Raw genomic sequence first — 47,556 nt, 5'->3', positions numbered from 1 at the left:
CTGCTCGTCTGGCTGGAGAGCAACCTCGCGGGACCCGGCAAGTTCGTGTACCAGGCGACGTCTGAGATCGAGTCGATCACCAGCATCATAGGCGCCGGTTTCGCGGGCAAGAAGGCGATGACAGGGACAGCCGGGCCAGGTTTCTCCCTAATGAGCGAAGGACTCGGACTCGCATGGATGGCTGAGATTCCGCTGGTCGTCGCCGACATCCAACGCGGTGGGCCGTCCACGGGTCTTCCCACCAAGACAGAGCAGTCCGACCTGATGACCGCGATGTACCCGGGCCACGGCGATGTGCAGCTTCCGATCATCGCTCCGGGCACCGTCGAAGAGTGCTTCTACGCCGCGATCCATGCGCTCAACTGGGCGGAATCCTGAGCGAGCACATGCTGTCTGAGCGCAACCAGAACATTCCCAAGCCTGACCTGTCGAAGGTCAATGTGGAAGGCAGAAAGACCTACCAGGGCACTAACGGCTATCACAGGTATGAGAGTTGGGAGATCTCCCCGATGCCCATACCGGGTGGGCCGGGCTCGTACGTCGCTAACGGGTCGGAGCACGACGGCATGGGTGACACCACCCACAGGCCGGAGCGCCACATCCAGATGACCACGCGCCGGTTCAGCAAGCTCGACCTGCTGAGGGACGGCTCCTACGAGAGCGAGAACACATCGGCAAGCGTCGCAGTGATGCCGTGGGGCGGCTCCAAGGGGCCCGCACTCGGAGCGTGGCGTGAACTCACAGCACAGGGCGCGGACCTGGGTTGGTACTACACGATGTTCCTGAATCCGCTTCCCAGCGGAATGGTGGAGGAACTGCGAAGCAAGGACCTGGTGATCGTCCCTGAACTCAACTTCATGGGCCAGATGTCCGCGCATCTGAGGATGCTCGGAATCAACGCAGAGTCCATTACGCAGATCACCGGACTGCCCTTCAAGACGAAAGACCTGGTGCAGGCCATAACTGAAAAGGCAGGCATCCATCAGAAGGAGAGTGTGCCAGCATGACCTCAAAGAACCCTGAGTACGATTTCAAGTGGTGCCCAGGCTGTGGCGACTTCGGTGTACGCCGAGCCCTTGAGGGGGCCCTCCAACGCCGCGTGTCCGAGACAGAGGCGCCAATGGAGAACAACGTGGTCGTGGCTGGCATCGGCTGCTCCGGGAACATGGTCCACATGCTCGAGAGCGACGAGCAGCCATACGGCTTCCACGGGATCCACGGTCGCTCACTACCCATCGCGATGGGCGTGAAGATGGCCCGACCGGACCTGAACGTGGTAGTGGTAGCTGGAGATGGCGACTTCCTCGGCATCGGCTTCGAGCACATAGGGCCACAGGCGGCCCGCAACCTCAACGTTACCGCGGTCGTCATGGACAACGGCGTCTACGGCCTTACCAAGGGCCAGAGCTCGCCAACGACTGAGCTTGGCGTGGTCACCAGCTCTACACCATTCGGCAAAGCCGAAGAGAAGCTCAACCCGTTCCAGATGTATCTGAGCATGGGCGTCTCGTACATAGCTTCCACGATGTCGAGCCAGGTTCGCCCAATGTCCGCCATGATGTCTGAGGCGATGGAACATCCAGGATTCTCCATCGTCCACGTCCAGTCACCATGCACCGAATACAACAATACCTACGACCTGCTGAGGGGCAACAGCCGCAAGGGCATCCCCGGGATCGCGTACGACATTCCAGACGACTATGACGAGACTGATCCGGAAGCAGCCTTCCAGATAGCGTCGGCCCCAGGCGTCCCTCTCGGTGTTGTCTATAAGGACACCGACCGTCCTACGTTCGACCAGAGGATCGACAATATCTCGGAGAAGGCCCCAGCGCGGCCTGTGTCTCAGCTCCTTGACAGCTTCACGATCTAACGAAGACATCGGAGTCCGGGTCCTCGGACTCCGCATTGCCTCGCACTAGAAGCGGTGCGTGGTCAACTCGGCGACGAGCATCTCCAGTGCGAGTTGCTCGTCGATCGGCTTGGTCTTCAGAAGCAGATCGGTCTCCACCAGCCGTTCGTGCATATATTCCAGGTTCTGCTGGCTGGTACGGCGGGCCTGTTGGAGCGTCTTGTTCAGTACCCATCCCGAGAGACGTATGCGGCGACCTAACTGATCCTGCGGCTCTCCCCTGCTCAACAAGTCGTTGGTCATTAGCAGGAGACGTATCTGCCTAGCGATCATGGTCATGACATAGACCGCCGGGTTGCCGTCGTCCATAATTCGGCCAATCAGCCGGAGAGCAACGTCGGACCTGCCGTCGATAACGGCGTCGACAGCCTGGAATATGTTGGCCTCGCGAACGTAGGCCACCATTTCCCTGACATCCTCAGCGGACGCCGGTCTGTCCCCGCAGTATAGTGCGAGCTTATGAAGTTCTGAGTCAATAAGCATCGGCTGGCGCCCAACGGCATCCGCCAATACGGCACATGCGTTTCGGTCGATGTTCACGCCGATCCTGGTTGCACGACTGGATATCCAAGCAGGCAGGTCGCGGTCGGATGGCATCCTGAACTCGTGCACCTCTGACATCGGAGACAGCCGCCTTAGCAAGGGGTTGTTACCCGACAGTCCACCGTCCACAAAGAGAAGATCGGTGGTAGGCGGCATGGCGCCAAGCTGGTCCAGCAGACTTGACCACTCACCCAGGGGATCTCTGCCTCCAGCAGGCGATGAGCCCCGACGGGGCCTGCCTCGTTCAAACCTTGTAAGCAGGTCCTTGACGACGACGGTCCGACGGTCGGTCATAAAGGGCACAGTGAAAGCCGCTGCCATCACAGAGTCTGGTGTCAGGTCGTCGGCACGCAGAGTGATCTGGTTGATGTCGCGCAGATCATCGGAGCCGGAGTTAGCCGTCCTCTCGGCCAGGGCCTCCTCGACTCCTACCAGGTCATCTCCATATATCAACTGAATCAATGTGATAACGCCATGGGCTGGAGTTCTGCTACTCCATTACCCGCAGTGTCGATGGGATGTCAGTCTTCCTCAGTCTGAATATCGTGAATACGGGGGCGACAGCTACAGCGATTACACTCAGTGCGATAACCGTAACGAGGCTGGCGGGGTTGAACACAATCTGGAGTCCAAGGTCGGGGAATGCGTTTGGCATGAGAACGTTGGCTACCCACTGAAGCATCAGATAGCCGCCGACCATCCCAAAGGCTGTCGCGATGAGGCCAAGTACAGCGCTCTCAGTCATCGCCATACCCAGAATCGTACGGGCTGGCAATCCGTAGGCCAGCATGGTCGCGTGCTCACGTCGCCTCTCGTCCATGTTGATACTTGCGGTGTTGTATGCGATCAGCAGCGCCAACAGGACGACAAAAGCCAATATGAATCCCAAGATGCCAGTGTACTGCTCGAACTGGTCCTGAAACACCTCACTCGATGCCGTCGCCTTCTGGACCGACGCCACGCCGGGGCGGCCGAACATCTCCTGTTTGAGTGTGTCCACCTCGACCCCAGGCGCTGGCATTGCCAAGACGACGTTCGTCATGTCAGCAACTCCCAGCGACCCGCAATGTCGACAGTCTACGAAAGTCCCTATCCTCAGCGGGTTCGCATGCAGCCCGACAACTTCCAGTTCCGACTGAGCAAGGCTGAACACGCCATCGCTGGACACAGTAGGGTGACTCAGAGTGACCGTGTCTCCGGGTCCAACCCCAAGGTCCTCTGCTGCCTTTTCGGCAATCACGACACCAGGACCGGAGGCATCGAACGAACCATCCACTATTGTTGGGAGCCAGAGGTCGCTCTCGTAGTCTATGAACTCGACAAGGACCTCAAAGGCCTCTTCGCCATGCGACAGCAACCCGCCAGTACGAAATAAAGTCTCTGTCGAACCGGCACTCGGCGAGTCAAGGATATTCTCAACTAACGGGGAATCCGTCGGATAGACGGTATCGAATGCAATCTCTACGCGGTCTGGCGACGTACCTGCGGTAGCGGTCCCTACGCGGTCGATTGTCTCTATGAAAGAGTCGAGCATTCCAAGCACGGTCACCATGACGGCTACTATGGCGCCTATCGCCAAAGCGGTCAGCAGCGTCCGGCGAGGTGCTCGGGCCACGTTTCTGAAGGGAATCTGCCTTAAGGTCTGTCCTGGAATCCTTACCATTGAGAGCAGCTTGGGCATCCCACCAGCGCGGTCGGCAAGGTGACCAGTCCTGATGGCCTCTATTGGGGCCACCCTGACTCCATTCCATACCGGAATAGCGGTTGCAAGGAACGGGACCAGGAAGCCAATGGCGCCCGCAGCCGCGAACACACCAAACTGGAACGGCGTTCGCCACGCGGGGAGCGGCAGGAAGTCGGACAGATAGCTCCCGAGGGCTTCGGCAACTCCGATTCCCATCGCGATGCCAAATATCACGCCAAGTAGCGCGACCTGTGCGCTGAATAAGAGAGGCCTGAGCGCAACCAGCCTCGTCGGCACACCCAGAGCCATTGCCACACCGATTTCTCGCCTCTGGGAGTCCACGATCCGGCTGGTCAGGTTGAACGCTGCGAAGACCGCGCCCCCGAATATCGCAATTGCGAGCACGGTATTGAACTGCTGGTCGCCTTCTACGTCCTCGATCATAAGCCTGATCGATGGATCGTCGAGCCGCCGGCTGACCGTTCCACCAATCTGCCCGAAGCGCTCACTCATGGAGTCGTACAGCAAGTCCTCGTCCGCTCCGGGCTCAAGCCTCAGGACGAGGTCATTGACCTTGCGCTCCATGCCGGTTAGCTGCTGGGCGGTTTCTATCGATGTGAAGACTGCCGCAAAGTTTGCCTGGGCGAGTATTCCTCCTTCAGGGGTTACGACGAAGAAGTATTCAGGAGCGAGTGACTGGCCTACGTATTCGACCTGCTCCGCGCCTGCGAGGAGGGCTGAGCCCTGAGGTGGTAGATCATAGAACTTGGCGAAGTTGTGCTCCAGGGTTACGACGTTAGACTCAGCGTCAGCCTCGGTGAGGTTTCTTCCTACCTGAGGGTGCAGGGAGTTTACGTGGGGACCGCCATTAGCTACGTCAACGCCTACGATGCGCCCAGGAACTAGAATCGTCTCCGCAGCTGTCTCGATTGAGACCTGCGTCGGCAGTATCAGTCGTTCCTCGGCAACAGCAACGGAGCCCGTGTCGACATCTGAAAGGACTCGCAGCAGAGTGCCGCGATCCACAAGGTTGCCTTCACTGAGTTCAACGCGGAGGTCGAACGTGTTAGCCACAGCGTAGCTGGCCTCGTTGGACAGGCCGCGCCACACGTTCATGCTTCGCAGGCCTGAAAACAGACCGGTGCCGACTGCGATCACTATCGCAATGGCAGCGACCTGGACCCATCTGGAACGCAGGTCTCGCCATGACCACTTGAGCCAGATCAAGGGCCGGCCTCGTCACCATCGGGTAAAGTGCCTGCTGCTGGCACTGCGGACCTACTCAATACTTCGCTCCCAGCCTGACTTGGCATCGTACAACTTCCTACGTCTGATTCTAACGGACGTGCTATTTCGGCATGAATGCCATCACGAGATCAGCCTTAAATGTATGTTTTTCGGCGGATGGATGCTGGTTGAGTCAGAAGTCGATGCATGGTACTGGGAACGCGGTCAACTCACCTCGGCTGGCACTGGTAACCCGACTTCGACTTCAACCATGCCGAACGTGGTTTCCAGTTCAAGAGAGGACTCTTCGATCTCGGAAAGGTTTGCGATGTGATAAGCCATCGCATCGCTGATCGACAGTTTCGGCGTCGGCAGCGGCTCCCCGTCTTCCACCAGGCCCTCTACGTGAAAGGCGATAGCTTCCCGAATCATCTCCTGGACTTCCTTCCAAGTATCACCCGCACTAATGCAGCCCGGCAAATCCGGCACGTAGGCTCCGTAGTTGTCGGGCATCCGCTCAAAGACTACGGAATAATTCAGATTCATTGCCTTTCCCCCTTGAGTCCCGCTTGTCTCAAGATACTGTTCCACATTGACGGCGACAGGTCCTTGCTGAGATGTCCCGGTATAGTTACCTTCCCTGGCTTATCAGGGTGCCGGAACTGTCGATGACTTCCCCGGGTTCGTACATGCAGCCATCCGTCCCTCTCTACAAGCCGTATCGCATCCCTGACCTTCGGCACACCACGCTCCGCTAGAAGTCTATGCCCGGTATCGGGAAGTTCGGTGTCAGCCCAAGTACCTCGTCTCGCACTTGAGATTGAACTGAATCGTTGCCGATGTCGTTAAGGACTCTCAGGATTAGCTCGCCGATCTTACGTGTGTCGTTCTCCTTCAACCCCCTGCTGGTGATGGCTGCGGCGCCGAGTCGGACACCGCTTGCGACACGGGGTGGCTTCGGATCGTAAGGAATGGCGTTGCGGTTGACGACGATGTTGGCACGCCCAAGGGCTTCTTCAGCCTGGCGTCCAGTGACATCCAGGGGACGCAGGTCGACCAGCACCATGTGATTGTCAGTCCCGCCAGAGACTAGTCTGAGGCCACCGTTGGTCAGTGCCTCTCCCAATGCCTTGGCGTTCGCGCGGACCTGCTGCTGGTAGGAGGCAAACTCGTCGGTCATCGCCTCACCGAACGTGACTGCCTTGGCTGCCACGGCGTGTTGCAGGGGCCCTCCCTGTGCGTTGGGGAAGACGGCACGGTCCACATTGCGGGCGAGGTCTGAATCGCACAGGACCATACCCCCGCGAGCCCCTCTCAGGGTCTTGTGGGTTGTGGACGTTATCATCTGGGCGTGACCGGCAGGCGATGGATGTTCTCCAGCGGCGATGAGGCCTGCGATATGGGCGATGTCGGCCATGAGGATGGCGTCTACTTCATCGGCGATCTCACGGAACTTATCGAATTCAATAGTACGGGTGTACGCAGTAGCTCCGCTAACGATGATCTTGGGACAGTGCTCCTGCGCCAGGCGGCGTACTTCGTCATAGTCGATCAGCTCCAACTCGCGATCGACCGTGTAGGGCACGAACTCGTACAGCTTGTTGGAGAAGTTGACTGGGCTGCCATGCGTTAGGTGGCCGCCGTGGTCGAGGCTCAGCCCCATCACAGTGTCGCCAGGCTGGATCGTGGCGAAGTATGCGGCCATGTTGGCCTGAGCGCCGGAGTGGGGCTGCACGTTGGCGTGGTCGACTCCGAATAGCTCTTTGGCTCTCTGGATGGCCAGGCTCTCCGCCACGTCGATGAACTCGCAGCCACCGTAGTAGCGCCTTCCAGGATAGCCCTCAGCGTACTTGTTGGTCATCACCGAGCCCTGGGCCTCGAGGATGGCACGACTGGCGTAGTTCTCTGAGGCGATGAGGTTTATGTTCTCTCGCTGCCTGCGAATCTCGCCCTCGATGGCCTCGGCGATCTGCGGGTCACTCTCCCGGAGCGTGGTCATTGGATGGGTACTCCCTCTCTCACAGATGGGTGGGGGTTAGTTGAATTGTATTGGTCGACTACTGGGGCGGGCAAGGCGAAGTGTGATCGGCATGCGACTGAGGAAGCCCCCAGGAGCCCTTAAACTGTCCTGTGCAGGCACTCGCCAAGTATCATCCCCACCCTGGTGGTCTCCTTGAGAGAGCGGACAAGGGTAGTTTTTGGCCAATCGTCATTCTGGCGAAGGCTGGAGTCCAAGGGATGGGGATGTCCTTCGAAAAGCTCAGGACGAACGATTTGTCGGTTTACCTACCCTTGTAAGCCCTGTGAGAGAGAGAGGACTTGATGCCAGCTCAAAGAGATGACCACTGAGATCATCTTTCGATTCCACTTCGGCGCGGTTGCAGCTATAATCTGTATAAGAAACTGAAGGGGGTGTCTCATGCTACGTGGCCTGTTCTACCTGTTAAGCATGACGGGCATCCCGCGAATTCTATTCAGGCTTATGGTTGACAGTCGGGTACCGTTACGGCTCAAGCTGCTTTTGCCGGCAGCAGTTGCGTACATTATCCTGCCGATTGACCTTGTTCCCGACTTCATTCCGTGGGGTATCGGTAGACTGGATGACCTCCTTGTACTGGTCCTGGCGGGAATGATGTTCATGCTTCTATCTCCGAGAGAAGTGCTAATGGAAGCCTCTGGTTCTCCGCCGCAGGAGGGAACAAGGCACGACGCTGGCAAGGGCAAGAGAGTGATCGACGGCGAGTACAGGAGACTCGACGACGAATGAGGCAGCGCGTCTGACCACATGCAGATCACGATAATCGGACTGCCCTACAGCGGCAAGACTACTATCTTTAATGCTGCCACCAGGGGATCGGCCCAGGTCGCGCAGTACACCTCCAGTTCCAGGCCCAACATTGGGGTTGCCAAAGTCCCTGATGGCAGGCTGGGCACGTTAACTGAGATCTATCAGCCAACCAGGACGACGCAGGCCGAAATAACCTACGTCGATCTTCCCGCTGCACCAGAAGGCCTGGGAAAGACTCGGGGCGTGTCCGGCGTGTACCTGAACCAGCTACAGACCGCTGACGCCCTGGTGATAGTCGCAAGAGGCTTTGAGGACCCTTCAGTACCTGACGGTGGCGATGGCGTCGATGCGTTTCGCGACATCGAGACCATGCTCTACGAGCTGACGTTTGCAGACCTTGAGATACTTGACCGTCGAATCGAGCGAATCGACCAGAACAGCAAGGGTGCTCGGTCAGGCGATAAGGACACACTGATAAGGGAGCGGGCGCTGTTGTCCGTTCTCAAGAAAGGGCTCGAATCTGGAATTCCCATCCGAAATCACCGGCTGAGTGCAGACGAGCACAGAAGAGTTAAAGAGTTTCAGTTCCTCACCGCCAAGCCCGTGATCGTCGTGGTGAACGCGGGAGAGGACCAGGTCGATGAGGTCGATGAGATCCAGGAGCGACTGGATTCAGAGATTGCTGAAGGCGATGTGTTGACGGCAGTCCTGATCGGGAGCCTGGAGATGGAGCTAGCCCAGATGTCTGCAGAAGACGAGGCCGAGTTCCGCGAGTCGCTGGCTGTGGGTGAATCGGGACTGGACAGGATGGTAAGGCTCTCCTACCAGGCACTCGACCAGATCACGTTCTTCACGGGAGGGCCGAAGGATGTCCGCGCGTGGACGATCACGAACGGGGACTCAGCCTCACGCGCAGCAGGAGCAATTCACTCCGATATGGAGCGAGGATTCATAAGAGCCGAGGTCGTGGCCTACGATGACCTGAAGAAGTGGGGAAGCGAGGCTGAGTCGAAGAGGCAGGGAGTGCTGCGACAGGAAGGCAAGGATTACGTCGTCAATGACGGAGACGTGGTGCACGTCTTATTCAACGTATAGAGTCCGGGAGGCAAGAATGAGTTACCAGTTCATCGAGTACGAGGCGTCAAACGGAATTGGGCGAGTGCGACTCAACAGGCCGGAGAAGCTGAACGCGCTCAGCCGCGAACTCCAGGACGAGCTTGTGGACTGCGTGGAGCGCGCAGACGACGACCCGGAAGTTAGGGTAATGACACTGCGAGGCAATGGCAGGGCGTTCTGTGCCGGATACGACATCACGCCGCCATCTACGCCGGAGGCTCAGGCGGCGGCGCAGGAGCAGAGGGACAACATTCGCTCAGACATCCACAGGATGAAGCGCACTCCGAACACGATGAACAGCATCCTGAATCTCAGCAAGCCGGTGATAGCCGGGGTGCATGGCTACTGCATCGCTGGCGGGACCGACCTTGCGATGCACTGCGACATCATCATAGCTGCAGATGATTCGCAGATCGGCTTTCCGCCGGTGCGTTCCATGGGCACGCCACCGACACACATGTGGACCTACATGGTGGGACCGCAGTGGGCAAAGTGGTTCCTACTGACCGGGGAATCAGTATCCGGGACGCGAGCCGAGGAACTCGGACTTATATGGAAGTCGGTACCCGGAGAGGGTCTGGACGCGGCGGTAGAAGACCTCGCTCGAACGATGGCGAGGATCCCCTGGGAGCTCCTTGCTGCTAACAAGAGCATCGTCAACAAGGCGATGGACCTGATGGGGCGCACGACCCTTCAGCACATCGCGGCTGAGACAGACGCGATCGCCCACCAGGCTCCGATCGTGAAGGAATTCAGCCGGATGGCCAGGGAAGAGGGACTGAAGTCCGCTCTGGAGTGGAGAGACAGCCCATTCAGCGACTACCGGGGAAGCAGCGAATAAAGGCTAGAACTTCAGCAACTTGGACAGGCGCTTGTGTCCCCGGCACGGTCCAACTACGGCAAGATTGAGGTGGTCGTCGATCAGGTTCTGAGAGGCTACCCGGCAGAGGTCTTCGGTCGTCACGGCATTGACCCGCTCCACGACGTGGTCCACGTCGAGAATCTCTCCACGGACCGACTCCTGACTACCCATCCATGCCGACACAGCTCGGGTGTCTTCCATTCGAAGCATAAGCCGGCCGGCCACAAGCTGTTTGGCACGGTCGACTTCCCGCTCGTCTATCCCATCGCGGACCGAAGCAACCTGCTCCAGGATCGCGGGCACGGCTTCGTAAGCGCTTGACGGATCGACACCTGCCGTGATAATGAATGCGCCGGTGTCCTTGAAGTGAGAGACGCCGCTGTGCACGTCATAAGCCAGGCCCCTATTCTCACGCAATTCCACAAAGAGCCTGCTGCTCATCCCCTCTCCCAGGATCACGCTCAGGAGGTCCAGCGCGTAGATGTCCGGGTCGTCGAGGGCGAGTCCAGGCAGAGCTATTGAAAGGTGGATCTGTTCAGTCTTCCTGTACTCGAGCCTGAGCTGGGACTGCTGCTGGTGGCTCACAGCTGGGGCAGGAGGAGTTGGTACACCACCCGGCCAGTCCCAGGACAGCCTCTCCACCTGTTCGACGACTTCTGAGTGCGGAACACTGCCGGCCACACTTACCACTGTGTTAGAGGGCGTGTAGTACTCGTTCATGTGCTTAACGATCATGTCACGGTCAATGCCGTCGACAGATTCGTGGGAGCCGCCGACGTCTCTCCCCAGCGGATGATCAGGCCAAAGCATCTGGTCGATGAGCGAGTCAACCCGTGATGCCGGGTAGTCGTTGATCATGGCAAGCTCTTCGTGGATGACCTGCCGCTCTTTTTCAATGTCTTCCGGTCTGCAGAGCGAGTTGCGCAGCATATCCAGAATAAGGTCCATGCTCGCGCAGAAGTACGGCTGGGCGACCTTACACCAGTAGACCGTAAGCTCCTGCTCGGTACCGGCGTTTATCATCCCGCCGGTGGACTCGATCTGGGCGCTGATGTCGACAGGATCGGGCCGGCGTTCCGTTCCCTTGAACGCCATGTGTTCAACGAAATGAGAGACGCCAGCCCGATCATCAGACTCGTACCTTGAGCCGACACCCACGTAAACAGAGATAGCCACAGACCGGGTGTGGGGCATTTCACATGAGACGACACGTAGTCCATTGGCCAGTGTCGTCTGATCATACCGTTGTGAGGGCACAGTTAGTGAATTCATCGCACAAATTCTAGTTATGCGTTACTCACACGGTCATAGCGCGTTTCGGGTCAAAATTCCTGAAAGATTCTACTGCTTGGGAGCAATCTCGACCCCGGCTCTCTCCTCCTGGACCATCGCAACCGCTCCTGCAGCCAAGCGGCCAAATCCGCGATTCTGTCCGCTGATGTAGCGTTGCTGGGCGATGTTGGACATCTCCATCGGGACGCTCAGCTCACGTCCGAGCTGGGTGGCGAGCCCGACGTCCTTGGCGGCGAGGTCGAGTGCGAATCCGGGTTCGAAGTTTCGCTTGAAGATGCCGTTTGGGAAGCCGTGCATTGAGTTTGTGTTGCCAGAGCTGCCGGAGACGGCTTCGTACAGCGTCTGGGCGTCGACTCCCCACTTGACGCCCATCGAGAAGGCCTCTGAGAGCAGCACGCCCACGCTCAATCCCACCAGATTGTTGACTATCTTGCAGACCGCCCCTGATCCGAGTTCACCACAGTACATGACCTTGTCGCCGATGCGGTCGAGCACCGGCTTGAACCTGTCGTACGTTTCACGATCTCCACCGACCATCACGCACAGGGTGGCTGCTTCGGCGCCAGGTGTACCGCCTGATACGGGGGCATCCAAAATATGGATGCCGCTTGCCTCAGCACGAGTGGCGATGCGCTGAATAGTGGTGGGGTCTGTGGTGCTGAGGTCAAAGAGCGCGCTTCCCCTGGCCGCACCACTCAGCACCCCACCCTCTCCAGAGGCCACTTCTTCAACGACCTGGGGAGTTGGCAGCGACGTGAAAATAACCTCACTGCCTTCGGCGGCCTCTCGCGGGCTGCTCGCCCAGGTCGCTCCCAAAGACAGGACCTCATCAGCCGCTTCCCTATTCAAGTCGTACACCTTCATCTCGTGTCCGCCGTTCAGCACGTTGCGTGCCATGTGGCGCCCCATGAAACCGACGCCGACAAATCCGACCTTCATGTTACGATTCCTCCAATTAACTTAGTCGTTTACATTGCATCTGCGGCTCATGTTAACGTCACAAAACCGGCCAATCAACGACAGGGACGGATACGGGGCACGTGAGGCTGAATCGCTTGGGGAAACCGACACATCTAACCATTGCGTAACCAGAGACAGCGGTGGCCGCAATTCGGTCCCGCCGACAGTTAAAGAGATTACAGGACGTACTAATGTTCCACCTGTCCAGAATGCCCCGGCAGCACATCACGATAGTAGGACTCTTACTGGCGGCCTTAGCGTTGATCGCAGTGGGCTGCTCCTCGAGCGATGATGACGCGGCTGCACCCGCTGAGGCTGCAGTTACAAGTCCACCGCTGGCCGTACAGGCACCTCCGACGGTCGCACCAGCTCCAACGTCTCCCCCTGCCACAGCCACGAGCATCCCAGATACTCCAACACCAGTGCCTGAACCTGAGCCAACTGTGGATACCGCCATGTACGAGGACGCCCCCGAGCTCCGGCAGACAGGCGGGTGGGTAAATTCGGAGCCGTTGACGCTTGCCGGAATGCAGGAAGAGGGCAAAGTGGTGCTTGTCGACTTCTGGACGTACACCTGCATCAACTGCATCCGCACCCTGCCCTATTTGAGGGTCTGGCACGAAAAGTACGCAGACCATGGTCTGGTGATACTTGGAGTGCACACTCCTGAGTTCAAGTTCGAAGAGGAGTACGACAACGTCGTCGAGGCGGTCGACAAGTTCGCCCTAGAGTACCCAATAGTGCAGGACAACGACTTCGGCACCTGGAGGGCGTTCAACAATCGCTACTGGCCCGCGAAGTACCTGATCGACCAGAACGGGAAGATTCGGTACTCACACTTCGGAGAGGGCAAGTACGACGAGACGGAACTGATAATTCGCGAAATCCTTACGGAAGCCGGCTACGACGTGAGTGAGATCACGACGGATACGAACCCGGGGCCGCCCGTGGCTTCCGCAGCTTTAGAATCTGAGTCCGTATCGGATGGACAAACTCGTGAGTTGTACGCGGGCTACGAGCGCAACTATGGAACGCTAATGTCGGGCGGAGTGCCGCCCTACGTGCTCCACGAAGAGTACTATATGGCGCCAGACATGGAGGTCATGTACACGGACCCGGGCGAGCATCGCAACCACTTCCTGTACCTACAGGGGCTATGGCTGAACACGTCGGAGAGCCTGGTCCACGCGCGTGAAACAACGGACCTCGAAGACTACCTTGCGCTCAAGTTCGTGGGAACCAGCGTGAATGCCGTCATGTCTCCTGGAGTGAGCAGCCCGTATGACGTCGTGGTCTACCTGGACGACGGCCCGATCCCGGAAGAGCGCGCAGGGAAAGACATCATGTACGGCCCGGACGGGAGCAGCTACATAGAGGTCGATGAGTCGCGAATGTACTTTCTGATCGACCAGCAGGAGTTCGCATCAGGCGAGCTGAGGCTTGCGTCGAACTCACCTGACTTCACGCTGTTTGCTTTCACCTTCGGTTCCTACGAAGGTGGGGAGCCTGCGAGAGACTCTTAACATGCGTCTGGGCATCTTCATTGTGTCGCTCCTGGCACTCGGGCTAGCCTGTTCCACAGCGGGTGAGTCTGACTCGCCTCCAGCACCTGAAATCGTTTCACAGCAGGAAGACGAACCACTTACATTCGAAGGGCTCATATACGGACCTGAATCTGAGGATGGAATTCAGGCTATATTCGCGACGCCCGACCTCGGTGTTGGCAAGCACAGGGTCGCGTTCGCAATGCAGTCGCAGACCGGTCTGGTCGACTCGCCGTCGGCTACCGTTCAGTCGTTCTTCGAACCGGATACCGAAGAACTCGGGGAGCCGGTACAGACCTCGTTTGCGCTTTTCAGGCCGTTCCCTCTGGTCGAACGTGGCCTTTACAGCACTCACCTGACGTTTGACCGGGCGGGGGCGTGGGCAATCCAGGCTACCGTTCTTGGGGACGACGCCAGCCCCAAGCGGGCGAGACTGTACTTCGAAGTGCCGGAGGCATCAGAGGCACCGTCGCTGGGTGACGCTGCAATCAAGAGCGTAAATCGCACCGAGGGTGACGTAGAGAGTCTGGCGGAGCTAACCACAGGCTCCATGCGAGACCCCGATCTCTACCAGGTGACGATCGCGGACGCCGTGGAGAGCGGCAAACCGACGGTGATCGTCATGGCCAGCCCAGCGTTCTGCACGAACGCCGTGTGCGGGCCGCAGGTCGAAGTGCTGCGGGACCTGAAGAATGAATTCCCTGACAGCGCCAACTTCATCCACATCGATCTCTACGACAATCCGGACGAGATCCAGGGGGATTTGGGCAGAGCAGTCATCTCGCCGGTTGTGCGAGAGTGGAACCTACCTAGCACCGAGTGGTCGTTCGTCGTTGACAGCGAAGGGAAGATCGCCAGCAGGTTCGAGGGATTCTGTACGCTCGAAGAGTTGCGAGAGGCCCTGGAGTCCGTGCTCTAGATCTGCGCCCCGTCGAAACTGGCTACCTCAACAAACCCGTTCTCGTCGTCGTCCCAATCGAACAGTCGCGCCTCGACGACGCGCTCGGCATCTATACCAATGACGAGCTGCCGGACCGGGTAGACCGGGCCATCGCCCCATGGGTCTGTGGCGACTCTACGGTCGGTCTCAGAGAAGTAGGCCCTGCCATTGGGGTGCGAGTGGTAGATGACTCGGGGCGGCTCCGGATCGTCCATGGTGCTGTTTAACTCGATCAGGTCGGCTCCGTCGATTACGTATGCGGTCTCCGCGGTCCGGTCGGGAGCGGTCGGATGGGCTGACGGTTGATAGGCATTCACCGCGCGTCTCGCTCGAACCACGGTGTCGGAGTCTCTTGGGCCGATCAGCCAGCCGCAGCACTCGTTGGGAAAGTTCTCCCTTGCATGTCGGTAAATCTCGGCCAGGATGTTTGCGGGTATGTTCATGGTCTTGTCCGTATTGCCTGCTGCTAGTCCTCGATTATGAAGCTGAACGCTGCTGGGCAGATTACCAAGAAAACGGCATCGAATACCACGAGCATGGGAATCCAGGTTGAGACTCCGGGGCCTATCAGCCTGAAGGTTGAGGCCCCGTCTGTGGAGACGGCATCCCGAAGCAGTATACCTGTGGCCTCAGCAGCAGCGATTATGACCGGCACCACTACCGGAAAGAACAGCAACGGCAGCATCACCTCTCGTGACCGCGTGTTGACCGCCATTGCGCTGAACACGGTCCCGACTGCGGCAATCGCGATTGTCGCGAGTATCAACACCGGGATAACCGAGTATACAGTCAGCGGGAGGTTGAATAGCACCAGGAACAGGGGGAATATGACCACCTCCACGCCAACCATGAACAGGAAGTTGCTGAGAAATTTGCCGAAGTAGATCGCGTCGCGTCCGACGGGAGCGAGCATGAGTCCCTGCAGGTTTCCGTGGGAACTCTCGATGCTGAACGAGCGGTTCAGTCCCAGTACTCCCCCAAATGTGAACGACACCCAAAGGATTCCGGGAGCGACGGTCGCAATCATGGCCGGTGTCGGATCCAGTGCGAAGTTGAAAACTACGATGACCAGAAGGCCGAACACGAGGGTCGTCACCAGGATGTCCTTGGTCCTCAGTTCGAGAAGCAGGTCCTTGGCCAGAATCGCGAACACCACACCGAAGTAGCTTCTCACCGATTGGCACCCACGTGTTGGATATAGGCGTGGCGTGAGGCATCCGGGTCGACGGCATCGATAGTCTCGTCATAGGCGACCCGGCCGCTTGCGAGTATCGCCATACGGTCTCCCAGGGCCACAGCACGCTCAAGGTTGTGCGTGGTCATGATGACCGTCCGGCCCGACTCAGACCGGCTGGCAATCACCGAGTCCAGGAGCGAAAGCGCCTCCTGATCGAGGCCGGTCTCGGGCTCGTCGAGTAACAACACATGGGGGTCGTGCAGCAGTGCTCTCGCGATGCTGAATCTCTTCTTCATGCCGTGGGACATCGCTCCGATCTTCCTGTCGAGATCGGGAGCCATACCCATGCGGTCTGACACAGAGTGAACGCGCTCGTCGATTCGGTCGAGATCGAATATCCTGCAGACGAATCTGAGGTTTTCACGGGCTGTGAGGTCGTCGTAGAGGAGCGGATCGTGTCCAACTACGCCGATCAGACGTCGGAGGCGGGCACTCTGCCTCCCAATACCTGCACCGCCAATTCGAACTTCACCGGCGTCGGGCTTGGTGAGGGTCGACAGTACCCTGATCAGGGTGGTCTTGCCGGACCCGTTGGGCCCGAGCAGACTCAACACCGTTCCCTGGGGAACATCAAGGTCTATACTCTTCAAGACTGGAGTGCGCCCAAAGGACTTGGTCACGCCCCGGATCTGGACTGCGAACTGTTCCTCGGTAGAAGTCATCGATCTCGCGAATCTGTTACAGGTACACGCTGGTAGGAGGTGACGGTGGTCAATTGTTCCCACTCGTGTCGCAGAATTGAGTAGGCTACCGTGTCTTCCCTGCTCCCTGGGTCACGCGGGCTGGGGCCGCTGCTGCGTGCAATCCCCTCTCTCTGCATACCGAGCTTTTTCATGACCTTCCAGGACTGATGGTTTTCAATGTCGGCCCTGGCGACGATTCGAGCGAGTCCGAATTCTCTGAATGCCCAATCCATCGCGGCGGCGCCGGCCTCAGCCGTGAAGCCCTGACCCCATTGGGCTTTGCCGAGGGCGTACCCGACTTCAGCAGCGCTGTTCTTGAGATCTACCCTGACATCGAACGACCCAATGACTTTCCCGTTCAGCGTGATGGCGAATATCGGATCAGTTTCCCATGAAGTCAGGAATGATCTCGCGACGAACTCCTCGGCGTCTCTATAAGTGTACGGAACTGGCAGAGGAAGGAACTGTGACCAATCAGGGTCCTGCGCATACTCGTAAACGTCTCGGGCGTCGCCTAACTCGAAGGGGCGCAGGAGAAGACGTTGAGTTTTCAGTTTGATAGGGTTTGCCATCCTAGCTATCCTTCTAACGGGACCGTACTGTCCTTATGACAGGAGGGAGTCCCTGTAGTATAGATGACACCGAACACCGAGTTGTCGGCCGCAAGTAAGAGAGAGCCAGATGCCCACAATCGAAGAACTCCAGAGGGAGTATCAGGGTCTGAACGACCTGCACAGGAAGCCAAAGACCGAGGAGGAGATTGACCCAGGGTGCCTACTCGCATTTGACTACGACTACCCAAATAGCGGTGCTGAGGTCGTGATCGACACCGATGAATTCACCGCTGTTTGCCCATGGACAGATCTGCCTGACTTTGGAACGCTCGAGATCAGGTATGTCCCAGATCGCCTCTGTATTGAACTGAAGTCGCTCAAGTACTACCTGCTGAGCTACGAAGGGGTGGGGATCGTCCAGGAGCACGCGGCGAATCGAATTCTTAATGACTTGGTGGCGCTGTGCAGTCCCAGAAGGCTAACGATCTCGCTGGACTACAAGGTCAGAGGCGGGCTGCACACGAAGGTCAGCGTCTCTCACGAGGCCTCAAGGGAACTAGCCGATAGGTTGAGACTCAACGATTAAGGGTCTCCAGCTTCTCGAAGAGGTCATTGAACACCGCGTCCCTGTTCACGCGTGTTAGGACGCGCACGGGATGGCGGGTCGGGTCGAAGCTGTAGCGCAGGCCTTCGTTGAAGATCGGACTGGGAGTCAGGTGACTGCTTGTCCAGTCTGGACTCATAAGCCAGGCGCCCACGGCCATGTCCCAGATCGGCTTGCTTCTACCCGGGAAGTCCGACACGAAGTCTCTGTACAGTTCGTATAGATAATCCCCGAGCGCACCTCTTCCCTTGAGGTAGCGGGACATCTCGGGCTCGGTCGTTCTCATCATCTCGGACACCACGTATCCGACGACGTGGACAACCGGGACGCCGCTGTCGAAGAGTACCCTGACCGCGTGGACATCTTCTGTGAAGTTCAGGTCAGCAAACGATCCGGTCTCGTATGGCGAGCCGCCGAGGGGTAAGACTACCATCCTGCTCACTATGGCGGGTTCCACCAAGATCGCCGACGCGACATTGGTGAGGGCTCCGAGGGCTAGCACGTAGAGAGGGCCGTCCCGGTCAGCCATAGCTCGCGCGGCGAGGTCACCGGCAGCCTCGCTGGACACAGGCCTATCGGGAGCGGACATGTACTCGGCCGACCCTCGCAGGACTGGCCCAGAAAACGCTGTGTGCATCTTGTCCAGTACCCTGAGGATTTCCTGGTAGCTTAGTTCCATTCCCTCGTCAGGTCCGGATGTCTGGGTCCACTCGGTGTGAAATGGGGCAGCGTAGATGGCCTCGACGTTCAGGACTTCGGACAGTATTGCGTGGACAATCGCGAATTGGTCGTCTATCTCGTTGGCTGTGTCGGTGTCGATGACCACGTCGCACGGGCCGTTCGGGTGCTGGAGGAGTTGGACCAGTCTGGGTACATCGATCTCTGGGTAAGGCATCTTTTGAAGTCCTCTAAGTGCGCGGTGTTAATCACGGTAGTTTGAATATACAATGGCGCCGCTCACTCTTGGCAAGAGGCCTGACATGACGAGGATACTGGTCACGGGAGCGGCTGGGCAGATCGGCTCGGAGCTCGTCCCGGCGCTTCGGGAGAAGTATGGAGGCGACAGTGTGGTCGCCGCCGGGCATCGTACTCCATTACCGGATGACGTGCGCGACGGCGGACCGTCGATCACGCTCGACGTGACGGTGCAAACTGACGTCGAAGCTGCGATTCGCGATCTGGGCATTGACGTGGTCTACCACTTGGGGTCGATTCTATCTGCTTTAGCCGAGGCCAATCGGCAGACTGCCCATGCGGTCAACATCAACGGCCTGTACAACGTCCTGGAGACAGCTGCGGGCTCACGGGTAACCCAAGTCAACGTTCCAAGCTCGATAGCAGCGTTCGGGCCTGATACTCCGGCAGTGGATACGCCCAATGAAACGCTGCAAAGGCCGAACACGCTCTACGGCATCTCCAAAGTATTCGGAGAACTGCTTGGCAACTACTACTTCGAGAGGCTGGGGCTGGACGTCCGGGGCTTGCGGTTGCCGGGCATCATTAGCTGGAAGACAGAGCCCACGGCGGGGACAACCGACTACGCTGTGGCAATCTTCTACGGAGCGCTCAGGGAAGGCAGGTACGAATGCTACCTGGGACCTGACACGCGGCTCCCGATGATGTACATGCCGGACTGCATCAAGTCGACAATGGACCTTGCAGAGGCTGATGTATCGAAACTCAGGCATCACGCCGACTTCAACGTGACGGCGATCAGCTTCACACCGGACGAGCTGGCGGCGGCGATTAGGAAACGGATTCCAGATTTTGTAATCGAGTACAATATAGACCCACTTCGACAGGGAATCGCAGACTCGTGGCCCGACTCGCTTGACGACACTGCGGCCAGAGACGAGTGGGGCTGGAGTCCTTCATACGACCTCGACACGATGGTGGACGACATGATCAAGAACCTCTCCGTTAAGCTGGGAGTGGAAGCGGTGTAACGACGCTTTTTGCATGTGCAGCTTTAAGTTGCCAGGAGGCTGAGGAATGAGACTCGAAGGCAAAGTGGCCCTGATTAGCGGAGGCGCCCGGGGGATGGGAGCAGCCGAAGCCAAGCTGTTCTCGCGAGAGGGGGCGAAGGTCGTCATCGCGGACGTGCTGGAAGCTGAAGGACGCCAGACTGAGGCTGAGATCAACGAGACGGGCGGCGACGCGATATTCGTCACACTTGACGTGACCAAGCAGTCTGACTGGGATGCAGCGATTAGCAGGACGGTCGAGCAGTTCGGCAAGCTGGACGTAATCGTCAACAACGCCGGTATCTCAAGCAGGGTGTCGATCGAAGAGACGACAGTCGAAGAGTGGGACCGGATCCTGGACATCAACTCCAAGGGCGTCTTTCTCGGCACCAAGGCGGCTATAACCCAGATGAAGAGCCAGGGAACAGGTGGCTCAGTCATCAACATCTCGTCCATCAGCGGCAACATCGGCCAGGACAATGTAGCCGCAGCCTACAACGCCTCAAAGGGGGCCGTGAGGATCTTCTCCAAGTCTGCTGCGGTCCAGTACGCCGGTGATGGGATAAGGGTCAACACGATACATCCGGGGCCAATACAGACACCCATGACCCAGGCAGGCTGGGAAGGCTCCGAGACGTTCGGAGATCAAGAGTACGTCGCGACGGAAAACGCGCCAATGGGCAGGTACGGCAAGCCCGAGGAGGTAGCGTACGGCGCCCTCTACCTTGCTTCAGACCAGTCGTCATACGTGACGGGAGCAGAACTGATCATAGACGGTGGTTACACTGCCCAGTAGCGCTGGTAATAGATGACCAACGTCCCAGAGGTCACTCTGAAAGACCTGATCGAGCGTCACTCGGTCATACTGTTCGACGCATATGGCGTGTTGGCGAACTCGGATCTGGTCATCCCCGGGGCACGAGAGGCAATTGATCACCTCAACGAGGCAGACAAACCCTACTTCGTCCTGACGAATGACGCCTCGGCCCTTCCCAAGACGCGGGCCGCCCGTTACGAGAACCTTGGTCTTGCCATCGACGCCGGACGCATTATCACTTCTGGAAGCCTACTGAAGGGTCACTTCAGTGAGCATGGACTCGAAGGGATGCGTTGCGTAGTACTCGGACCAGTTGATAGCGAGCGTTACGTGGAGTCTGCCGGTGGCGTTGTTGTGTCTGCCGACGGTGACTTCGAAGCACTGGTCATTGGCGACCAGAGCGGTTTTCCGTTGCTTGAGACGGGTAGAGTAGTGTTGACAGGCCTGTTCCGGCTTATTGATTCAGGTCGTCCTCCCAGGCTGATCCTGCCCAATCCGGACCTGATCTACCCGAGCGACGAAGGATTCGCATTCGCCAGCGGAACGGTTGCCCAGATGTTCGAGGGCGCGCTTGCGTTGCGATACCCGGACCGTTCGGAACTAAGGTTCACAAGGCTTGGCAAGCCGCACGCCGCCATTTACGAAGAGGCGTATCGCCGTAGTGGCACGATGGACATGGTGATGATCGGCGACACGCCTGACACCGATATCAGGGGCGCAAACAGCTTCGGGATAGCGTCGGCATTAGTCGGGACCGGGGTGTCGACCCAGGATTTAACAAGGCTGGCCGCTGATGACGTTCCTACTTACGTAATGCGGTCTCTGGCCCCGGACGGTCGCCCGAACAGCTAATTTCGGGCAGTCTCCTCGAACTCCATGGGGTTGTAACAGGCGAGGGCGTGACCAGGCTCAACCTCGAGGAGCGGGGGCCGTGGACTCGTGCGGCACTCTACGGTCGCCTTCGAGCACCGGTGCAGGAACGGGCACTGGTCAGGCGGGTCTAGCATCTGCGGCGGAGCGCCGGCCAAGGGTCTGAGCTTCTGGTTGACGGCGTCAAGGCGTGGCAGAGACTGGAACAGTCCCCACGTGTATGGGTGCATCGGACGCCTGTACAGTGTTGGCGTGTCGGCGTACTCGACGACGTATCCGCCATAGATAACGGCAACGTTCTCGGCCATCTGAGCGATCACGCCGAGGTCGTGGGTTATCAGCATAATCGCGGTGCCGCTCTCCTGCCTCAGAATACGCAGACGCTGGAGCATCTCGGCCTGGAGAGTGACATCGAGGTTGGATGTGGGCTCGTCGGCGATGAGGATCCTTGGCTTCAGAGCGACCCCGATCGCCATCATCACGCGCTGTGACATTCCGCCGCTTAGCTGGAAAGGGTAGCGTCCGAGCATCTGCTTAGCGTCCGGGATGCCCATGTTGGCGAGGAGATCGGTTGTGACCTGCTGAGCTTCACGCTTGCTCATGGCCGTGTGCTCCAGCATCAGTTCCTCGACCTGGCTGCCGATAGTGATGACAGGGTTCAGGGCGGAAGCCGCATCCTGGAAGATCAGAGAAATCTGCCGCCCCCGGATGTTGCGCATCTCGTCGTCGCTCATCTGAAGGAGGTCTCTGCCCTCGTACAATATCTGGCCGGCAACGACCTGACCCGGATAAGGTATGAGCTTCAGGATCGAGAGCGCTGTCATGGTCTTACCGGAACCACTCTCTCCAACCACGCCAAGAATGCTGTCCTCGTCCAGCGACAGCGACACGCCATTAACGGCTTTTACTATGCCTTCGTTGGTTGCGAAGTAGGTGTGGAGATTATTGACTTCGAGTATTGGTGCCATCGGGCTCGGTACTCGGTCTTCCGAATTTGCGTGGGTGAAAGCAACCCACGAACGATGCTGATGCTAGAGGGCGGCTCCAGAGAGCACAGGATTCCGGGCCGAATCCAGCACTACCGGACTGAACCGTCCCGCTCGCAGCTCTGTTATGAGGTCGTCGAGGCAGGTAATCCGACGCTCGAACTCTGTGGCAAATGTACCAATATCTTCCAGTTTGTGGGCATCGCTTGCTCCCGTCCCCGGGAGGTCGAACCACTTCGCCAGATCGCGGCTAAAGGCGTTCTCTTCCTCCAGGCCACGGCTGTTCATCACCTCGACAGCGTCGACCATGTCGAAGACGTGGTTTCGCGAGGCTCGCTCGAGCATCTCGTGGTACGCGGACTCGCTTGTATGCGCGCCCTTCCTGTACGTCCTTCGGTAGGGATGAGCAACAACCATCGCACCCTCTTCCCTATCGAGCTTGTCCTTTACGAAGGTTGCCCTGTGCATTCCGAAGATGTACTTGCGAAGACCATAGACGAGCAGATGGCCCTCTTCGGTCGTCACTTCACAACCCGGCAGGACCAGGAAATTATGCCTCTTCGAGAGGTCATCAACTTCTCTATGGTCCCAGAAGCCATCGTGGTCGGTTATGCAAACCCCGTCGAGCCCGATGCTCTTGGCCTGCTCGATCAATTCATCAGCATCGATAAAGCTGTCGACAGACGTGGGGTAGGTGTGAGTATGGATGTCTATTATCAAGTGGGTTGCGTGTGCTCCAGATTTCAGGCTCGATAGTAGAGTCTGTCACCAGCTATTGTCCAAGTCAAGGGACAGCATCGCGAGAGAGGCGGATTAGCTAGAGATCCCAACTACCGATCAACTCTCGTCAATTCTGATGGACGTAACAGCATCTCCTGGGGTGCGCGCGGTCGCGGGATCCCTGGTGGAGATTTCGTTGACTACGTCAATGCCCTCTGAAACCACACCAAAGACAGCGTGCGCGCCATCGAGGTGAGGAGTCGGCACGAAGGTGATGAAGAACTGGCTGCCGTTGGTATTGGGACCGGCGTTGGCCATTGACAGAATTCCGGGACGGTCGTGTTTGAGGTCGGGATGGAACTCATCTTCGAACCTGTATCCTGGCCCCCCGCGACCGGTGCCGGTGGGATCCCCACCCTGGGCCATGAAGCCGGGAATGACCCGATGGAATGTCACACCATCGTAGAATCCATCTCTGGCCAGAAAGACGAAGTTGTTTACTGTCTTGGGAGCCTTGTCGGCGAACAGGTTGACCTTGAACTCGGTGCCGTTCTCCAACACGAAGGTCGCGGTGTAAGACTTCTCCGGATCTATTGTCATTGCAGGGGCTGAACTGTACTGCTGTGTCACTGAATCTCCTTTGTTGGCTTGGTCAACCTGGCCTTGGGTTTGAGTTTCTGAAGGGAACTCCAGGGTTTCTACTATCTGTCGGAATTCGGGCAACTTGCTTTCAATAGTCGATACGAGATCGCTGAATGTGACGACGACATAACTCGAACCAGCTGACATCAGGTACTGTGCAACACCCAGATCGAGCTCGCCACCATCAGGCAGTGGCATGGGAGCCGAATAGATCAGCTCCACGACGTCGCGGCCGCCGAGATCCAGGAGCCCAGGACTCACCCTGCTTGCCCCCGGCAGCGCCGCCTCGATTTGATTGATGCTGAGCTCTGCCAGGGTCTCCAGGTCACCTGCCAGCTCGTTTTCCTCCACCAGGATTGTGAAGTTGGGAGCGAACTCGGCGCCCGCCGGCTGCCCCTGGCGGTACCCGAACATCTTGAAGCTGACCGAACCTATCAACCTGTCGAGTTGAAGTGCGAGATTCTCTGGCAGGTCCGGTGACTTCGACACCAGTTCCTCGATGCTCTCAGCACTGAGATCGGCCACCGTCCATATAGGGGGAGCCGATACGCTGATCGATCCGTCGGACAACTCGTAGCTGGTCCAGCCATTCCCGAGAGGAGTCTCGATTAGCCGATCCGCACTTGGTGCAAAGTCTCTGACATCCAGTTCCGCATATTCCGATGGAGGTTCGATGGCGACAGGTATGTTGAAGTTCGAGAAAGTAATGACGGCGTCCAACTCGACATCACCGGACAGATCATCCAGGGGGATGACGGGCGCTGCCGCTCCACCATCATCGTCGACCGCGAACTCGCCTCTGATCTCTATTCTGCGCAGGAGGCTGTCCTCAACGGCGATCCACAGATCGACGTTCAATTCACCGAGCCCAATATCTCCAGATCCGTCTCCCACGGAGTAAGACAGCCGATAGACGGGTACCCCATCTACCTCTTCCGGGCCTGTGACAGTCCCAGAGCCGTTATCAGACAGTCCACGGAAGTCATAAATGGCGTCAGAGTCGCTGAAGTCAAGCAACTGCTCGGGGCCGATGAAGGGGAGCGCGTCGTTCCCCAAGCCTTTGGACCACTCGCCGGTCTCCGGGTCCGTGAAGTAGAAGTCGTCGCCAATTGCTACGAAGCTCACTTCGGTCATAAAGAAGCCAAAGTCGATTGAAGTGCCCCCCTGAGACCGATCTGGTGCGTCGTAGTCGACGACAGCATCGACGGGTATCCCCAGCGTGGCGCCTCCAGTACCAACCGTGATGTTCGCATCCATCGTGGCTCTGTAGCTTTCAAGCTCAGCCATGGCTTCAGCACTCGCAAAGAGCAAGTCGGCGGGTTCCGGGGCTGGCGCAGGTACTGCTGCGGTCGGAGGTGGAGTCGATGTGGGTTGCGCAGTCGGCGCAGGGGTCGGAGATGGCACCGCTGTCGGGACGGGTGTCGGTCGTGGCGTTGAGGTAGGTGGTGGTGGAGGCGTTGTTGGCGTGGGAATGGGGGACGGCGATGGCGCAGCTACGACTGCGGCCGCCGTCGGTGTCGGTACTGGGGCCGGCTCAGGTTCTGAGTCGCCACATGAGGTCAACACCACGGCGAAAAGCACCGAGATTGCCACGGCCGTAAGCGATAGTTTTCCCGGGCAACGTAAATTGGGGCGGCAGCGCCGCAATGGCAATACCACCCCAATCATGGTCGATTCTCTCTGGGTCGGTTGAGCCGACTCAGCACCTTGCCCCCTACAGAACGTGGTAGAGGAGCAGGTGCTCCCGAAGCACGTCGTTGGCGAAGTCGTTCTCGACGTCACGCCAGACCGAGTGAATGTGGTTCGCCCCGTTCTGCCTGTTGTCGAACTCGACCACGAAGTTACCACCGTGGATGCGGTAGTAGTGCTCCTTGCCTTCCTGAGTCGCTCCGCCCCATGCCCAGTGGAGGCCTTCGAAGCCTTCGGATTCGAGCCGGTCCCACTTCTGCTGGGCCATGTCGCTGCGTACCTGGTTGACGTACACCTTCACCAGGCTGCGCAGAATGTCCTTCTGAGTGTCGTTCATCTTTGACGCCGGGAGACCCTCTTCAGCAGGCAGGGAAACTCGGGAAGAGTTGTAAGTAAGGATGTCGTACGGGGCTTCACCGTATATCTTGGCCGTCGACGACTGACCTTTATCCAGGCTGTTCATCAGCTCGTAAGCGAGATCCTCCCGCTGGTCGAGAATGCGCAGGCCCTTCTTTGGCCCCTTGCGGACCTCAGCAGGGTTTGCCCCGAAGAAGAACGGAGTCATAGAGATGAACTTGTCTTCCCATAGGCTGAAGTTCAGTGAGATATGGTGACCCTCGACGCGCCAACCCCAGGGTTCGCTGTCATCGCCGGGCTTACCGAAGACCGTCCAATAGTAGAGGTCAGGATCGCGGAGGAAACTGGTAATGCCTGCCTCCTTTTCCAACGGACCGAGGACGGACTCGTGCTCAATGATGAGCTTGGCCTTCTCGAACGAATCTTCAGTCAGGCCGGTCGCCATGAGCGAGTAGGCGAGCTGGCGCTGGTCGTCATCCATGTCCCTCAGTGGCAGGCCGTGCCTGTTGACTGGCGGGTAGTACCAGAAGATGCGCTCGCCGTCCATGTACTCATATACAGTCTTATCTCGCTGGTCACCGCTGAGGCTCTCGACGAATTTCTTCGCGGCCTCTGTCATGCCAGCGGCTGATCCATGCTTGTGTGCGATCGTCATCCGGTAACCTCCTCAGATGGTTGAGTGAGCATAGCATATCGTATTGTGAGTGTCAGGTATCTGAGTCAGCAGCCAGCCGCTAGTCAGCCCTGACCAGCTTCTGGAAAGCACGAACGTTATCCGGCGGGGTTTCCGTGTGGCTTATGTTGGTGTGGGCGACCTCGCCAACGTAGATGCTCTTGTGGGAGTCAACGGCGATACCGTGAGGTGAGATGAACTGCCCGACATCCAGCCCATAGCCATTGCCAAGGCGTTCCAATACTTTGCCTGATGTGGTCATGATCGCTACCCGTGGGCCGATGTTCGGCATATTGCGGTTGACTGCCATGCCCCAGCCCAGTTCGCCAACATAGACTCGCTGGTCGTCGTCGATGTAAATTGCGCACGGTCGGTGGACGTTGTACCAGACGTCTTCCAGTTTGCCCTCGCGGTCGAATACCTGGATGCGGTGGTTCTCCCTGTCGCAGACGTACACGTAGCCGTCTCGGTCGGACGCGATGTTGTGAACGATGTTGAACTGCCCAGGGTCGGTTCCGGGTCCGCCCCACGACATGATGTGCTCCCCATCGGGGGTGTACTTATGGACGCGGCTGTTGGCGTAGCCGTCGGTAACGAACAGATCGCCGTTCGCCGGGTCAGTCGCTACGTGCGTACACCTATTGAATGGGTCTCCAGAGAAGGCTGGGGCGGGCTGGTTGGCCACACCGATCGTCATAAGGACTTCACCATCCAGGGTGCACTGCCTCACCGTGTGATCGCCGTCGTCAGTGCAGTAGAGCGTGTTGTCCGGCCCCCTGCTGACACCGTGTGCTCGCGTGAAGAGGTCCTCCCCCCAGGTCTTGATGAAGTTGCCGTCCTTGTCGAAGACGACCATCGGATGGTCTCCCCTGCTGAAGACATAGACGTTGTCGTCATCGTCCGTGATGACGCCGGCCACTTCCCGCCAACCAATTCCAGCGGGCAGGCTCTCCCATCTGACAGCCACTTCATAACCGAATTGACCTGTTCCCAGTTTTATCGTACTGACCATGCGCCTTCTCTCCTCCTACTGTTATAGATATAGCAGCGTACGAATGGGAGTCAGTTTACAGCCTTGGACATTGAGTTGACAGTTCCATTTCCAGGTTTGGCAGTAAAGGCGCGGTCAAGGGTGTACAATGTCGAGAATCCAGCATTCAGGGAGGATGAGATGAGCAACGGCGCGCAGGGAACCATAGTGTCCATATACCTCTGTACGGGCCACCGGGACCCGATGAAGAGCGTTGAGTCGGCGGATATGACTGCTGGTTTTGGGATAGAGGGAGACCGCCACGCAGTGTCTGAGGGGGTCAGGACGGCACGCCAGGTCCTTATCATGGATGAAGAGACGCTTGGGAAGTTCAGCCTCAGCAGCGGGGAAGTCCGCGAGAACATCACCACCTCAGGGATAGACATGCACTCGATTGAGGCCGGTCAGCGAGTGTCCCTTGGTGATTCTGCAGTTGTGGAGATTACAGGCTTCTGCACTCCATGTGCCCGGATGGACGAGATCCGAGATGGGCTAAGAGTGGAACTTGAGGAGCAGCGTGGCATGTTGGCGACCGTTATCCAGAGTGGGTCGATTTCGGTCGGCGACGCCGTCAAGGCGAAGGAAGCGGCGGCCGTCTAGCAGGGTACCTGTAAAGAAAGAATAGGCGCCGAAGACTGAGCTTCGGCGCCAAGTGTGGGGTTGGAAGGGCGCGGGGCCTTAGACTGGGCTGCTGACGGACATCTCCGCCGGTTCCAAAGGGGAGGAACGGCCCCACGTCCCTGAAGATGAAACGATATCTACTAGTTGTAGATGTGCTTGCGGACCATCTCCTTGAAGTCCCTGCGGGCCTCGTCGAAGGTTGGACCTGGGCAGTTGCTGCGCGTCTGGACGTTGAAGAAGTAGCTGTCCAGGGCGTCTATGCCACGTCTGCGTCCAAGGATGGTCTTTACTCTGTTTATCATTATGACTCTCCTTAGGTTGTGATCCGAATCAATTTGTAGAATACTGTGTTCTACAATTTCATTATCCCCCGAACATAGCATCCTGTAAAGAGATAATGCTCGATAGTTATTATTTTCGCTATTGATGTAAGGCGGTGATCTAATGGAGATTAGAGAACTGAGGAGCTTCTGCTCTGCTGCCCGATATAGGAGCATCTCCCGAGCGGCAGAACACTTGGGAATGGGGCAGCCCACGGTCACTACGCACATCAAGAAGCTGGAGTCGGAGCTAAACACAGTTCTGTTCGACCGCGTTAAGCGTCCGATTCAGCTTACGCTTGCGGGCAAGAGGCTTCAGGAGTTGGCGGTACCCCTCGTAGAGGGTCTCGATGCACTGGTCCAGTCGGCGTCAGAGGCCGAAGAGCGGGGACCTGTGGTTCTGGTGGCTACACCGGACATCATCCCGCATACACTGCTCAGCGTCGTGAGGGTTTTCGCGAGCATCCATCCCCAGATTCACCTGACGATCAGGTCGGCTCCCAGAACGCAAATCATGCGGATGATTGCGGACGGTGATGCAGACATCGGCATCGTTCAACACTACGACAGAGATGAAGCGTTCATGTTCGAGGGGCTATTTGTCTACGAGCGGGTGCTAATCACGCCACCGAACCACCCTCTGGCCAAGGAGCCGGTGGAGTCCATAGAGCAGATTGCGAAGTATCCGCTCATTATGATGACTGAAGGAACACACACTCGCGACCTGCTCGAGTCTGAGTTCAAGAGGCGCGGGATAAGCTACGAGATCGTCGTCGACCTGGACAGCATGGACATGATCAAAAGGTACGTGGCTCTGGGGATGGGAATCTCGGTCGGCCCGCGACTTGCAATCGACCCGGAAGACCACGAAAACCTCGGTGTTGTCAGCCTGGCCCACATTTTGCCCGTGGAACAGGGAGGGATCGTGACGCTGAAGGGCAAGCAGATCTCAAAGCCGGCGGAACGGTTTATCTCCGTTATGCGAGACACGCTGGCCGCTGCGGCCCACTAACACTGAGAACCTAGGTGGCCTTCTTCACGCCCACCAACTTGCCGACGACCAGGAGTCGATGGTCATAGACGAGGCGTGGAACGCACGACACGAGCGTGATCGTGGACTCTTTGGTCTGGTACAGCTGGATTTCGTCCTGATGAACGACTTCGGTCTCGGTAATCTGATATAGGAACTCGTCACCGTCTTCATTGAGTAGACTGACGTAGACGGGGTCGCCACTGTTGACCAGTGCTGGTATCTCAGGCAGCTTCTGGAAGACGTTGCCCTCTCCCCGGATGGGGCTCTCGAGGTGTCCGAACAGCCAGGTGTTGCCCTGTTCACCGGGATTGGACGTCTCCGGGATTCGTCCGACAACGTGCTTCGGGGTCTCGTACTGGCGGCTGTCACCAATGTCGATGATCGCCAGATTCGATACTGCAGAGTCGACCCCTATACTTGGTATTCGGATGTGGCTTGCGTCAGGCGCTGTACCCCTAGGCATTCCCTGTGACGAGTCGATGCTGACGTAACCGTCCGGACGCAGGACTGCCCCGTATGCGTAGAGGTCTGCTCCGGCGGTAAGCGGCTGGTCCCAGTACTTGGGATGTATCTGGTAGCCGGGATAGATAGCGTTGTAGGCGTAAACCAGACCGGCCCCGCTCAGTTCTTCAGGATGGTCCGACGGGTCGCTGGCATCCTCTGCAATTGCAGACTGTGCCAAGTCAGGTGCTGCGGAAGCGGTCGGTTCGGCTTCTACGGCGAACACGACAGCAACCGGCGTCGCCGGCTTGCTTGCAGGCACTCGATCGCCATTTGCCTGTTCCCCGACACGTACCTGAATCTCCTTGGCAGCAGTTTGTATGGGCTTGAAGCTGCCATCGGGCATCAGTGCGCCGCGAACCTGGGGGACCTCTGTCGGTACAACCTCCATGGCAATGGGCCCCGGAGCAGCAGACTTCAGATCCTCCAACTGAGTCGAGTTGTATCGTCCCAGTGTGTAGTAGATTCCAACTGCGATTACTATGACCAGGCCGACCAGAACTAGGGCGGAGCCGACTACCAGCTTTCCAGTCCTGAGTCGCAGAGTCTTCCTCTCAGAGCCTTCCATATTTATGGTCGCAATAATCCAAGGGTCTCGTAGATCCAGATTCAGTATACCACCGCCATAGCACAGCCACACGCAGACTCGGCAGAAACGAAAAGCAGCCCGCGGTTGGCGGGCTGCTTTCGTCAGCAATTGTTAGCTGATCAGGTTACCTTAATCTGGGTGAGTGCATCGCTCCGTTGGCGATTGGCTCGTTCAGGTAAACGTCGCCGTTGCGAATCTTGATATTGAACCCGCAGTCAGGATTGCTGCAGACCCAAGCCTTGTAGTGAATGGCCGCGCCCTGGCTTCCGAAGTCGGACAGCGGCAACAGGTTTCCTTCGGTACAAACCAAACAGATGGGGAAGTCTCTACCCTCCACAAATACCTCCTCGAATATCCACGTTTCAGACCGCGCGAAAGTATAGCAAAGCGCCTGAGCCGGAAACAAGGAGATGTCCCTGTCCGGCACTGTCAGTCTTGAGCCGCGTCAAGACGCGGTGCTACGATACCGCGCAACCTCATAGCCAGTTCACAATTATGAAACGCTACATAGAAATTATCGAGAAGGTGGTCAGCGCGCCAGCCTTCGAGATCGCCATAATAGCGATAATCATCTTCAATGGCGTGCTGCTCGGAGTTGGGACTTCTCCGGCGTTGAGTGATCGCTACGGGGACTGGGTCCACATTGGGAACCAGGCAGCCCTGGTCATCTTCATAGCCGAGGCAATACTCAAGATGGTTGCCGCCTCTCCCCGTCTCTTCGGGTACTTCAGGGATGGCTGGAATATCTTCGATTTCCTGGTGATAGTGTTCGCACTCATTCCGGCCACAGGCCAGTTTGCGATGATCGCCCGGCTCGCGCGGCTGCTGAGAGTCCTGCGCCTCATCTCAACTATCCGTGACCTGCGCCTGATCGTCGCTGCGCTGGTGCGATCTATCCCCAGCGTCGGACACGTGATGATGTTGATGAGCATCATCGTGTACATCTACGCGATCATGGGCTATCACCTCTTCCACGAAAATGACCCGGAGAGCTGGGGAAATCTGGGAATCTCTCTGCTCACCCTATTCAACGTGATTACACTGGAGGGCTGGACTGATGTGATGGCCAAGGCAATGGAGGCACACTCCCTCGCCTGGATCTACTTCGTCAGCTTCGTAATCGTGGGCACGTTCGTTGTGATCAACCTGTTCATCGCGATCATCATCAACAACCTGGACGAAGCCAAGTTGGAACGACTGCGGGAAATAGAAACTCCGGTTTCACGGGAAGAGCTAGTCAGAGAGATCCGGGCCACACAGGATGCGTTGATGCGACTCGAGACTCGACTCGACAACGATCGAGATCGAACCTGATCCGTTGCCTTCCCTGCGGATTGTCACCGCGATACAAGCCCTCTCACAGGGAGGGATCGCAGCCTCGCCAATCAGTCCACGAACCGTACGCGACACAGGGGAGTGTGGATGGACCCTTCCGGGTGAAGCGTGCTCTGGAAGAGAGTGATTGCATCCACCCTGAATGCAACTCTCGCGTGCCCCACCGTCGAGACCTTGTCAACGACCCGGCGCCTGTCTGAACCCAAGACCCTTTCACGAAGCCTGGCCAGCGTGATATGTGGATTGAAACGGCGTCTGTCCCGACTGAATCCTACGGCTGCTAACTCACTCTCAACGCGCTCGTGAAGTTCCTCCAGATCGTCAATATCGCCTGACACTCCAGCCCAGAGGACTCTCACTGACCGGGTATTGGGAAAAGCGCCAACCTCGACTAGAGACAAGTCGAACGGTCGAGACTGGGATGCCGAGGCGCGAATCGCGGCGATTGCCCTGGGGACAGCGTCGGATTCGATGTCCCCAAGGAAGCGGAGCGTGACGTGCACTCCTTCAGGCCGGACCGCTCGAACGCCGCGTATTTCCAGTTCTGAAACGGCCTTGGTGAGTCGTTGGACCTCTGCTTTCGCCTCTGCAGACAGCTCGACGGCTATGAAGCAGCGGACCTTGTCTTCACTCAAAAGTTCAGGGCCCTTCTCCAGGTAATCAGGAGTGTGACGAGGCCTGTCACTCGATATCACCAAGCCACTGCACGATCGACTGTCCGATCTCGTCCGGTGAATCTTCCTGGATGAAGTGGACGCCCTTCACCGTGACCTCTCTCTGGTTGTGCCAGGTCCGGCAATAGTCACGTTGAGTTCCGGTCAAGATGGCCCCAGGGTCGGCGTTGATGAAGAGCTTGGGTACGTCTGATCCAGATAACCACGCTGAGTAGTCATCGACGATCTGTACAACGTCTTCAGGTTGGCCACCCAGCGGGATCTCACGTGGCCACGTGAGAGTCGGACGACGTGACTCTCCAGGCTCCAGGAATGGTTCCCGGTAGACAGCCATCTCCTGTTCTGTAAGGTCTCGAATGATGCTGCCGGGAAGAACGCGTTCAACGAAGACGTTGTTATCAAGGACCATCGACTCTCCTGAGTCCGACCTGAACCCCTGGAACACCCTGGTTGCGGCGTCCGGCCACTGTTCCCACGTCAGGCTCTGGACGATGGCTTCCATGTAGACGAGTCCCGCGATCCGATCGCGGTGCCGGTTGGCCCAGTGGAACGCCAGCGCCGATCCCCAATCGTGTCCAACCAGGATGATGTCTTCTCTAATTCCAATTGCATCGAACCAGGCATCGAGGTAGCGCGCGTGTTCGACGAACCTGTAGGAGCCTGATGGCGCCCTGCCCGACCGGCCCATACCAATAAGGTCGGGAGCGAGGCATCGAGCTGCAGGCTTGACCTCTGCGATGATGTTCCTCCACAGGAAAGAACTGGTGGGGTTGCCGTGAAGGAAGACGACCGGGGTGCCTACGCCAGTGTCGACGTAAGACATCCCGGAATCGAGCACGGGAACGCGCCTTCTGGGGTGTGGGTCGAGCGGCAAGATAGACATGTGACACCTCATCGGAAGATTTCGCGAGGGCAACTTTAGCAGATTGGTCAACTGCTATACTCGACCACAGGTCTACAGCATGCCGATTACGAGTACGGAGGTCAGTAAGTGACACAGGCGTTCTCAGGGGAACCACTCAAAGGAGAGGTGTATCCGGACACACTCGACGAGCAGTTCCGGGCCATCCAGGCCGATGAGACTGTGCGCAGATTCAGGGAGTCGCGCGAGAGACTGGCCGAGGTCGACCCCTACAGGCCGCTCTATCACTTCTCATCGCCTGAAAACTATATGAATGACCCGAACGGGCTGTGCCAGTGGCAGGGTCGTTATCACATGTTCTACCAGTTCAGACCGGTCGGGATAGATCGCGTTCACTGGGGACACACGGTGAGCGATGACCTGATCCACTGGCGTGATCTCCCAATGGCGCTCTACCCGGACGTGGAGCGGGACTGCTTCAGCGGACAGTCACTCGTCGAGGATGACCGGGTGATAGCCATCTATCACGGCACACAATCCGGCAACGCCATCGCGACGGCGTCCGATCCCCTCCTGCTGAACTGGGAGAAGCATCCCGACAACCCGGTGATTCCAGGAACCAACCAGGGGACCGGCGACGCCGGGTACCGCGTGTTTGACCCGTGCATATGGAAGGAAGACGACGGCTACTACTCGATCTCCGGCACCTATCAAGACGGCCAGCGTGGATTCGACGCGGTCGGCGTCGACCATCTATTCAGGTCCAGTGACCTCTCTGAGTGGGAATACCTGGGCCCCCTGATGGAGGATGCCTTCTTCGCAGAGCCTGGAGAAGACGCGGCGGTACCCAACTTTTGGCCGATCGGCAACGGCAGGCACATGCTACTGCTCTTCAGCCACAAGCGGGCCGGACGTTACTACGTAGGCAGGTACGACGCCGACACTCATCAATTCACGCCGGAGTCGCACGGGCGCATGAACTATGGACCCTGGGTCGTGGGCAGCCTGCACGCGCCTTCGGCGACGATAGATGACTCAGGCCAGTATCTGGGTATCTTCAACCTCCACAAGGGCAGAGATACAGAAGAGACCGACGAGATGATGACGCTGCCACGTCACTACTGGTTGGACTCGGCCAACATACTTCAGATGGCGCCAGTGAGTGAGGTCGAGTCTCTGCGGTCTGACCATCGCTCGGTAGGGGCGATGGAGATTCCGGCCAACGAGGAAATTATTCTGGACGGCATCGGAGGCAAGGCAATCGAGCTCAGGGCGACGATCGATCCTGGAACGGCGAGGGAAGTGGGATTCTACATCCTGCGCTCCCCAGACGGGTCGGAGAGAACGCGGATATCGCTCTACCCGAACGACCACCGGCGATTCGAGACCAGCTCGCTCCAGATAGACGTCTCCGAGTCGTCAGCCAGAGACGACGTCTGGGCACGTTCAGCCGAGATCGGCCCTCTGGCACTGGCACAGGACGAACCTCTCGAACTCAGAGTGTTCATCGACCGCAGTGTCATTGAGGTGTTTGCGAACGATAGACAGTGCCTGACAGTGCGGGTATATCCGGGTCGTGAAGACAGCAGGGGCGTTTCTCTCTTCGCAAGGGGAGGTAGCGCAAGACTGCAGTCACTGGATTGCTGGCAAATGCAGAGCATCTGGCCGGAACTGACCCGACTCGAGGGGGACTGACCGTAAACAGCTCAGAATTGACTATCACTCACATCTGCAATAATCTCTCCTGAAAGTAGCTAATTACGACCAGCGAGGTACCACATGGTAGTGAGCACCAAGACTGACACCAACCTGATTGCGCATCTGCTGCGGCGGGCAGCCTTCGGAGGCAGTCGTGACGAGATAGAGGAATGGGCGGAACGAGGCTACGAGGCTGCCGTCAATGACCTCATCAATCCGTCCGAGCCTGAGTGGGCTGAGGTGTTCCTCGCAAGGCGGTTCCACTTTGAGCAGTCCGGGATGCTGACACCCCAGGGTGGGCCGGCACACTGGCTGTACCGGATGATCACGACCAAGGCGCCCCTTCACGAAAAAGTGGCGCTGTTCTGGCACGGAATCTTTGCCACCGGATACCCGAAGGTCATTCACGGAAAGGCGCTGTCCGACCAGATCAGGACGTTCAGACTGCACGGCATGGGCCGCTTCGACAATCTGCTGCTGGAGCTTGCCAAAGACCCAGCGATGATCGTGTGGCTTGACAACCAGGACAACCACAAGGATGCGATCAACGAGAACTGGGGTCGAGAGCTACTCGAGCTCTTCTCCATGGGAGTCGGGAACTACTCCGAGGATGACATCAAGGAGTGCGCGCGGGCGTTCACAGGCTGGACGCTTGGCAACACCGAGTACATGGTGCTGCGCTCGATGCGGGACTCGGACTGGCCATACGGCCGAATCGCATGGCACTTCGAGTTCAGAGAAGACGACCACGACGACGGAGAGAAGACCTTCCTGGGTAATACGGGCAACCTTAACGGTGAAGACATCATCAGGATCATCTGCGAGCAGGAGGCGACCGCGCGATTCATCGCCAGGCACATGTACCACTTCTTCGTAGCCGATGAGCCGCCGGTGCCCTCGTGGCCATACACTCCTCCAAGGGATCCCGAAGCAATCGACATCCTGGCTCAGGCCTATTTCGACAACGACCACAGCATCAAGGCCATGCTGGAAACCCTGCTCAACTCGGACTCCTTCAAGTCTGAAGACGTTCGTTACGAAAAGGTGAAGGGCCCGGCTGAGTTCGTCACGGGTGTGTTAAGGCTCACGAACGAGTTCGACCGTCCCAGGCGCGAGATCCTGGACAGGTACTTCCAGACCAACTTCATGGGACAGATGTTGACAAATCCCCCCAGCGTCGAGGGCTGGCACCAGGGTGTTGAGTGGGTAGATACAGGAACCCTGATCGAGCGGATCAACTTCGCATCCGAGCAACTCGGGGATGAGTCCAAGGCAGGTGTGCGGAGGATGGTGGACTCGATCATTAGCGCAGATCCCGATCCCTCCCCTGACGACCTGGTTGCCCTGTGCCTCGAGAATCTGGGGGCGATCGCAATCTCTGATGCGACCCGAGGAGTTCTTCGCAAGCGTGCGGAAATGGGCGAGCACTCCAGGAACAAGGTCTTAGAGATGCTCAGACTGACCGCCGCGACGCACGATTTCCAGAGGGCGTGATCGGCCTGAGGTCACGCCTCGAGGGGCGAGTCAGTCTCGATTCAGTTCAGTTACGGAACGCTCCAGCGGCTTAACTAACCGGAGGAACCCCATTGGTTGCCAGTGCAGCACAGACAGCGTCCAAGATTCTCGAGTACAGCCTGACCGTAGGGATGTCAGTGATGGAGGGACGCGGCTTCTACTACCCTGTGGACACGCTCCCCACGTCGCATGGGCGTCTGTATGTCGTCAACCGGTCGGTCGACGGCGTCGAACGTGGTGTGCGGGTGACCATGTGTGACATCAACAGCGATTATTACGGTACGTTCGGGGCCGCCGGCAATGGCGACGGTCAGTTTGTCCAAGCCTGCGGTATTGCTGAGGACAGCCAGGGAAGAGTCTACATCGCCGACGAGTACGCTAATCGAGTTTCTGTGTTCGACCTCGAAGGCAACTTCCTGTCGAACTGGGGAACGACCGGCAACGCTGAGGGCGAGTTGGATGGGCCATCAAGCGTGGCCGTGGGACCCAACGACACAGTGTACGTCTCAGACACGCACAATCACCGCGTGCAGCGGTTCACGGCAAGCGGCGCTTCGATCGACAGCTTTGGCTCTCAAGGCACCGGCGACGGCGAGTTTGATTTACCGTGGGGGCTGGCGGTGGCTCCGGATGGCGATGTGTATGTAGCCGACTGGGGAAACGACAGGGTGCAGAGGTTTACGGCAACCGGAGACTATGTGGCGACCTACGGCTATTCTGGAAGGGGCGATGGAGAGCTGAGACGGCCGTCCAGCGTAGTGGTCGACGAGAGGGGCCTGGTATACGTCGCCGACTGGGGGAACGAACGAGTGCAGGTCTTCGGACCTGGCGGAGAGTTTGTCCAGAAGCTCCGAGGTGAGGCCACAGAGTCGGAGTGGGCCAAGATCTTTCTTGGCGTGAACAAGGAAGAAGCCGCGGCCAGGAGCCGTGCCGATCTGGAACCCGACATCGAACTATACGACCCTGACGACCCGCACGAAGAGTCGTCTCACTTCGAGAAGCTGTTCTGGTCTCCTGTGTCAGTAAAGCTGGACGGCGAAGGTCGGCTGTACGTCACGGAGAGCAACCGCCACCGCATCCAGATCTACCAGCGGGCGTCGTAGCCCCGTATCGGAGTACGGGGTGACGGAGGTGATGTCGCTCACCGACAACTATGATGCCGTCGTAATCGGCGGTGGGCCAGGCGGAAGCAGCGCCGCTACACTGCTTGCCAAGAGAGGTTGGCGAGTCGCCCTGCTGGAGCGCGAGCGTTTTCCCCGTCAACACGTCGGTGAGTCCCTGCTACCCGCCTCCATGCCTGTGCTGGAAGAGCTGGGCGTGCTCGACAAGGTGGAGGCAGCAGGATTCCCCAAGAAGTGGGGAGCGACCATGCTTTGGGGACGAGAGCCGGAGCCCTGGAGCTGGTACTTCAGCGAGACCAACCGGACGTATCCTCACGCCTACCAGGTGTGGCGTCCGACCTTCGACAAGATACTCCTGGACAATGCTCGTACTGCTGGTGTTCACGTCCACGAAGGCTGCCAGGTCACTGGCGTTGACTGCGGCGCTGATCAGGTCAGTTCACTTAGCTATCGCACAGACGACGGGGCCAGCGGGACGATCGAAGCTGAGTGGATAGTCGACGCGAGTGGGCAGTCTGCCATTGTGGGACGGGCTCTTGGACTGCGTCGGTGGGATGAGCGCTTCCGGAATATGGCCGTCTTTGGGTACTTCGGGGGATCGGCGCGTCTGCCGGAGCCGGACAACAGCAACATCTTCATAGAGTCGTACGAGGACGGCTGGGTATGGAACATTCCGCTGTGGAAAGGACTGAGCAGCGTCGGGATAGTCGTCGACTCTGCACAGGGCGCATCCGGCATCGCGGAATATAGTGTCGATGGCTACTTCAGGAGACAGCTGGATTCCACATCACTGAGCAGCAAGATGCTGTCGAGCGCACGTCTGACAGATGGGCCGCACGTAGTCAAAGACTGGTCTTACACATCGACTCAGACAGTTGGCGAGGGGTGGATTCTCGTTGGCGACGCCGCGTGCTTCGTCGATCCGCTCTTCTCGTCGGGAGTCCATCTTGCGATGATGTCGGCTGTCATGGCTGCCGCCTACCTGGACGCTTGCCGCAACGATCCTTCCATGCGCGGCCCGGCGGCTCGCGTGTACCAGGAGCTGTATCACACGGAGTACAGCCACTTCCGCGAACTGGCAGCACTCTTCTACGCGAGCAACAGGACAGTGGAGTCCTACTTCTGGGAAAGTCGTCGCATACTGGGAGAGCCCGAAGACGACGAGGCTCGGAAGTCGTTCGTTCGTGCCGTTGCCGGGCAGTCCGCAAGGGGCTACGAACGGGCTGTGCTGTCCAAGGGGGCCCTACCTGAGGAGTTCAGTAGTTCGGTTAGAGCACTGGAGTCTGAGAGACAGGAGAAGGCAAAGGGCTTCGGTGCTAATACAGCCCTTGAAGACGTACCGGCCTTGGCGCGAGGCGCGACGGTTGATCGGAGGCCAATTTTCGCTGAGGGACAGTTCCAATGGAGCGATGTGCTCATCAGTCCTCAGCGTCCTGAAGGCGTCGCGGTCAGCCCATTCGTTGCCAGCCTTGTCTGTGAGATCGATGGAAGCAGAAGCGTACGCCGAATCGTGGAGAGCATTGGCGTAAGGGCATCCGGGCAGTTGGATGAAGATAGCGTTGCCCAGGCTGTCCTCAGCACGCTGAAGATCCTGACGGTTGACGGCTTGGTCGACAAACGGGCTCGCAACCCTCGCGTCTGAAGCTGGTATCTGTGTGCTTTGCCGTAGTCAGCACCTGCTACAATTGGCGGTGGAGTTGACTCACGCCGTTGCATCCCTTGAATACCCCTGAGTCGGAGAGTGATCAGGCCGCCGAGCTTGAAGACCTGCGCGCGTCTGCACTCAGCCTCCTGGACTTCGATGAGATACGCCTACGGCTCGCTGACCAGACCACGTTCCACGAAGCCAGACGACTTGCTCTTGAGATAGAGCCGTCTTTCGACCCACACGAAGTTGGGAGACTCCAGGACGAAACTGCCGACGCCTGCGCACTGCTTGAGGAGATCGACGACCTGAGTCTGGATTCGGACTCAGACACCACCGAGCTTGTAACGCGAGCTGCCCTCGGAGGCATACTCAGCGGCGGGGAACTTCTGGCAGTCGCCGGATCGCTGGAGGTGCACAGCAGGGCTCGAAACTCGATCTCGAGGGCCAGTCGGATAGCGCCACTTATGGCGGACCTGGCCAGCGTGATTCCCGATCTCAGAGAGCTGCGACGGCAGATACGCTCGAAGATCAATGTCAGGGGCGATGTTGCGGACGACGCTACTCCATCCCTGCGAGCACTGCGAAGCCAGGTGCGATCAGCCCACGAACGTGTCACAGAGGCGCTGCAGCAGTTCATCGGCTCGAATACCGGTAGGGACGCTCTCCAGGAGCCGATAATCTCGGTACGGGGAGACAGACTCGTCGTACCCGTGAGGGCTGACAGGCGGCATCGCGTTGCAGGCATCGTCCACGATGCGTCAAATACCGGCGCAACGGTGTTCGTTGAGCCTTTCACGACCGTTGAACTCTGCAACGACTGGCGTGAGCTGGCCCTGGAAGAGGAGCGAGAGGTCACTCGCGTGCTCCGGGACCTGTCGACTCTCGTAGGCGCTGTTGCTGACGACATCAGGATTGCCAACCGGACCACGGCAAAACTTGACCTCGCACTTGCGCGGGCCAGGTACAGCAGGCGACTGGACGCGGTCACCCCTGCCACAGCTGCGGCTGGACAACGACTCCGACTCATCCGAGCGAGGCATCCGCTGCTGGAAGACGACGTCGTGCCGCTGACGGCCCACATAGGGCCCGACTGGTCAGCACTCGTGATAACCGGACCAAACACAGGGGGAAAGACTGTCGCAATGAAGACCGCGGGGCTGGCAGCGCTGATGCACCAGTCGGGTCTGAGAGTGCCCGCCGATGAAGGTAGCGCGCTGCCGGTGTTCGATGGCGTTTTCGCGGACATCGGCGACCAGCAGAGCATCTCGGACTCCGTATCGACGTTCGGGTCGCACATCCTCAACGTAGGGAAGATTCTCCGCCATGCGGGACCACAGTCGCTCGTCCTGCTCGATGAGTTGGGTACCAGCACCGACCCGGAAGAGGGTTCAGCCCTGGCAAAGGCGGTGATTTCACACCTGGCGAACAGCGGAGCGGCAACGATAGTGACAACCCACCACAGGAGCGTGGCCGCTTTCGCCGACACATCGGACGGCATGTTGAACGCGAGCTTCCAGCTCGACCCGGACACGCTGGCGCCGACCTACGAAATGACCATAGGAACGCCTGGCAGGAGCTACGCGATGGCGGTTGCGGAGCGCCTGGGGCTTCCGAGTGAAATCCTGGAGGAGGCTCGAAACCTCATCGAGCCGCAGCACCTGCTGTTCGAGGACTGGTTGACCGAACTGCAGCGCGAGCGACAGCAGCTACTGACAAACGTCGAGGAGGCTTCCAAAGCACGTGCCGAGGTGGAGTCGCTGCGTGAGGAGTTGGAGAAGCAGGTCGACTTTCTTGTCAATCACAGGGACGACCTGATGGAGTCCACCCGGAGGAGCATCCTTCAGCGGTTCCAGGAGATAAGCCGAAGACTCGACGGCGCCGAGGCGTCGCTGCGATGGGGAGTCCCAGCAGTGGCGGGCGGCAGTCCTCCTCCGACGTATGACCGTGTGGAGCGTATTCGCCGCGACCTGGCCTCCGTCGAAGTCCCCGAGAGGGCCCCGGTACAGCGGGTGCAGCCTGTGTCTCGTCCCCTGCAAGAGGGGGACAAGGTGTTCGTCAGGGGCATGAACCTCACCGGAGAGATCGTTGAGATACACCGGCAGAGCGACGAGGCGGAGGTCAGCATAGGCCGAGTGCGAGTAACCGTCGACCTTCACAGGCTGTCGCGAGTGGACAGTGACCATGACGATGACCCTGAAGCAGACACTCCTCGCGTGACGACGGATGTCTCACCGCCTATGCAGAGCATCGAGCTGGACATCCGGGGAATGCGAGCAGCTGACGCGCAGGTTAACCTGGACGAATTCCTGGATCGCGCCATTCTCGATGGAGCCTCCAAGCTAAGGGTGATCCACGGACGCGGCTCAGGCGTGCTGAGAAATGTGGTACGTGACCACCTTCGTTACCATCGGTCGGTCAGCGACTTTGGACCTGAGCCCAGGGAGCGTGGCGGCAACGGCGCGACCTGGGTCCAGATGGCGTGAACAACAGCTAACGTGTCCCTGGTCCAAGTTGCCATCTCACTCGGCGTACTAATAGGCATTGCATGTGCTGATTCGAGTGGGCCGAGTGGACCAGCTGTCGCAATAGGTGCCTCGTGGTTTGAAGTGGAGATTGCGGCGACATCCCAGGAGCGCAGTCGCGGATTGTCCGGCCGGGAGAGTCTCCCGGACTCGACTGGTATGCTCTTCGTCTATGATTCAGCCAGAACTCCAAGCTTCTGGATGAAGGAGATGCTGATTCCGCTGGATTTCGTGTGGATAGGAGACAACTGCAGCGTGGTGGACCTACACACCGATGTGCCTCCCCCGCCGCAAGGAACGGCCTCCGGGTCCCTTCCAACCTACCGGCCCGGCAGTCCTGTCAGGTATGTGCTCGAGATCAACGCTGGGAAAGTCGCCGAATTGGGTATCCAGGTTGGCGACCCCGTGCGTTTTGAAGGCATAGACGTGTCTGGAGTTGGCTGCCAGTGAGCTATCCAATACTCAGAGTTGTGTTCATGGGCACGCCGGCCTTTGCGGTACCGTCGCTGGATGCCCTGCTCAGGCGCGGGCACGATGTCGTCGGCGTGTTCACTCAACCGGACAGGCGAGCCGGCAGGGGCCGAAGGCTCAGGCCCTCTCCGGTGAAGGAGTTTGCCGAGCAGCACAACCTGCCGGTTTTCCAGCCTGCGTCGCTCAGGAACAGTCCAGAGGCATGTGATCAGCTCGCTGCACTGGAAGCGGACGCTATCGTTGTCGCCGCATACGGGCTGTTCCTCCCGAAGGTCGTGCTGGAGACTCCCGAGTATGGATGCTTGAACATCCATCCGTCCCTGCTGCCTAAGTTCCGGGGCCCATCGCCTGTAATCTCAGCGATCCTCGAAGGAGAAGAGACGAGTGGCGTCACCATCATGCTCCTTGACGAGGGAATGGACACCGGGCCCCTTCTGGCCCAAGAGAGTGTTGTCATCGGTAATGACGAGACATCTGACAAGCTGACAAATCGACTCTTCGATCTTGGAGCCGATCTTCTGGTACAGACCCTCGACGAGTGGGTCAGCGGAAATATCACCCCGTCCAGCCAGGACGACCATGAGGCGACGATTACGCGGCTCCTGAAACGCGAAGACGGCCTCATAGACTGGTCAGAGTCAGCGATCGAGATTGAGCGCAGGATCAGGGCGTTCACTCCCTGGCCAGGAACCTTCACTTCCTGGAACGGCAGTACGCTAAAGGTCTTGCGAGGTAAGGTCATTCCAGAAGACTGTCAGGCCGAACCGGGCACAGTGTGTATCGATCAGGGAGATCGAGTGCTCGTCTCAACCGGCGCGGGTGCTCTGAAACTGCTGGAAGTCCAATTGGAGGGTCGTCCCAGGTCCAGGTCCGCGGACTTCGCACGAGGTCAGCGTGACTTCATCGGCTCCGTACTCGGGGGCTGATGCTACAATTCGACTTCACGAGAGAACTAACAGGCAAAAACTGATAGGAGCACATTGATGGACAAGGCACTCGCCGGAGTCAAAATCGTAGATCTGAGCCGGGTGCAGGCTGGGCCATCGTGCGCTCAGCTCCTGGGCTTCCTGGGAGCCGACGTAATCAAGGTCGAGGACACCACAGGTGGCGACAGTACACGCTGGGAACTCGCCGCGCGGGACGACCAGGACAGCGTCTACTTCACGATCTTCAACGGCAACAAACGTGCCATCACGCTGAATCTTAAGACCGAGCGGGGACGCGAGATCTTCACGAAGCTGGTCGAGTGGGCGGACGTGGTACTGGAGAATTTCTCTAATGGCGTAATGGAGCGCCTGGGGTTCAGTTACGATCGTCTTAAGGAGATCAATCCGGGTGTAATCTACGCCACGATCAAGGGTTTCGGCACCTGGGGACCATACTCAGACTACAAGTCTTACGAACTAGCTGCGCAGGCTACGGCAGGACTGATGGCCGTAACGGGCTACCCGGACGGTCCTCCGATGTCGGTCGGAGTTGGTGCCGGCGACTCTGGTACGGGCCTGCACATGGCTATCGGCATCCTGGCCGCGCTCAGGCAGAGAGACAACACTGGTGAGGGGCAGAAGGTAGAAGTGTCGATGCAGGACGGCGTGCTGAACCTGATGCGCATCAGCATGATCCACCCCCTGGGCAAGGGTGAGTGGGGAGGCCGACCGGGTACGCGTGGATGGAGCGCCGTTCCACAGGTGTTCAGATGCGCGCCAGGCGGACCGGACGACTACGTGATGATCAACGTCCGGGGAGCGATGCTGGAACTGATCCTAGCGCTCATCGGTCGCGAGGACCTGCTTGCGGATGAACGATACTCTGAGGCCGAGTTCCAGGGTCAGCACGCGGACGAGATCCTGGCCGTTATCGAGGAGTGGACGATGCAGCGCTCCAAGACGGAGGCGTTCAAGACGCTCGCCGCGGCCGGAGCGTGGTGCGGACCGGTCCTGACTCCGCTCGAAGTGCTGGAGAACGAGCACCTGGAAGCACGCGAAATGCTGGTGACGGTGGAGGACTCGGACCGGGGCGACTATCGGATGATTGGCTGTCCGGTGAAACTGGAGAAGTCGCCAGTCACGGTCGAAGCTGCGCCCCAATACTCCGAGCACACAGACGAGCTACTGACAGAGATGTTCGGTGTATCGCCGGAGGAATTGCCGACGCTCCGGGAGCAGGGCGTAATCGTCTAGCCTCTGCACCTAGATCGTCACGCGCTCTTTCACCTCGTTCAAGACTGACACGGTCTCGTCCACTAGGTCGGCCATGATGTCGGCAGCTGGGCGTGCCTCATTGACCATGCCTGCACCCTGCCCTGCCGGGTTGAAGACAAGGTCGTAACGCTGGGCCTTCTCGGCTGCCTGGTTGAAAGTGGACATCAGAACGCCCTGGAGCGGCATATCGAGCGGTTCCAGCCCTGACGCTGCCCACGCCTGCACAATCGGCCCTTGGTACTGGCGTGCGGTCTTCCCCGTGAATGACCTTGAAATCTGGAAGTCCTCGGAGCGTCCTCTGATGATGGACTGCTGCTGCTGCGGGTAGATTCCGCACTCCTTGGCTGCAAGGAACGCGGTACCAAGCCAGGCTCCCTCAGCGCCCAGGGCTAGTGATGCGACTATACCCCGTCCATTGGCGATGCCCCCGGCTGCAACGACCGGTTTCGGAGATATCGCGTCGACTATCTGCGGCACCAGTGGCATGGTGGCGATTCGTCCCGTGTGTCCGCCGGCCTCAGTGCCCTGCGCGACAACGATGTCAACTCCAGCGGCGATCTGGCGCTGGGCATTGCGGACACTGCCGGCGAGTCCCATCACAATCACACCCTTGTCGTGCGCCTGGGGCACCATCCAGCCGGGGTCTCCAAGTGCGGCCGCGAAGACCTGCACATCCTCTTCCAGGATCATGTCTACCTGGCTTCGGGCAAGGGCAATTCCAATTTCTTTGGGAGGTGGAGGTGGGTCGACCCGGTCGAGTCCGAACTCCGCCATCAGCGTGTCGACGAACTCGGCGTGTCTGGGATACTGCCTGCGGACTGCGTCGACCTCGGACTCCTGCTGTCCATCACTGCCCCCGCGTTCGACCGAGCCTGTGACAACGGGAAGCAACAGGTCAACGCCGAAGGGCTTGTCTGTCAGCTCTCTGACCTTGCGGATGCGCTGACGAAGCTCGTCGACCTGTATGCCTGATCCTCCCATCACCCCGAGACCGCCAGCATTCGATACGGCGGCTACCAGTTCGGGAGGGGTCCATCTTCCCCCCATACCGGCAAGGCAGATGGGGTACTCAACGTTCAGCAGGTCGCAGAGTGCGGTCTTGAGGACTGGTCGGGCCATTGTACGCTCCCAGAGTGTGCAGAATCAGCGGAATTGTAGGTTTGAGTTCGGAGGAGTGTCAATCGAGTGAAGTGCGGCGCTCAGATCTCCCGGTATTTGGACATCCGGTAGGTCGCGAGTACTGCCGCAACCGCGTTGGCTGCCACTGAAGAGGCGATAATCATGGTGTACAGGGAGTCGGAGACGTCTATGACTGGAAGACGGAGCACTCCGAAGAACAGGCCGTAATAGGTATTGACGCCCTTTATCAGTACGACGAGATACGGGGCCACTATCGCCACACCCAGGGCAATTAACGCAAACAGCCACCGTATGCGGCGCGGGGTCTCCAGATTGTGCCACAGAATAGCAGTGATCAGCCCAGAAGGGACCCCTATGACAAGGGACAGAGTGACAATAAAGGTGTTTCCCGTGAGGGCAGGCCCATGAACATACGACCAAATTGCCAGCCAAACTACGAATCCGCTGATTGCAGAGCAAGCCAGGCCGAGCAGACCTCGAGCAAGCAGCACCAAGCCGATGTCTCCACCTTCACGTAGCATGGCATCCAGAAAGCCTCTTGTCGTTCGAAGCCTAGTCAAACTCTGCACTTCCCCTTGCGCGCGACATGCGTCACTATTGTGCGAATTACACTCGAGCCCCAATCACTGACTACGTAATGATTGTTGCTACTAGAGCGGCAAGCTAGTTGTTCGGTGGATTTCATTAGCAATTTAGCTTCCCCAGACTTGACAAATCAGTCACTAGCCTACAACATGAATCGTCAATAATGGGAAACCGTGTCTAGGGGGATACGAAGGAGATAGAGCATATGCGTTCTTTAGGTAAGATAAGCGCGGTCGTGCTGGCCATGCTTCTGATGGCTGCATTGTTAACGATAGCATGTAGCGCTGAGGAAGAAGAGCCCGCACCCGCACCCGCGCCCGCCGCTGCCCCAACAACGGCACCGGCCGCACCAGCGCCCGCCGCTGCCCCAACAACGGCACCAGCGGCCCCGGCGGCCCAGCCGACGGCCGCGGCCGCGGCCCCGGCGATGGCAATGAAGCGGGACATAACGATCACAATGGCAATACCTGAAGTTGCGGAACAGTTCGGCGACTTCGAGGTTCAGACCTACGGCGGAAGCCCGGGCGAGATCCAGATGGGCTTCTTCGACCAGCTGCTGGTCCACAACGGTGTGGATCCGCTCACGCCGTTCGCGGCTGAGTCATGGAGCATCAACGACGCTGGCACGGAGCTTACCCTCGTCATCCGCGACGACCTCAAGGTCAACACTCCTGAGGCATTCGCAGGGCAGGACTTTGGGTACATCACCGCGCACGACGTAGCCTGGAACATGAACAGGCAGAACGCCGTGGTGAACCCCAGCCTGGGCGCCGCGATTGGTGCGCAGCTCGGCGGCACCTTCGGCCCGGCCGAGGCAATCGACGACTACACCGTGAAGGCTCCGCTGGTAACGGACATCTTCTGGGGCATACCGATCAGCGAGTTCGACATCAACGACACGACAGTTCGCCTGGACAGCAAGACCGCCTTCGATACGCTTGGCGCTGATGCTGTCAAGCTGGTCCCGATCGGCTCAGGCCCGTTCACCATGGGCACGTGGACACCCAACTCCAAGGGCGAAGTCA

General features: G+C 58.5%; 49 protein-coding genes. 25 read left to right on the top strand and 24 right to left on the bottom strand.

Annotation, left to right across the window (positions count from 1 at the left end; genetic code table 11):
- The 3 genes from J4G14_03980 to J4G14_03970 form a co-directional block, all read left to right on the top strand.
- Window positions 1–378, top strand: a 378-nt coding sequence (locus J4G14_03980; protein ID MCE2456955.1) for a 2-oxoacid:acceptor oxidoreductase subunit alpha, incomplete at its 5' end; no start/stop codon positions are given.
- Between the two features lie 8 nt (window positions 379–386).
- A complete protein-coding gene (locus J4G14_03975) occupies window positions 387–1,007 on the top strand; it encodes a hypothetical protein (protein MCE2456954.1) in 621 nt (206 codons plus the stop codon).
- A complete protein-coding gene (locus J4G14_03970) occupies window positions 1,004–1,873 on the top strand; it encodes a 2-oxoacid:ferredoxin oxidoreductase subunit beta (protein ID MCE2456953.1) in 870 nt (289 codons plus the stop codon). The genes J4G14_03975 and J4G14_03970 overlap by 4 nt, the downstream gene beginning before the upstream one ends.
- Before the next feature lie 45 nt (window positions 1,874–1,918).
- Here J4G14_03970 and holA read toward each other — a convergent pair whose 3' ends face one another.
- The 5 genes from holA to J4G14_03945 form a co-directional block, all read right to left on the bottom strand.
- A complete protein-coding gene (holA, locus tag J4G14_03965; protein ID MCE2456952.1) occupies window positions 1,919–2,917 on the bottom strand; it encodes a DNA polymerase III subunit delta in 999 nt (332 codons plus the stop codon).
- Between the two features lie 28 nt (window positions 2,918–2,945).
- A complete protein-coding gene (locus J4G14_03960; GenBank protein MCE2456951.1) occupies window positions 2,946–5,366 on the bottom strand; it encodes an FtsX-like permease family protein in 2,421 nt (806 codons plus the stop codon).
- Window positions 5,367–5,591: 225 nt separating this feature from the next.
- Window positions 5,592–5,906, bottom strand: coding sequence for a type II toxin-antitoxin system HicB family antitoxin (locus J4G14_03955; GenBank protein MCE2456950.1), 315 nt, complete (start codon window positions 5,904–5,906; stop codon window positions 5,592–5,594).
- A gap of 2 nt (window positions 5,907–5,908) precedes the next feature.
- Window positions 5,909–6,109, bottom strand: a complete 201-nt coding sequence (locus J4G14_03950) for a type II toxin-antitoxin system HicA family toxin (GenBank protein ID MCE2456949.1) — start codon at window positions 6,107–6,109, stop codon at window positions 5,909–5,911.
- Between the two features lie 11 nt (window positions 6,110–6,120).
- Entirely contained in the window at window positions 6,121–7,365 is a 1,245-nt protein-coding gene (locus J4G14_03945; GenBank protein ID MCE2456948.1) for a serine hydroxymethyltransferase, read from the bottom strand.
- Window positions 7,366–7,785: 420 nt separating this feature from the next.
- On the opposite strand from J4G14_03945, the gene J4G14_03940 reads away from it, so the two are divergent.
- From J4G14_03940 to J4G14_03930, 3 genes are read left to right on the top strand one after another with little or no spacing between them, the layout of a single operon-like run.
- Window positions 7,786–8,133 carry a DUF1232 domain-containing protein gene (locus J4G14_03940; protein ID MCE2456947.1) on the top strand — a complete coding sequence of 116 codons (348 nt, stop codon included), beginning with the start codon at window positions 7,786–7,788 and terminating at the stop codon, window positions 8,131–8,133.
- An 18-nt stretch (window positions 8,134–8,151) separates the two neighbouring features.
- Window positions 8,152–9,249, top strand: a complete 1,098-nt coding sequence (gene ychF, locus J4G14_03935; GenBank protein ID MCE2456946.1) for a redox-regulated ATPase YchF — start codon at window positions 8,152–8,154, stop codon at window positions 9,247–9,249.
- A gap of 16 nt (window positions 9,250–9,265) precedes the next feature.
- Window positions 9,266–10,111: a crotonase/enoyl-CoA hydratase family protein gene (locus J4G14_03930; GenBank protein ID MCE2456945.1), complete on the top strand. Its 846-nt coding sequence runs from the start codon at window positions 9,266–9,268 to the stop codon at window positions 10,109–10,111.
- Window positions 10,112–10,114: 3 nt separating this feature from the next.
- Here J4G14_03930 and J4G14_03925 read toward each other — a convergent pair whose 3' ends face one another.
- Window positions 10,115–11,326 (bottom strand): insulinase family protein, encoded by a 1,212-nt coding sequence (locus J4G14_03925; GenBank protein ID MCE2456944.1) that lies wholly within the window; start codon window positions 11,324–11,326, stop codon window positions 10,115–10,117.
- A gap of 147 nt (window positions 11,327–11,473) precedes the next feature.
- Window positions 11,474–12,364, bottom strand: coding sequence for an NAD(P)-dependent oxidoreductase (locus J4G14_03920; GenBank protein ID MCE2456943.1), 891 nt, complete (start codon window positions 12,362–12,364; stop codon window positions 11,474–11,476).
- A 212-nt stretch (window positions 12,365–12,576) separates the two neighbouring features.
- Here J4G14_03920 and J4G14_03915 point away from each other — a divergent pair, with 212 nt between their 5' ends.
- Together J4G14_03915 and J4G14_03910 are read left to right on the top strand one after the other, a co-directional pair.
- Window positions 12,577–13,908: a redoxin domain-containing protein gene (locus J4G14_03915; GenBank protein ID MCE2456942.1), complete on the top strand. Its 1,332-nt coding sequence runs from the start codon at window positions 12,577–12,579 to the stop codon at window positions 13,906–13,908.
- Between the two features lies 1 nt (window position 13,909).
- Window positions 13,910–14,848, top strand: coding sequence for a hypothetical protein (locus J4G14_03910; GenBank protein MCE2456941.1), 939 nt, complete (start codon window positions 13,910–13,912; stop codon window positions 14,846–14,848).
- On the opposite strand, the gene J4G14_03905 is transcribed toward J4G14_03910, so the two are convergent.
- Genes J4G14_03905 through J4G14_03890 form a run of 4 tightly spaced genes read right to left on the bottom strand, consistent with a single transcriptional unit; the run spans window position 14,845 to window position 17,361 of the window.
- Window positions 14,845–15,312 carry a Mov34/MPN/PAD-1 family protein gene (locus J4G14_03905; GenBank protein ID MCE2456940.1) on the bottom strand — a complete coding sequence of 156 codons (468 nt, stop codon included), beginning with the start codon at window positions 15,310–15,312 and terminating at the stop codon, window positions 14,845–14,847. The two genes, J4G14_03910 and J4G14_03905, sit on opposite strands and share 4 nt — an antisense overlap.
- Before the next feature lie 23 nt (window positions 15,313–15,335).
- Window positions 15,336–16,025, bottom strand: a complete 690-nt coding sequence (locus J4G14_03900) for a heme exporter protein CcmB (protein MCE2456939.1) — start codon at window positions 16,023–16,025, stop codon at window positions 15,336–15,338.
- Window positions 16,026–16,039: 14 nt separating this feature from the next.
- A complete protein-coding gene (gene ccmA / locus J4G14_03895) occupies window positions 16,040–16,768 on the bottom strand; it encodes a heme ABC exporter ATP-binding protein CcmA (protein MCE2456938.1) in 729 nt (242 codons plus the stop codon).
- Entirely contained in the window at window positions 16,765–17,361 is a 597-nt protein-coding gene (locus J4G14_03890; protein ID MCE2456937.1) for a GNAT family N-acetyltransferase, read from the bottom strand. The genes ccmA and J4G14_03890 overlap by 4 nt, the downstream gene beginning before the upstream one ends.
- 109 nt (window positions 17,362–17,470) lie before the next feature.
- On the opposite strand from J4G14_03890, the gene queF reads away from it, so the two are divergent.
- Window positions 17,471–17,929, top strand: coding sequence for an NADPH-dependent 7-cyano-7-deazaguanine reductase QueF (gene queF, locus J4G14_03885; GenBank protein ID MCE2456936.1), 459 nt, complete (start codon window positions 17,471–17,473; stop codon window positions 17,927–17,929).
- On the opposite strand, the gene J4G14_03880 is transcribed toward queF, so the two are convergent.
- Window positions 17,919–18,842 (bottom strand): nucleoside hydrolase, encoded by a 924-nt coding sequence (locus J4G14_03880; GenBank protein ID MCE2456935.1) that lies wholly within the window; start codon window positions 18,840–18,842, stop codon window positions 17,919–17,921. The genes queF and J4G14_03880 overlap by 11 nt on opposite strands.
- 85 nt (window positions 18,843–18,927) lie before the next feature.
- On the opposite strand from J4G14_03880, the gene J4G14_03875 reads away from it, so the two are divergent.
- Genes J4G14_03875 through J4G14_03865 form a run of 3 tightly spaced genes read left to right on the top strand, consistent with a single transcriptional unit; the run spans window position 18,928 to window position 21,580 of the window.
- Window positions 18,928–19,893, top strand: coding sequence for an NAD-dependent epimerase/dehydratase family protein (locus J4G14_03875; GenBank protein ID MCE2456934.1), 966 nt, complete (start codon window positions 18,928–18,930; stop codon window positions 19,891–19,893).
- Between the two features lie 46 nt (window positions 19,894–19,939).
- Window positions 19,940–20,707 carry a glucose 1-dehydrogenase gene (locus tag J4G14_03870; protein MCE2456933.1) on the top strand — a complete coding sequence of 256 codons (768 nt, stop codon included), beginning with the start codon at window positions 19,940–19,942 and terminating at the stop codon, window positions 20,705–20,707.
- Between the two features lie 12 nt (window positions 20,708–20,719).
- Window positions 20,720–21,580, top strand: a complete 861-nt coding sequence (locus J4G14_03865; protein ID MCE2456932.1) for an HAD hydrolase-like protein — start codon at window positions 20,720–20,722, stop codon at window positions 21,578–21,580.
- Here J4G14_03865 and J4G14_03860 read toward each other — a convergent pair.
- The 3 genes from J4G14_03860 to J4G14_03850 form a co-directional block, all read right to left on the bottom strand.
- Window positions 21,577–22,566: an ABC transporter ATP-binding protein gene (locus J4G14_03860; GenBank protein ID MCE2456931.1), complete on the bottom strand. Its 990-nt coding sequence runs from the start codon at window positions 22,564–22,566 to the stop codon at window positions 21,577–21,579. The genes J4G14_03865 and J4G14_03860 overlap by 4 nt on opposite strands.
- Window positions 22,567–22,629: 63 nt before the next feature.
- Window positions 22,630–23,304, bottom strand: coding sequence for a PHP domain-containing protein (locus J4G14_03855; GenBank protein MCE2456930.1), 675 nt, complete (start codon window positions 23,302–23,304; stop codon window positions 22,630–22,632).
- Window positions 23,305–23,421: 117 nt separating this feature from the next.
- Window positions 23,422–23,904 (bottom strand): peptidylprolyl isomerase, encoded by a 483-nt coding sequence (locus J4G14_03850; GenBank protein ID MCE2456929.1) that lies wholly within the window; start codon window positions 23,902–23,904, stop codon window positions 23,422–23,424.
- Between the two features lie 1,327 nt (window positions 23,905–25,231).
- Here J4G14_03850 and J4G14_03845 point away from each other — a divergent pair.
- Window positions 25,232–25,639, top strand: coding sequence for a hypothetical protein (locus tag J4G14_03845; GenBank protein ID MCE2456928.1), 408 nt, complete (start codon window positions 25,232–25,234; stop codon window positions 25,637–25,639).
- A 21-nt stretch (window positions 25,640–25,660) separates the two neighbouring features.
- On the opposite strand, the gene J4G14_03840 is transcribed toward J4G14_03845, so the two are convergent.
- Together J4G14_03840 and J4G14_03835 are read right to left on the bottom strand one after the other, a co-directional pair.
- Window positions 25,661–26,647 carry a DUF3500 domain-containing protein gene (locus J4G14_03840; GenBank protein MCE2456927.1) on the bottom strand — a complete coding sequence of 329 codons (987 nt, stop codon included), beginning with the start codon at window positions 26,645–26,647 and terminating at the stop codon, window positions 25,661–25,663.
- Window positions 26,648–26,726: 79 nt separating this feature from the next.
- Window positions 26,727–27,677, bottom strand: a complete 951-nt coding sequence (locus J4G14_03835; GenBank protein ID MCE2456926.1) for a hypothetical protein — start codon at window positions 27,675–27,677, stop codon at window positions 26,727–26,729.
- A 159-nt stretch (window positions 27,678–27,836) separates the two neighbouring features.
- On the opposite strand from J4G14_03835, the gene J4G14_03830 reads away from it, so the two are divergent.
- Window positions 27,837–28,295, top strand: coding sequence for an MOSC domain-containing protein (locus J4G14_03830; protein MCE2456925.1), 459 nt, complete (start codon window positions 27,837–27,839; stop codon window positions 28,293–28,295).
- A gap of 161 nt (window positions 28,296–28,456) precedes the next feature.
- On the opposite strand, the gene J4G14_03825 is transcribed toward J4G14_03830, so the two are convergent.
- Window positions 28,457–28,618, bottom strand: a complete 162-nt coding sequence (locus tag J4G14_03825) for a hypothetical protein (protein MCE2456924.1) — start codon at window positions 28,616–28,618, stop codon at window positions 28,457–28,459.
- 142 nt (window positions 28,619–28,760) lie between these two features.
- On the opposite strand from J4G14_03825, the gene J4G14_03820 reads away from it, so the two are divergent.
- Complete coding sequence (locus J4G14_03820) at window positions 28,761–29,648, top strand: LysR family transcriptional regulator (GenBank protein ID MCE2456923.1); 888 nt, start codon at window positions 28,761–28,763, stop codon at window positions 29,646–29,648.
- 10 nt (window positions 29,649–29,658) lie between these two features.
- Here J4G14_03820 and J4G14_03815 read toward each other — a convergent pair whose 3' ends face one another.
- Window positions 29,659–30,738 carry a sortase gene (locus J4G14_03815; GenBank protein MCE2456922.1) on the bottom strand — a complete coding sequence of 360 codons (1,080 nt, stop codon included), beginning with the start codon at window positions 30,736–30,738 and terminating at the stop codon, window positions 29,659–29,661.
- A gap of 145 nt (window positions 30,739–30,883) precedes the next feature.
- On the bottom strand, window positions 30,884–31,096 hold the full coding sequence (locus J4G14_03810; protein MCE2456921.1) for a hypothetical protein: 213 nt from the start codon (window positions 31,094–31,096) through the stop codon (window positions 30,884–30,886).
- Window positions 31,097–31,254: 158 nt separating this feature from the next.
- On the opposite strand from J4G14_03810, the gene J4G14_03805 reads away from it, so the two are divergent.
- On the top strand, window positions 31,255–32,073 hold the full coding sequence (locus tag J4G14_03805; protein MCE2456920.1) for an ion transporter: 819 nt from the start codon (window positions 31,255–31,257) through the stop codon (window positions 32,071–32,073).
- 71 nt (window positions 32,074–32,144) lie between these two features.
- Here J4G14_03805 and thpR read toward each other — a convergent pair whose 3' ends face one another.
- Together thpR and J4G14_03795 are read right to left on the bottom strand one after the other, a co-directional pair.
- The gene (gene thpR / locus J4G14_03800; GenBank protein MCE2456919.1) at window positions 32,145–32,729 is read right to left on the bottom strand and encodes an RNA 2',3'-cyclic phosphodiesterase; all 585 of its coding nucleotides are present in this window, start codon (window positions 32,727–32,729) and stop codon (window positions 32,145–32,147) included.
- A gap of 46 nt (window positions 32,730–32,775) precedes the next feature.
- Window positions 32,776–33,663: a haloalkane dehalogenase gene (locus J4G14_03795; GenBank protein ID MCE2456918.1), complete on the bottom strand. Its 888-nt coding sequence runs from the start codon at window positions 33,661–33,663 to the stop codon at window positions 32,776–32,778.
- Between the two features lie 96 nt (window positions 33,664–33,759).
- Between J4G14_03795 and J4G14_03790 the strand changes: the two genes are divergently transcribed.
- From J4G14_03790 to J4G14_03755, 8 genes are all read left to right on the top strand, one after another.
- Window positions 33,760–35,325: a glycoside hydrolase family 32 protein gene (locus J4G14_03790; protein MCE2456917.1), complete on the top strand. Its 1,566-nt coding sequence runs from the start codon at window positions 33,760–33,762 to the stop codon at window positions 35,323–35,325.
- Window positions 35,326–35,409: 84 nt separating this feature from the next.
- The gene (locus J4G14_03785; protein MCE2456916.1) at window positions 35,410–36,822 is read left to right on the top strand and encodes a DUF1800 domain-containing protein; all 1,413 of its coding nucleotides are present in this window, start codon (window positions 35,410–35,412) and stop codon (window positions 36,820–36,822) included.
- A 92-nt stretch (window positions 36,823–36,914) separates the two neighbouring features.
- On the top strand, window positions 36,915–37,946 hold the full coding sequence (locus J4G14_03780; GenBank protein MCE2456915.1) for an NHL repeat-containing protein: 1,032 nt from the start codon (window positions 36,915–36,917) through the stop codon (window positions 37,944–37,946).
- 19 nt (window positions 37,947–37,965) lie between these two features.
- Window positions 37,966–39,606 carry a tryptophan 7-halogenase gene (locus tag J4G14_03775; protein ID MCE2456914.1) on the top strand — a complete coding sequence of 547 codons (1,641 nt, stop codon included), beginning with the start codon at window positions 37,966–37,968 and terminating at the stop codon, window positions 39,604–39,606.
- Between the two features lie 68 nt (window positions 39,607–39,674).
- The gene (locus J4G14_03770) at window positions 39,675–42,095 is read left to right on the top strand and encodes an endonuclease MutS2 (protein ID MCE2456913.1); all 2,421 of its coding nucleotides are present in this window, start codon (window positions 39,675–39,677) and stop codon (window positions 42,093–42,095) included.
- A gap of 12 nt (window positions 42,096–42,107) precedes the next feature.
- Complete coding sequence (locus tag J4G14_03765) at window positions 42,108–42,584, top strand: DUF192 domain-containing protein (protein MCE2456912.1); 477 nt, start codon at window positions 42,108–42,110, stop codon at window positions 42,582–42,584.
- Window positions 42,581–43,531 carry a methionyl-tRNA formyltransferase gene (gene fmt / locus J4G14_03760; GenBank protein MCE2456911.1) on the top strand — a complete coding sequence of 317 codons (951 nt, stop codon included), beginning with the start codon at window positions 42,581–42,583 and terminating at the stop codon, window positions 43,529–43,531. Before J4G14_03765 ends, fmt begins: the two co-directional genes overlap by 4 nt.
- A gap of 57 nt (window positions 43,532–43,588) precedes the next feature.
- The gene (locus J4G14_03755) at window positions 43,589–44,785 is read left to right on the top strand and encodes a CoA transferase (protein ID MCE2456910.1); all 1,197 of its coding nucleotides are present in this window, start codon (window positions 43,589–43,591) and stop codon (window positions 44,783–44,785) included.
- Between the two features lie 9 nt (window positions 44,786–44,794).
- On the opposite strand, the gene J4G14_03750 is transcribed toward J4G14_03755, so the two are convergent.
- Window positions 44,795–45,925 carry a nitronate monooxygenase gene (locus tag J4G14_03750; protein MCE2456909.1) on the bottom strand — a complete coding sequence of 377 codons (1,131 nt, stop codon included), beginning with the start codon at window positions 45,923–45,925 and terminating at the stop codon, window positions 44,795–44,797.
- Between the two features lie 80 nt (window positions 45,926–46,005).
- Window positions 46,006–46,467 carry a hypothetical protein gene (locus J4G14_03745; GenBank protein MCE2456908.1) on the bottom strand — a complete coding sequence of 154 codons (462 nt, stop codon included), beginning with the start codon at window positions 46,465–46,467 and terminating at the stop codon, window positions 46,006–46,008.
- Between the two features lie 269 nt (window positions 46,468–46,736).
- Between J4G14_03745 and J4G14_03740 the strand changes: the two genes are divergently transcribed.
- On the top strand, window positions 46,737–47,556 hold an 820-nt coding region (locus J4G14_03740), incomplete at its 3' end, for a hypothetical protein (protein ID MCE2456907.1).

This window comes from Dehalococcoidia bacterium (assembly GCA_021295915.1).
GTDB lineage: Bacteria > Chloroflexota > Dehalococcoidia > Lucifugimonadales > UBA1123 > VXRN01.
The sequence above is the reverse complement of the archived record's forward strand: the minus strand, read 5'-3'. Positions and strand labels throughout refer to the sequence as shown.

What these genes read in the sequence shown, in the direction of transcription:
- J4G14_03975 (MCE2456954.1), top strand. Translation starts at nt 387, where the DNA reads ATGCTGTCTGAGCGCAACCAGAACATTCCCAAGCCTGACCTGTCGAAG.
- J4G14_03970 (MCE2456953.1), top strand. Translation starts at nt 1,004, where the DNA reads ATGACCTCAAAGAACCCTGAGTACGATTTCAAGTGGTGCCCAGGCTGT.
- J4G14_03945 (MCE2456948.1), bottom strand. Translation starts at nt 7,365, where the DNA reads ATGACCACGCTCCGGGAGAGTGACCCGCAGATCGCCGAGGCCATCGAG.
- J4G14_03940 (MCE2456947.1), top strand. Translation starts at nt 7,786, where the DNA reads ATGCTACGTGGCCTGTTCTACCTGTTAAGCATGACGGGCATCCCGCGA.
- ychF (MCE2456946.1), top strand. Translation starts at nt 8,152, where the DNA reads ATGCAGATCACGATAATCGGACTGCCCTACAGCGGCAAGACTACTATC.
- J4G14_03930 (MCE2456945.1), top strand. Translation starts at nt 9,266, where the DNA reads ATGAGTTACCAGTTCATCGAGTACGAGGCGTCAAACGGAATTGGGCGA.
- J4G14_03925 (MCE2456944.1), bottom strand. Translation starts at nt 11,326, where the DNA reads ATGCCCCACACCCGGTCTGTGGCTATCTCTGTTTACGTGGGTGTCGGC.
- J4G14_03920 (MCE2456943.1), bottom strand. Translation starts at nt 12,364, where the DNA reads ATGAAGGTCGGATTTGTCGGCGTCGGTTTCATGGGGCGCCACATGGCA.
- J4G14_03915 (MCE2456942.1), top strand. Translation starts at nt 12,577, where the DNA reads ATGTTCCACCTGTCCAGAATGCCCCGGCAGCACATCACGATAGTAGGA.
- J4G14_03910 (MCE2456941.1), top strand. Translation starts at nt 13,910, where the DNA reads ATGCGTCTGGGCATCTTCATTGTGTCGCTCCTGGCACTCGGGCTAGCC.
- J4G14_03905 (MCE2456940.1), bottom strand. Translation starts at nt 15,312, where the DNA reads ATGAACATACCCGCAAACATCCTGGCCGAGATTTACCGACATGCAAGG.
- ccmA (MCE2456938.1), bottom strand. Translation starts at nt 16,768, where the DNA reads ATGACTTCTACCGAGGAACAGTTCGCAGTCCAGATCCGGGGCGTGACC.
- J4G14_03890 (MCE2456937.1), bottom strand. Translation starts at nt 17,361, where the DNA reads ATGGCAAACCCTATCAAACTGAAAACTCAACGTCTTCTCCTGCGCCCC.
- queF (MCE2456936.1), top strand. Translation starts at nt 17,471, where the DNA reads ATGCCCACAATCGAAGAACTCCAGAGGGAGTATCAGGGTCTGAACGAC.
- J4G14_03880 (MCE2456935.1), bottom strand. Translation starts at nt 18,842, where the DNA reads ATGCCTTACCCAGAGATCGATGTACCCAGACTGGTCCAACTCCTCCAG.
- J4G14_03875 (MCE2456934.1), top strand. Translation starts at nt 18,928, where the DNA reads ATGACGAGGATACTGGTCACGGGAGCGGCTGGGCAGATCGGCTCGGAG.
- J4G14_03870 (MCE2456933.1), top strand. Translation starts at nt 19,940, where the DNA reads ATGAGACTCGAAGGCAAAGTGGCCCTGATTAGCGGAGGCGCCCGGGGG.
- J4G14_03865 (MCE2456932.1), top strand. Translation starts at nt 20,720, where the DNA reads ATGACCAACGTCCCAGAGGTCACTCTGAAAGACCTGATCGAGCGTCAC.
- J4G14_03860 (MCE2456931.1), bottom strand. Translation starts at nt 22,566, where the DNA reads ATGGCACCAATACTCGAAGTCAATAATCTCCACACCTACTTCGCAACC.
- J4G14_03850 (MCE2456929.1), bottom strand. Translation starts at nt 23,904, where the DNA reads ATGACAATAGATCCGGAGAAGTCTTACACCGCGACCTTCGTGTTGGAG.
- J4G14_03845 (MCE2456928.1), top strand. Translation starts at nt 25,232, where the DNA reads ATGGCTTCAGCACTCGCAAAGAGCAAGTCGGCGGGTTCCGGGGCTGGC.
- J4G14_03840 (MCE2456927.1), bottom strand. Translation starts at nt 26,647, where the DNA reads ATGACGATCGCACACAAGCATGGATCAGCCGCTGGCATGACAGAGGCC.
- J4G14_03835 (MCE2456926.1), bottom strand. Translation starts at nt 27,677, where the DNA reads ATGGTCAGTACGATAAAACTGGGAACAGGTCAATTCGGTTATGAAGTG.
- J4G14_03830 (MCE2456925.1), top strand. Translation starts at nt 27,837, where the DNA reads ATGAGCAACGGCGCGCAGGGAACCATAGTGTCCATATACCTCTGTACG.
- J4G14_03825 (MCE2456924.1), bottom strand. Translation starts at nt 28,618, where the DNA reads ATGATAAACAGAGTAAAGACCATCCTTGGACGCAGACGTGGCATAGAC.
- J4G14_03820 (MCE2456923.1), top strand. Translation starts at nt 28,761, where the DNA reads ATGGAGATTAGAGAACTGAGGAGCTTCTGCTCTGCTGCCCGATATAGG.
- J4G14_03815 (MCE2456922.1), bottom strand. Translation starts at nt 30,738, where the DNA reads ATGGAAGGCTCTGAGAGGAAGACTCTGCGACTCAGGACTGGAAAGCTG.
- J4G14_03805 (MCE2456920.1), top strand. Translation starts at nt 31,255, where the DNA reads ATGAAACGCTACATAGAAATTATCGAGAAGGTGGTCAGCGCGCCAGCC.
- J4G14_03795 (MCE2456918.1), bottom strand. Translation starts at nt 33,663, where the DNA reads ATGAGGTGTCACATGTCTATCTTGCCGCTCGACCCACACCCCAGAAGG.
- J4G14_03785 (MCE2456916.1), top strand. Translation starts at nt 35,410, where the DNA reads ATGGTAGTGAGCACCAAGACTGACACCAACCTGATTGCGCATCTGCTG.
- J4G14_03755 (MCE2456910.1), top strand. Translation starts at nt 43,589, where the DNA reads ATGGACAAGGCACTCGCCGGAGTCAAAATCGTAGATCTGAGCCGGGTG.
- J4G14_03750 (MCE2456909.1), bottom strand. Translation starts at nt 45,925, where the DNA reads ATGGCCCGACCAGTCCTCAAGACCGCACTCTGCGACCTGCTGAACGTT.
- J4G14_03745 (MCE2456908.1), bottom strand. Translation starts at nt 46,467, where the DNA reads ATGCTACGTGAAGGTGGAGACATCGGCTTGGTGCTGCTTGCTCGAGGT.